We start from the raw sequence: 57671 nt of genomic DNA, 5'->3' as shown, positions 1-57671 counted from the left end.
AAAAGATTACCAATAGAGAATGTCAAAACTGTCAGGGCAAATGTCATAATTGGCTTTTGATTCCAAAAATTGACTCAAAAGAAAGAAAATTAAAAATTTATTCATTGATCATGTGAATTAAAACAATGGCTAATATTCAATTTATTATTAATTAAGAACCAGTACACAGGTATGTATATGATCACCAAAAGACAAGTATCAGCAAATAATCGCGTGTCTGATTATTCTGACAGGATGGGTAACCTCGTGATGAAAGACAGAGCGAGAAAGTATCGTCCCGCCCTGACCACTCGATAAATTAATACTTATTCTTTAGACCAAATACGTGTATTTAAATCCAAAGCATCTATCAGCCCCACCAATAGCTTTAACTCAGAGAAGATATCTTTTACGGTATTAAAATCAGTTGCCGAATCAGATAGCTTAGGTTCAAAATATTTCATATCGCCGCCAGAAACTGAGATGAATAACTTTCCATCGACAAACGATAGTGCCAAGTATTTTCCTGTATTTTCACGAAATGCCACAACCCGTTGCATGAAAGCCGGTGTCAGCAGATATCTTGCTTCAACCTGATTGGTGCTATGGACATCGAAATATCGCTCAAACTCTGGATCTTCCAGCCGAACCAAATTGTCGGGCGTACCCACAAAACCCTGTTTGATATTTTCCAGAAACGAATCATCTTTTCCTTTGTCAATTGAGACAAAAGTCTGACTATTAAAATGCTTATTACAATCTGCGATGATGACCATACCTCGGAATCTAGTCCGCATGTATGTTTTTGTTTTACCGTCGGCAGTTCTCCTTTTGACTTTATATTTGGTGTGAACTTCCGACATTTCTATTGCAGTCTGCCCTATTTTACCACTGATATAATCTTCGCCCTCAAACTGGCTATATCCACCAGGAGAAAGACCACTTCTGTCATAGACCTCCCGTTCAATACTGCCTGTCGGGTTATACTCCAGCGAATCATCAATACTTTGAATGATACTGGAAATTACTTTATCTTTATAAACAACACGATACTCATTCCACTTCATTTGATAAATTAAACCCAATACAGCCAGAATGATACCAACACACACCATGATGATATTCGGGTCAATATAGGTTCCAAAAAGTACAAGGGTACCAATGATCACTGCCAATACGCCGACAAAGACACACATATCCCGTGTGACAACCACATCACAACGCTCTTGTTCAATCACTGCGAGCTGTGGTTGTAAATCCTTTTCAAAGACACTTTTAAGATCATCAATATTCATCGGGCATCCTTATTTGCACGCTTCTCAAATAATTCAGCTATATCCGGGAGTTGTGTCTGTGCTTCTGGAATATCAAAAAGAATTCTTTGCGTAAGCCCCATTCTGCGAGCAAAGAGATTAGACGGAAACATTTCAATACCGTTATTCAGATCAGTCACCGCAGCATTGTAAGCACGCCTCGCTGCAGCAATCTGCTCTTCAGTCTCGTTAATGCTTCGTTGTAGTTGGCTGAAATTGTTGCTGGCTTTCAAGTCCGGGTAGGCTTCCACCATGATGTTAAAGCGAGAAAATACCTGGTTCAGACGCCGGTCGAGTTCAGGTTTTTTTCTCCAGTTGCCATATCACTCTGAAACCTGGTCCGAAGTTCTGTCAGTTCGTTCAGCACTTCTCTTTCATGAGACATGTAAGCTTTGACCGTTTCCACCATATTCGGAAGCAAATCAAAGCGCTTCTTTAACATCACATCAATTGTCGAATCAGCATTATCGACCTGATTCTTACGAGCGATCAGGCCATTGTAAATAGCCACTCCAAGAAAGAGCACAACCACAATGAATCCGACAGCAAACCACATTCCCATCATTATCTTCTCCTACAATCATGATCAACCGGACAGTTTTTCAGAGTCTCTGACTGGAAAAACTGTTGATGCCTTGAGGCACAGGAGGGTACAACATGACCGAATGACATTGGCACTGACAAAATGCCTGAAATCACAGTAAAAGTGACGGTTTTAATGCCACTGGGCACTAAGTCACAATCCCGCTATCTGTGCCCGCTACAACAGCCAACGCATGAATTTAAAGAAGATTAATACTGGGCCGAATGCCTCAGTAATTTTTGCTGAAGCTGCATGAAACAAAGGATTCATTGCAAGTTACTCATATAAAAAGACTTTCCTCACCTTTCTTAATTGTTAACACCCGTTTTTATTTGCCCCTTTATTGTCCCTGTAACCCTCCCCATCAACCAAATTTGAGAATTTTTTCGAAGATTTTGCCCCTTTTTGCCTCCATGATTCCGGGTCAGACAGGTGGCAAAGCCGGAGCCAGATTTCGTTAGATTTTCCTATCTTCCCTTTGTAAGTCCTATCTCACCAAAGGATAAACTTCTAACAAGGTTCTGGACATAAACGCTTTAGAAATCGCTTAATAAGTAATGGCTATATGAGCAATAAATTTCTTGCATCATTAGATATAAAAATTTAATGCTCCTGCCGTGAAAATACATTTATGATCAAGAAATAGGTTGATTTTTGAGGTTTATTATTGAAAAATAATAATTTAAGCGAAATGACAACAAGATGAAATTATTTGATGTTCAATTACCATTGGAAGATGGTAAGTACCATAATAAATTTTCGATGCTCTGTACTGAACCAACGTATCGGATTGAAAAAGACATTATTAGTGATTGGGCGAAAAATTTTCAGGATAAAGATGGTAAATTTGTCAATGAGTTCCAAACTACGTTTCATTCATCATTCTGGGAGCTATATTTAAATAAAGCTTTTCATGAAATGGGGTTTTCGATAGATTTCGATCCAAAACACTACGCGCCAGATTTTATATTAAATGGAGAAGATGGATTTAACGTTGAAGCTGTTGTTTCAAATATTAAAGCTAATGGTAATCCTGAGAGTAGCCGAACATATGAACACCTCCTTCAAAATTTGATGGAATTTAGCAGTGATGAAGAGTTTTCTTCAATCATTGATGAGGCTATTGTCAGACACTCAAACTCAATACAATCGAAATTTATAAAATACATTGGGCACAGTGACAATGGAAAAATAAAGAAAGGTTATAGAGATCTGTCTTGGGTAGATGAAACTAAACCATTCGTAATAGCTCTTGCTTCTTATGACCAGATTGAATATGGCAAAGAATCGTTTTATTCAATGCTAGCATTATTGTATGGAATTTATTTTTCTCCAGATAACTACAGATATGAATTAAAAGAATCAATAAAAAAACCTGATACAGATTCAGATATAAAATTAGGTATTTTTAAAGATGAGTCATTTTCTGACATTTCAGCTGTTATATTTACATGTAATTTAACCTTAGGAAAGCTTACTTCACTCGCCATTTCACAAGGCATGCCATCATTCAAGTCATCGATTTTGATCAAATTGGTTGATGAATATATTGGTGAGGATTTCATTCGCAACATACCAATCGAAGTAACACCCACCACCCCTGAATCTTTATTTGATGGCTTATATATTTTCCATAATCCTAAAGCAAAAATAAAACTATCTTCCGAAAAGTTTTCACAGAGTAAAATAATGGAAATTACTAGTAATTTCAGTTCGTTTACTTTTTCCGAAGGAAGATTAACTCCAATAAGAGCAAGAATGACAGAGTTAAGACCTCTTAAAGAAATTTTTATGCGAGAGGCTGAACTCCAATATAACCGTCACTTATATGAGGAAAATATTGCAAATGAAGAAAAACATTTTCAAAATTTTATAGAGATGGAAAAGAGAAAAAGTGATGAAATGGTAACTAAATTTTATTTAGAACATTTTGAACCAAAACATAGAATAAATAAAACTGGCAGGAACGATCCTTGTCCATGTAACAGTGGAATAAAGTATAAAAAATGTTGCTATTTTCTTACTTAACTATAACCATCGCTAAAAAAGATCAAAGAGGGGTATTTTCCATCATTCCCTAACTTATAATGGGGCAAATACGTGTTTACCGATTCTGCATCAACAAGTCCTTGGACCAAAGTGAGTCAGAGGTGTTGCTAAATTTGAAACGAGTAAGTTTGTCCACTTCCCCTATGCTGAGACAGTCTAAACTGGAGATTTCTGCCACATAACAGCAGGAGATCACCATGAAGAAGTCACGGTTCACCGAAACACAGATAGTCGCGATTCTCAAAGAAGCGGATGCTGGCCTGAAGGTCGATGATATTTGCCGCCAGCACGGGATTAGCAGCGCCACCTACTATAACTGGAAAGCCAAATATGGCGGGTTGGATGCCTCTGAGCTCAAGCGAATCAAAGAGCTTGAAGCAGAAAATGCCAAGCTCAAAAAGATGTTCGCAGACATCAGTTTAGAAAACCAGGCCATGAAGGAGCTGTTCGAAAAAAGGGTTGGTAGCCAGCAGCAGGCGCGATTGTGCATGTATGTTGGTGGCTGCAGGTCTTAGTGTCACCCGTGCGTGCCGACTCACGCTTTTGGGACGGGCCAGCTACTACAGAAGTCCCAAGGATTGGCGCATTGCCGACAGCGATGTCATCGATGCCCTGAACGCGGTGCTTGAGAAGTCACCCAATGCAGGATTCTGGAAATGCTTCAGGCGAATGAGACGAAAGGGAAAAGGGTTCAATCATAAGCGCGTATACCGAGTTTACTGTCGGATGGGATTAAACCTAAAAAGGCGACAAAAACGCGTATTACCGGCTCGCATCGCTACGCCATTAGATGTGGTGAATCAATCGAACTATCAATGGGCACTCGATTTTATGCATGACAGCTTATATTGCGGCAAGCGTTTTCGGACACTGAACATTCTTGATGAATCGACCCGAGAATGTCTGGTGATAGAAGTGGATACGAGTTTGCCCGCAGGACGCGTGGTGCGCGCCTTAGAGCATTTGAAACAGGAGCGAGGTCTGCCAAAACAGCTTCGAATGGATAATGGGCCAGAGCTGATATCGTCCCAGTTAACCGACTGGTGTGAGGTTCATAACATCGAGCTGGTTTATATCCAGCCAGGAAAACCTCAGCAAAATGGGTTTGTAGAACGCTTCAACGGGTCATTTCGCCGCGAGTTCTTGAATGCCTATTTGTTCGAGTCACTTGAGCAGGTTCGGGATATGGCTTGGGTATGGATGTGCGATTACAACGAAGAGCGAACACACGAGAGTTTAGGCAATATTCCTCCGGCTGAATACCGGAGGCAACTGGAAACCTCTAGTTTTGAATTGTCTCGCTAAAGGGGAAGTGGACAAGTTAAGTTATGTGTGCGTATTAAGAATAGAAAAACCTTTTAACGTCTTGCTCGGTTTTGATAGTGCTGTTCAATTAAAATCAGCACTATCAAATGAAATCAGTATATCAATGGACTAATAGTGTTTGTTCAAAATAGTTATCAACTAGTCCATCTGCGTCTAATTTATACTGATGTATCGATTGATGAATAACAGTGTCAGATAAGCTCCTGAGATCACTACTTTTAAAGCTTAAAACAAATGCTCTTGCATTGGAGACTAAGGATTTCAACCCACGCTCCCTAAGAACCACAACTGACTCGTTGAACCCAGTGTTTGATTTAACTTTCTTTGTCGGAATAATCATTGAGTAAATCACGTTAGCTCCTGGATAGAAGCGCTTGAACCAAGCAATATTGTTGTTAAATTGTCCAGTTTCTTCTTTTAATATTTCAGAACGAGTCAATTTAACTTCACTTTTACATTCTATAAATAGGTACTCACCGTTCTTAATTGCCCACAAGTTGTCAGGTCCCGACTTCCAGTTAGCATCAGGGCGTTCGGTATTAAAACCGAGAAGCCTTCCCAATTCGTCAATCGCACTTTCAAATCGTTCTGCTTTAACTCCAAAAACAAGGCGCGAGAACACGTCATCCATGTAAACGAGAAAGTCTTCGAAGTCATCGTATTGACCTATAAAGCTTTTAATATTCGAAATTCTTTCATGTGCTTTAAGGTCAATCTTTGTAAATTGGTACCCATCTGGTGGCAAGAACAAGCGTTTGTTAGTTCGATGGGCGTTCACTTGCATCGCCATACCCTCGACACGATTTTGAGCATATAAATATCTAGACATTTCTTGTAGGTACCAACCCCGCTCTTCTTGGGATAGATTGATTGAGCGGTTATCTAATAGACTTTGAATAGTATTTATAGCTTTATCATGTTTTCCTTCAGCGTGAAAACACTCTGCCTTACGCTCTAGAATTAGCATTTCATCGCTACCCGATGTCACTCTACGTTCATCTACATCAATCGAATTCATACTATCAATATAGAATTGTTTCCAAGACTCATCTCGTCCTAAGCCTTGGTTGATGACGGAAGTAAGCATTTGAGTATAGGTTTGTGAATCATCCTTATCCTCTCGAGCATACTTTGCTAGCTCTAAACCAATATCAATTTGCTTCCTTGTTTGTGGTGAAAGGTACGGTCGAGATCCTTTATATCTGATTTGTTTAACTAAATCGTTACCTAGAAGTAGGATTATGCAATAGTCTTTTTCTCCTCTTACTGCACGACCTAACCCTTGCTCAATTGTTTGAGCTGTTTTTATTTGGGTAAACGTACTATTTGGTATGCAACTTTCAATGTATTTTTCAGTTATAGTTTCAGTTATGGGCAACGAATCAATAACAAGAACACGGCACATGTTATCTGGTAAATCAATACCATCATACTTCGCCGCCATAACGACTGGATTTGGAAACTGACCTTGCTTTAGTTTATCTACTTCAGTTAATAGGTTTTCTGCATCTACTGTTGTTGCGCCAAGGCTATCCCAAATTTTTGTATGCCAATTACTAGGAGCTATAGCAACAACACCGTATTGAGTATTTCTCCACTTTCCGACCCAGTTTACAATATTTTCTCTGGTTAAACTTCCATCAATTAGTGAAGGAATCAGTACCATTTTTTCGCCTGACCATGTCTTTTCAAAAGTTAATGGGTTTTCTATTACCTCTTTAGTTAAACCAAGATCGCGTATAAAAAATGAATCGTTTGATATTGTTGCTGACATGAAAACACGATGAGACGCGTTGAAGAATGAACCAAACATATCCATCGGCAATAATCTAGGAGATATTTCAATTCCTTTACCTGAGAAAACAGCCGAGCAATGTTTTAAGTTGTCTTTTAAAAGGTTCCAGACAAACCATACTGATTTGTCCATGTTCTTATTGTATTTTGAGAGGATTTGAACAACTTCATCTTGTTTTCCTTCCCAATCCCAATATGGCACGGCAAGGATTGCGCTTTTAGACTCATTGCAAATATCCGCATAGGTACCCGCTCCTTGCTTTTTTAACTCCTCCCCAAACAAATGAAGTAGCTCATTAAAACATTCAGATGAACGTGGTATTTTGAACTTACTTCCTGTTTTTATTATTTCGATACAGCTGTGTGCATCATCTAAAAGGAAGTTTTCAACATCAACTGAATCCAGTCCTATACCGAAGTTCGAACTCCGCCCATTAAAAACCATTTGAGCATGTGTGATGAGTATCTTTTCACCATTTATAAAATCCTCAGGCAGACCATTCTCATTGATTGTGCAATGCTGAATACCAAATTCATCTGCTTGTATACGAACTTGATCGGCTAAGTATTTGTTGGGACATATATAGAGGCTTGCCCCTTTTTTTGGTTAATCTTGGACTGTAGTATTAGTAAACCAATAAGAGTTTTTCCTTCGCCAGTTGGTAGTTTGATTATCACATCTCGCTGATCTTTGTAGTTATCAAACCAATTATCCAAGACTGTACTTTGGACAGGAACTCGAAGAGGACCTTTATTAGCATGTCGATCTAGTGTGTCGTAGATTTCACGTGGATGAGTTTTCTTTTCTGTCCCCTTACTAGATGAACGCTTTTCGAAATTAATTGGCATGCTCTGTCCTTAAGTTAAATATTTCAGGTAGTTACTTATAAAATACTCAAATAAATCACCTATCACGATAAGCACTTTGCAGTATTAAAATTATTTGGTCTACTTGATAGATCACAAACTTTACTTTTGATGGAATAGGAGACGAGATAACGATCATTAGCTGCGATTTTCGCAATAACCAGCACACAGTTGAGGATTCGATCGACCACGATGAATTCTCGAGCAAAGGAGTGGTCTCTAAAACGTTTTGGGGCAAAACCTTGCTAACACCACACATCCAATGAAGCGAAATATAGAATTCCTACTGTCCTATTCAACTTTCAATCAAGTAAACGTTAATCAACTCACGTTACGCATAACGCTCTTTGAGGTTCATCAACAAAAAAGGCCACTCTGGAAACCTGTTGGTGATGACCATAGCAGCCGAAAAATTTTTCTATCGCGGGGGTCGCCCTCGTTTGTAGAATATCAGCGGTTGGAAGAACCTATTCTTCCACAATTCCTGCTTCGAACAGGTAATCATTCCCTTTGCTGGTCAAGTTAAAATATCTACCGTAAGTTATATGAGAACCAGCAACTCTCAAATAGCCATCCTTAATTGCCTGATTTATATAACGATCGACTACAAGCCTTCGCATTGAAGTCACTTGTAGTAACTCTTTCGTCGATACTTTATCGCTCGCAGACCGTTCAAAGGCAGTAGCGACAGCACTCATAACAGCATAAAAGTTATCTGATGTTCGATTTGGTCTAGAACTCTCCATCGGTTTGAATGGATTGGTACCAATTTCAGGTTTTTCATACAACGGCGCGTTCAGAAGCACACGCAACAACTCATCAAAGCTATATTCAACTTCTTCATCTTTTGAAAAATCAACATACAGTTTGCTTTGCATGAACGTTGGACGAGCGTTTGTACCAGCCTGACGAATAATAGGAATAACTTTGCTTTCATCAATTCGTGTCAAATACGCAGAGGTCATTATCATTTTCTCGTAACCCACTCCGCCAGCCCCTGAGTTGGCTTTCATGACGTAATTTTTAGTACAGACCATTACAACAAAGTCTGACTCATCCAAGCTTCGCTCCATGAAATGTGGCAAGTCATCACCTGGCTTTAGGTCCCATTGATCAAGGATCGCATCTACCCCACGATTACGTAGTGTTGCAGCAAAGTCTAATACCCAGCCCTTATGTTCAGCTGAGTCATGTGAGTATGAAATGAATACACGAGGCGGTGTAACCATGCTTAATCCCTTAGCAATTTTAATGTTTTATCTATTTTGCCTGTTTATCCTTACATTTCAAGAAAGGATGAGAAGGCCTTCTTCAGATTGGCTGGCAACACAGGCTTTTTCAAAAAGCTGGCTGAGCAACGTACTCGCCCATGAGTTCGACAGGTCACAACGCATCCAGGTTTAAACCTGATACTCCCTGCACCCCATCCCTTGAACCGCTGCGTTACAAAAGACGCCAGACACTCCCCTGATGCTTCCACCAACAGAAAATGATGTATTACTGCAGGAACATGGTAAAATCGTACGTTTTTTATATCTGCCCCAAATGCCCTACATTGAGCGAGCAACAGTAAACGCATGAATTTAAAGAAGATTAACGAGTATCCGAAATACTGGGCCGAGTGCTATGGAACAGCGCCGTTTCTGCCGACTACGCGTGAAGAAATGGACGCGTTAGGCTGGGATAGCTGTGACATTATCATTGTGACCGGTGATGCGTACGTCGATCACCCGAGCTTTGGCATGGCGGTGATCGGTCGGGTACTGGAAGCTCAGGGGTTCCGTGTCGGGATTATCGCTCAGCCCGAGTGGAACAATAAAGATGCCTTCATGGCGCTGGGTCAGCCGAACCTGTATTTCGGGATTACCGCCGGCAACATGGACTCGATGATCAACCGTTATACGGCGGATCGCAAGCTGCGCCATGATGATGCCTATACCCCGGACAATGTTGGCGGCAAGCGCCCTGACCGCGCCGTGCTGGTGTATTCGCAGCGTTGCCGTGAAGCCTATAAAGACACCCCGATTGTGCTGGGTGGCATTGAAGCCAGCCTGCGCCGTCTGGCGCATTATGATTACTGGTCTGATAAAGTGCGCCGTTCCGTGCTGTTTGATGCCAAAGCAGACATCCTGCTGTTCGGTAACGCCGAGCGGGCACTGGTAGAAGTGTCGCACCGCATTGCCAGCGGCGAAGACATCAGCACCATGACGGATATCGCCGGTACGGCGGTGATCCTGAAAGAAGCGCCTGCCCATTATAAAATTATCGATTCAACGCGCATCGATAAGCCGGGCAAATCTATGGTGATGCCTAATCCGTACGCTACGGAAGAAGTCTGCGAGACCAACAAATCCAAAGCCGAGGCTGAACCGGTGAAAGCCCAGACGGTGCAGATTCAGCCGTCGCGTCACGACGCCTTTACCAGCGCCGTGCGTTTGCCTTCTTTTGAGAAACTGCGCAACGACCGCATTTTGTACGCCCACGCCAGCCGTGTGATGCACCTGGAAGCCAACCCTTATTCTGCCCGTGCGCTGATCCAGCTGCATGGCGACCGTGAATTATGGGTCAATAAGCCGCCTATCCCGCTCACCACCGAAGAAATGGACTTTGTGTTTGGTCTGTCGTACGCACGGGTGCCGCATCCTTCCTACGGTAAAGCCAAGATCCCGGCTTATGACATGATCAAGACCAGTGTCAACATCATGCGTGGCTGTTTCGGTGGCTGTTCTTTCTGCTCGATTACCGAGCACGAAGGCCGGATTATTCAGAACCGCTCGCACGAGTCGATTTTGCAGGAACTGGAAGACATCCGCGACAAAGTACCCGGCTTTACCGGCACTATTTCCGATTTGGGCGGCCCGACGGCGAACATGTACCGTCTGGGTTGCTCTGATCCGCGTGCCGAGAAGAACTGCCGTCGTCCGTCGTGCATCTTCCCGAAAATCTGTGAGAAGCTGGATACCGACCACAAGCACACCATCGATCTGTACCGCAAAGCCCGCGAAGTGAAAGGCATCAAGAAAGTCATGATCGCCTCGGGTGTGCGTTACGATCTGGCGATTGAGTCGCCGGAGTACATCAAAGAGCTGGTGACCCACCATGTCGGCGGTTATCTGAAAATCGCGCCTGAGCATACCGAGAAAGGCACGCTGGATCTGATGATGAAGCCGGGCATGGGCACCTATGACCGCTTCAAAGAGCTGTTTGAAAAATACAGCGCCGAAGCCGGCAAGAAACAGTATCTGATCCCGTACTTTATTTCGGCTCATCCGGGTTCAACTGATGACGACATGCTGCATCTGGCATTGTGGCTCAAGAAAAATGATTACCAGTGCGATCAGGTACAGAACTTCTACCCGTCGCCGATGTGTAATGCCACGGCCATGTATCACTCGGAAACGAACCCGTTGAAGCGCGTGAAGTACAAGCAGCGTGAAGATTTGTTTGTCGCCAAAGGTGAGCGTCAGCGTCGTCTGCATAAAGCCCTGCTGCGTTACCACGATCCGGCCAACTGGCCGCTGATCCGTGAAGCCCTGATCAGCATGGGTAAAAAACACCTGATCGGCGACCGCGCCGACTGTTTGGTGCCCGCCGAAGGCAGCGAAGCGGCCCTGACGCCGGCAACCCGTCGCGGTTCAAGCCGTCACGGTGCCAAGCGGTTTGCGACCAAACACCCGAACCAGCCGGACATCCGTAAAGACGGAACGACACAACGTAAGGGTTCTGGTAAACCGAAAACCCAGACTGGCAGCAGTGCTCAGGGTTCAGGCAAGCCACAAGGCGCCGGCAAACGTCCGTCCGCACCAGGCAAACCGCAGTCTCGCGGCAAGCCGTCCGTCAAACGGGGCGCACGGGCCTGATCTCGCTGAAACGAACGGATAACAAAAAGGCAAGAGCCATGCTCTTGCCTTTTTTTATTCCAGGGGTGTCCCGTCCTGAGATAAGTTGACACATTGGAGACTTATCAATGAACTCATCAAGCAAATCAAAGATAAAACGAACACAGCGTGATTACACATTAGGCTTTAAACTCGCTGTTGTTGCTCAGGTTGAAAAAGGCGAGATGACCTACAAACAAGCCCAAGCACACTTTGGCATTCAGGGACGAAGCACTGTTCTTGTATGGCTAAGAAAGCATGGTAAGTTAGATTGGTCGAAGCCAGTTGAACACTTCCCTACTATGCCTAAATCAAAAGAATCGCCAGCACAGAAGATTAAGCGCCTAGAAAAAGCCCTTGCCGACGCTGAATTAAAGAACATGATTTACAGCGATATGGTGGAAATCCTTAAAAAAGAACACGGAATAGACTTGGAAAAAAAGTACTTAGCCGAGCGCTCTGGCTTGCCAAAGAGCAAGGAAAAGTAAAGCTCGCAACTGCATGTAGGCAGTTCAATTTATCCCGGCAAGCTGTGCATCAATGGAAGCAGCGCCTCGAAGTGCGTGCTGAGGAACTCTTGCCTGTAAAAGAGATGGTAAGGTACTGGCGGCAACTTATGCCTCGGGTTGGTACTCGTAAGCTATACCAGTTGATTAAGCCCCAGCTAGAGAAACAAGGAATAAAGTTGGGACGAGATGGGTTATTCAAGTACTTAAAAAACGAGAACCTGCTGGTCAAGCCAAGGAAGAACTACACCAAGACGACGAACAGCAAACATTGGCTCAGGAAGCACCCAAACCTTTTGAAAGATAAAGTTGTTCATCATGTAGAGCAAGTGGTTGTGAGCGATATTACCTATGTCAAAACAGATGAAGGGACACACTATCTCTCACTAGTTACAGACGCTTACTCCCGGAAAATATTAGGCTATGAATTGAGTAACGAAATGAAGGCTAGCGACGTGGTAAAAGCGCTGGATATGACCATAACCAACCGCCAAACAGATGCAGCAACAATTCACCACTCAGATCGAGGGTTACAATACTGCTCATCAGAGTACCAGGAAAAGTTAAGCGCCAATAGCATGATACCTTCAATGACTGATGGTTATGACTGTTATCAGAATGCGCTGGCTGAGCGGGTTAATGGCATACTAAAGAGTGAGTTCCTACTCTACCAGTGCAATACCCTAAAAGAGCTTATGGTGTTAGTGAAAGAGTCGATATCGACATATAACGACTTGAGACCGCATACGAGCTTGGGGATGAGAACCCCGAGTGAAGTGCATGAAAAAGCCAGTAGGGAATACCTACTGGCTACATAAAAAGCGTCAACCTATTTTAGGACTAGACAGGGGAACCGGAATGATGCCTGATTAAGCAACGACTTTTTCTGTCGAGACTGCCGCCGGGCTTTCGCTCATGAAGCTCTCATGCAGCGCGCAGATGGCGCCGTGATAATCGCTGTCTTTCACCACAAACTGCACATCGACATTCCGCAGTGAGGCATGGGCCGCTTTCGGACTGATATCTTTATCTAGCAGGGCCAACACACCCTGGCTCATGGTTTTATTGGTATCAATCGCCGAACCAATCACCGAAATCAGCGCCACCATTTTTCCGGTGATCTTGGCTTTCGGATAACGCTTCTCCGCTTTAGACAAGACCTTGTTCTGGCTCGATGTGCTGCCGTCCAGATAGTAAGTCACAGAGTTGGCATTCATCTCTTTACTGATCAGCTGGACGTTCTCTTCACGGATGATTTCCATCAGCTCATAGCTGACATCTTCCACCTGCCCGACCATCGCCTGGTCAAACAGATGCAGCGCAAAGACCTTATCCCGGCCGGCAATAATCTCGGCTTTACCGGTATTCGGCTGATAATGCTGAGAAATCAAGGTGCCCGGATGTTCAGGTTCAAAGGTATTTTTCACCGCCAGCTCAATGCCGGCACGACGAAGTCCTGAAGCCGCGTTGGGGTGAATCGCTTCCATACCCAGGTTGGCCAGCTGGTCCGCAACGTCATAGTTACTTTTTCCAATCGGGCGGACATGCTCAGGGCCAACGATGCGCGGGTCAGCACTGCTGAGGTGATATTCTTTGTGGATCACTGCGCGGCTGGCCTTGCTCAATACCGCCAGACGGCTGAATGTCATCTCACTGTAGCCGCGATCATAAGTCTTCATCAGACCTTCATCGCAGTACACATAGCCGGTCACGATCGGCAGTTCTTTGCTCAGATCGATATCTTTAATGGCATCGAGAATTACTGCATCCAGATCGCCCTGGACATTGTTCTCGGCGCCCCAGCCCGACAAATCGACAAAGCGAGAATTAATACCCAGGTTATTCAACATCAGCGTGGTATTAAAAGCAGAATGCGCTTCACCAATGGAAGACAGAAACTCGCGGATTTGCGGCAGATAGCTGGTCAGGGAAAACTGTCCGTACTGACAGGTTTCCAGAATATTTTCAATACAGGTAATGGCGTTCGCAATACGCTCTTTGACAAAATTATCGGCACGGTTACGACAGAACAGTTCAGGGAACATGGTGTCGTTAATCAGCAGCATCCGCTGCTCCAGTGCTTTCAATTTCTCGCGCCACACATCATTGCGTTCTGCAATGTAGCGGAAGATGCCCGGTTCACCGGTTCGCTTGCATTCCAACAGTGCGTCAGTGATACCGCCGTAGGCCGAAACAACAAACATACGTTGATAAGGATTGTCTGGATAGAGCAGGATATTGTCCATTACCGCATCGAACGCAGACATGGAAGTACCGCCAATCTTTTCAACGGTATGAGTCATGGTAACTCCTTTTATTTTCATCAGCGCAGCAAGAGTGCCAGGCTTGATGGTGTTGAAAGGCGGTTTGCACCGCCTTCCGGTAACCCTCAGGTTGATATCGCAAGGAGGGTTCATCACTTGCGTTGATCCAGCTGTGATTATTCGGCTGCCGGGTAAACACCGTCTTTGTCGTGGACTTCCATGCCCGTCAGTGGCGGGTTGAACACACAAGCCATCACCATATCGACACCTTTGTTGGCGCGCAGCTGGTGCTCGTCATGCTTGTCCAGGACATACAGGGTGCCTGGCTTGATCTCGTAAGTCTTGCCATCGGCTGTGGTCTGGATTTCCCCTTCACCCGACACGCAATACACAGATTCCAGATGGTTCTTGTAATGAATGTGTGTATCGGTATTGGCGAAGATCGTGGTGATGTGGAACGAGAAGCCCATGTTGTCATCACGCAGCAACATGCGGACACTTTCCCAGTTACCGTTTTCAGCCACGACCCGGCGTTCGCTGTTCTGGCACTCTTCAAGGGTGCGTACAATCATTCTTATTCTCCTTAAGACGCTTTCTTCATGCTGGATTTTGCAAACTCGGCCACCGCTTTTTCAAAGATGTGCAGGCCTTTTTCCAGTTCTGCTTCACTGATCGTCAGTGGGCAGAAGAACTTCAGCACTTCATCATCCGGACCGGCGGTTTCGATAATCATGCCGTTTTCAAAACACAGCTTACCGATTGCACCCGCAAATTCGCCATCGTGACAGGCAATCCCCTGCATCAGACCGCGGCCTTTGATTTTTTCAAAGACTGCCGGGTACTGCTTGAGTACTTTTTGCAGTGTCACGTTCAGTTGGGCAGCGCGAGCATTGATGTGCTGCTCAAACTCGTCGTTGTGCCAGTAGGCTTCAATCGCAACCGCGGCGGTCACGAACGCGTGGTTATTCCCACGGAAGGTACCGTTGTGCTCGCCCGGCAACCACTTGTCCAGCTCCGGCTTCAGCAGGACCACTGCCATTGGCAAGCCGTAGCCACCAATCGATTTGGACAGGGTCACCATATCCGGTTTGATGCCGGACGGCTCAAAGCTGAAGAAGGTCCCGGTACGGCCACAACCGGCCTGAATGTCATCAACAATCAGCAGAATGTCGTGACGTTTACAAATCGCGCTCAGGCGCTGTAACCATTCGTCGGAAGCGACGTTCAGACCACCCTCACCTTGTACGGTTTCGAGGATGGCAGCCGCCGGTTTGTCCAGGCCGCTGGAGTTATCAGTCAGCATCGCTTCAAACAGTGCCAGACCATCCAGGTCGGCGTAACCTTCATACGGCAGACGGGTAACGCCGCTCAGTGCCATCCCTGCACCACCCCGGTGATGCTGGTTACCGGTCGCCGCCAGTGCACCGTAAGACACACCGTGGAAGCCGTTCGTGAAGGCAACGATGTTCTGGCGTCCTTTGACTTTACGTGCCAGTTTCAGCGCGGCTTCAACGGCGTTGGTGCCTGTTGGGCCGGTAAACTGGACTTTATAGTCCAGACCGCGAGGGGTCAGGATGTAATTCTTCAGGTTTTCAAGAAATGTTGCTTTGGCTTCGGAATGCATATCCAAACCGTGCGTCAGGCCATCTTGATCGATGTAATCCATCAGTGCTTTTTTCAGCACCGGGTTATTATGGCCATAGTTCAACGCACCAGCGCCTGCCAGGAAATCCAGGTAACGCTCACCTTCGCTGGTGTTCAACCAGCAACCCTTTGCGGATGAGAACACCACCGGGAAGTTTTTGGCGTAACATTGAACATTTGATTCCTGCGCATTAAAGATATTCATGACTTATCCTGTTTTGTCGTGTTTTATTGTTTAAGTGGAATGCGATAGAGATATTCCGAGTCGTGTTCACCGTCGAAATGCTTCTCTTCATCGAGGAACAGCGAGACTTCACCTAAGTTACCGTTCGCCTGATCCACCTTCTTAAACAACGCCCAAGAGGCTTTATTGAGGCGGGTGATGGTCGTTTCGATACAGCGAATATCGCTGAGATCATCACGCGCCAGCAGTTGTTGAATCATCTTGAAAGCGAGCCCTTTACCACGCGCCTTCTCGCCGACAGCAACCTGCCATATAAACAGAGTGTTTTCCTTTTCAGGGACTCTGTAAGCCGAGACAAACCCTGCCATCTCACCGTCTGATTCAGCAACAATACATGTGTCTTTGAAGTGAGTGGTCTGCAGGAAATTGCAGTAAGAGGAGTTGGTGTCTAATGGGGGACAAGATTCGATCAGTGAATGCACTCGATTACCATCTGTTCGTTCCGGTTTTCGAAAAACAAACTCTTCCTGAGTCTTCGTCGATGTTTCTGGGGCTAATGCCCATGGTGCCATTGTAATCATTGGTCGCCACATTGTTTAGTGCTCTAATGAATTCAAAAACAATTATAGGGACTCGAATGATAAGATCAACCCCAATATTTTTAGCAAAATACTGATATAAACAGTAAGTAATTGATCTATATCTAGTTAATAGTGAAAAATGATTACAAAGCTAATAATTACAGAACTAATCATATTACTGTCATTAAAGCGACATTACCCTGCAATAAGTGAGATCTGCTGACCAGAAATGCTCAAATCGGTCATGGGAAAAAAGAGAAAATGAGGTTGCAAGCTGCAGCCGCGGACTCAAGCGACTGAACGAAGAGAAGAAAGCAGAGAAAGGATCAATTGCCAGATTTTATCTGGCAAGTTCGGTCGCCATGAATGCGGCAATTGCAGTGACGGCAACGATCAATACACCAATATACAGCTTTTTCTGATGCCGCTCGTCCATAAACCGGGCCATAACGACTGCCACTGCAATCAGCAGGGCTATCACTCCAAATTTAAGCATCTCGCTCCCCTGTGAATTTTCTGTTCATACCTGAGTGTTGAATTAAGAATATGTCCCTTTCCTGTATGCACTGCCAACACTTCAACTTAGCACCGATTACCGTATCAGGCAGTGGACGCTTGCGTTTCTGCCGTAACTGAACAGATTTCAGCATGAAGAACCCGGTTTTTACCCTGCGACTTTGCCTGATACAGTGCCCGGTCTGCAGACGAGATGGTCGACTCCATGCCCTTGCGCAACGGAGCAACACCGATGCTGACGGTAATGGCGCAGGATGTGCCTTCATGAACCTCAATACGGCTGGCTGCTACCTTTGCACGGAAATCATCCAATGTCTTGAGGGCAGTTTCTGTGTCTGGTGCTTCCATTAACACCGCAAACTCTTCCCCGCCGTAGCGACACAATACAGCTTGTGCAGGAAAGCTGTGCTTCATGTGGCTCGCAATGTTCAGAATGACTTCGTCGCCAAGCAAATGGCCGTAGGTGTCATTGACCGACTTAAAGTCATCCACATCTATCATGGCCAGAAAGTAGCCGGCGTTACTGTCCGCCAATTTCTGATCCATATGCTGACGGAGACTGTTCTTATTTTTCAGCCCTGTCATTTGATCTTCGCTACGAATGTGCTGAGTCAGAAGTATCTGATTCAATGCACTGAGGGTGTAGTTTGCAATCATTTTCGCGAAGAATGGATAAGCCACACCAGGCTGACAGATATACAGCACCCCAATCAGCCGGCTGCCCGCCTGCTGATTGTCATCCACCCTGGCACTGTTGACTAAAGGCAGCCGTATACAGGGCTCGCTGGGCGCAATACGGCGGACAATATCATCCTGTTCGGGCTTGCAAAACCGGCCCAGTTGCTGGCAACCGGCAATACGGCAGAGTAAATCGGCCGGCACATTGGCCCGTAAGTTGTGATAGGTCTCTTCCAGCACCCCTTCATTGGCATTCATCACAAAAAGATAGACCCTGCTACTGCCCATCGTATCGTTTAATAACGCAGACAACTGCTCATGCAGTTCATCGAATTCCTGCGCTTCAATGAGCTGGCCACCCACCTGATGGACACGGGTATGCAGGTAGCCTGCCAGTAAAATAAAAAATACGACAACCAGCAAAGTGCCGCCCACAGCGCCTATTTTCAAGGCGTTGGACGCAATTTCACTATTATTGGTCCCCGACAGCAGCACCCAGTTAAAACGGTTCTGGGTATCGTAAACACTGAATTTATACTGATTATCGTATTGATATGAAGGAATGCTACCGTGACCATCGCCGGCCAACACTTGAGTCAGCAGTTCAGGGTTGATACTGACAGAATCTACACCCAATCGCGCTTTGTCGGGGTGAATCACCACCCTTTTGGTCTTCGGCTCAATCGCATACACATAACCGTTCTTCATCGTTTTCAGCCCGGAAAGATCATCCGACATCGCGCCGGCATCAAACTCAATCATAATCCGGACGTCATTCATCCCGGGTAACGTCAGTTTTGAGACCAAGGCAACACACCACTTTTTGGTGCTGTTACTGTGGTAGATATCCGACAGAAAGATATCGCCGGATTGTTGCTCATCAGAATACCAGGGCCGTCGCTTTACCTGCTCGTCAACCCCCGACAAGCGAAATCCGTCTGTGCCGTAATACTCTGAGTCGATCAGTAAACCAATTTCCAGAAATTTATTCTGGTTACTCACCACATAGTTCGCCGCATCAAGAAATGCAGGTATATTCTCTGCCCCTTTCAGGATCTCAGAGAATAAAAATAATTGATTTGTTGCCGCAATGTAATTCTGGTCTAAGTATTTTTTCGCCACATTCAAATTAGCCAGTGCCTGTGAATAGGCACTATCCCGGATGGAGCGATAGTCTGAGTACCCTAAATACACCAGCGCTGACACCAGCAGAACGAGCAATGGCAGAACCATTTTAATCAAATACTTAGGTTTAAATTCCATTTAAAATATCTATTAAATAAAACATCGGTCAAAATATAAATATTCATGAGTATATCGTAATTAACGAAGGTATGTCGCAACCTAATTAGCAGATTGTCAATGACATAAACATTTCACAACCATTGAACTGCAACGAAGGAGTCACCACGACGACACCCAATTGTCATAGTTGAAAACTAGTCTTATTTCTGACACTGATACCTTGATATAAGGGTTGAATCGACTATGGGAAAACGTACCTATCGTACACTCTGGTTATCCGACATCCACTTAGGGAACAGGGATTGTAAGGTCGACTATCTGTTGGATTTTTTATCCCGCTATCAGGCCGACACCCTGATACTGGTTGGTGACATCGTTGATCTCTGGTCGCTGAAATCGCGGTTTCACTGGCCGGAAAGCCACACCAAAGCTGTCCGCCTGTTACTGGAGCAAGCGGATCAGGGATGCCGGATCATTTATATTCCGGGCAACCACGACGAAGCCATCCGCAAATTTATTCAGTTTAATCTTGGCCATGTTGAACTGGCACACAACTACATTCACACCAGCGCAAACGGCAACCGCATTCTTGCGCTTCATGGCGATGAATTCGACAGCATGGTATGCCACAGCAAACTGACCTCCTTACTGGGCGATGCCGGATACGATTTCCTGTTATTCTTAAATCGCTGGTTAAACAACTACCGCCGCTTCACCCGGCAACCCTACTGGTCTCTGGCCAGTTACCTCAAGATCAAAGTGGAAAAGGCCAACCTGGCGATAGCCAGATTTCGCCATGCCGCTGTCACGATGGCCAAGCACAAAGACGTCGATGCCATTGTCTGCGGCCACATACACCATCCGGAAATTACCGAACAGGATGGCGTCGTATACCTCAATGACGGGGACTGGATCGAAAACTGCACCTTTCTGGCCGAGCACCATGACGGCGTGATCGAACTGATTCAATGGACGGAACAGGCTAAATGCCTCAACAGCACGGAACGGTTTAAGGTCAATCCCCAGATCACCCCTCTGTTTGACAAAGAGAAAGCGAAAGAGAAACAAAAAGAGAAGCAGAAAGAAAAAGTGGCCTGAAAAAACGGCGGTGGCCTGAGCGCTCCGCCGTAACTCTGTTGATTGCAGACAGCCTGCTATCAGGCTGTATTCACCAAACGTAATAACACCTGAACCGGGTGCTTCATCTGAATGTGCTCAAAACGCTTGACCTGGCTGCGGCACGAATAGCCGGTTGCCATACAGCGGTCGCCATCCAACTGCGCCAGGTTCGGCTGCCAGCTGAGGTTAAACACCCCTTTCGACGTCTCCAGCTTATCTTTCTCGTGACCAAAAGTCCCCGCCATACCACAACAGCCGACAGACACAGCTTTCATGCTGGCACCGAAATGACGGAAGATTGCTGCCCACTCTTTCTCAGCATTGGGCATTTTGGTTTTCTCGGTACAGTGGGCGAACAAGTACCACTCACTGTCATTGCGCGGCGCAAGCGGAGCTTGTTCACTCAGCAATGGCGTCAGCCATTCATGGGCTGTCATGACTTTGAAATCACCGCGCTTATCACCCAGCATTTCATTGTATTCATCGCGATAACAGAGCACCAAGGCCGGATCGACACCGACCATAGGCATGCCCAGCTGATCCAACTGATTGAGGAAGTCGGCGGTGTTTTTCGCTGTTTTGGCAAACTGACGCAGGAAACCTTTCACATGCTGCGCCTTGCCGTTGGGCTTAAACGGCACCAGCATAGGTTTCTTACCGAGCTTTTCAATCAGGTGGACAAAGTCGCGCACCACTTCCGCATCGTAGTAGCTGGTGAACGGGTCCTGAACAATCAGCACATACTGCTGGCGTTCTTTTTCAGACAAAGCCTGCAGCCACTGAAGGTCGAAGCGGGTTGCATGACTGCCCGCCAGTCCCTGCATCAGCGTTGGCACTGACAGTTCAGGCATATCCACATAGCCGAGCACTTTCGCCGTCAAAGATTTTGACCAGCCGGGCCGCATTACGGCATTGACCAGTGACGGGGCTTTGGCCATCACCGGCAGATAGCTCTCCACGTAGCCGACCAGGTAGTCTTTGGCAGGACGCTGATAACGGCTGTAGTACATGTTGATAAAACGCGAACGGAAACTCGGCACATCCACCTTGATCGGACACTGACTGGCACAGGCTTTACACGCCAGACAGCCGTTCATAGCTTCCATCACTTCGTGCGAATAATCGTACGCTTTACGCTGTGGTCCGAAGGTATTGCGGAAGCGATCGATGATTTGCTTCACCGTCGGCGACTTGTCCATCAAGTCCTGTTCAAGTCTGACCGGGTCCACACCCTGATCAGCCAGCAAACGCAGCCATTCGCGAACCAGTCCGGCCCGGCCTTTCGGCGAGTGGCGGCGGTCGGCGCTGACTTTCATCGACGGGCACATCGGTGAGCTGGTGTCGTAGTTAAAACACAAGCCGTTGCCGTTGCACTCCATCGCCTGCTTGAAGCTGTCTCTGACTTTCACCGGGATCTGACGGTCAAAATAACCCCGCTTTACGCCATCCACTTTCACCAGTTCGGCATCGCTCTCTAGTGGCGTGCAGATCTTACCCGGGTTCAGCCGGTTGTGCGGGTCAAAAGCCGCCTTGATGCGGCGCAGCTCAGTAAACAGTTCTTCACCGAAGAACTCAGGTCCGTACTCAGAACGGTAGCCTTTACCGTGCTCACCCCACATCAGACCGCCGTATTTGGCGACCAGAGCGACCACCTGATCGGAGATTTCCTTCATCATTTTTTCTTGCGCCGGATCGCACATGTCCAGCGCAGGACGCACATGCAAGACACCGGCATCCACATGACCAAACATGCCGTAATGCAGCTGTTTCTCATCCAGCAACTGACGAAACTCAACAATGAAATCAGCCAGATTTTCCGGTGGCACACAGGTATCTTCGGCAAAAGGAATCGGTTTCTGCCAGCCTTTAGCAGCCCCTAACAGACCCACGGCTTTTTTGCGCATGTTGTAGATCTTGTTGATGCTGTCCAGATCGTGACAAACCTGAAAACCGATAATCCCCTGCTGGCCGATTAAATTTTCCAGGCGCTCGCTCAGCTGTTGCACCTGCTGTTGAATCAACTCAACATCATTGCCGGCAAACTCAACGATATTGATCCCCTGCATATCCTTACCCGGCACATCGGTGATCAAATCGCTGACGGTATGCCAGACAATATCCTGGCGGGCAAGATTGAGAACTTTTGAATCCACGGTTTCAACCGACAGTGCCTTGGCTTCCACCATCACAGGTGCATTGCGCAGCGCCGCGTCAAAGCTGTCGTATTTAATGTTCACCAGTGCCCGGGCTTTCGGAATCGGGGTGATATTGAGTTTGGCTTCGGCGATAAAGGCCAGTGAGCCCTCGGCGCCGCACAGCAGACGTGCCGGATCAAAATGCGTCAGCGCATCGTTGAACACATTTTTCAGATCGTAGCCGGTCAGAAAGCGGTTCAGTGGCGGGAATTTATCCAGAATTTGCTGACGCTTTTCACGGCACACATTCGCTGCCACACTGATGGCTTCAGCGACCTGGCCTTGTTGCTGCGCTAGCCGCGACAACCCGTCTTGCGTCAAAGGTTCGGTATCCAGCACAGAGCCATCCACCAGTACCGCTTTCAGTGCCAGGACGTGATCTGAGGTTTTACCGTATTGCAGCGATCCCTGACCGGACGCGTCGGTATTGACCATACCGCCAATGGTCGCCCGGTTACTGGTGGATAAATCGGGAGAAAAAAGAAACCATGAGGACGTAGCGCGTCATTGAGCTGATCTTTGACCACACCGGTCTGCACTCTGACCCAGCCTTCCTGCGGGTTGATCTCAAGAATCTGGTTCATGTGACGCGAAAGGTCAACGACGATACCCGGTGTCAGCGACTGACCGTTGGTGCCGGTACCGCCCCCGCGTGGAGAAAAACTGACCTGCTGAAAAGCAGGCTGCTGGCCCACTTTTCCGACCAGCACCAAATCATCCACAGATTTAGGAAAGACGACAGCCTGAGGTAATTGCTGATAAATACTATTATCGGTTGCGACAGCCAGACGGCTGGCATAGGTGCGTTCAACATCGCCGGAAAATCCTGCATTTTCCAGCGCATCCAGATACGACAGTACGATCTCATCGATACTGTTCTCAAACGTCAGTGCGGGTAACATTGCTCTCCTTGTCCAGTATTCAGCGATCCTGCTTTCACTGGCTCCATATTAATCCAGACTATTATGCCTGTTTGATATAATCGTTTGCGCTCACTTTACCGCACTCAAGTCATGAAACAAAGTGTCAGGCACAGCTTACTGACAGGTTTCTGTTTGCTCTAGCCACCCCGCCAGAGCTTCAGGGTGTCGTTTCCGGGTCAGCCAGTAATTTCAGCATGAAGGATGAGCCAGCCACCAGCCAGACCGCCAGCAAAAATGCACCTGTGGCACGCATTCCCAGCGTGATCAGACTGACAGTGGAGAAACTGGTGATCACAGCAGAGAAGTAAGCGATCGCGCCGGAACCCGCCAACAGCACCAGAGCCACCGCAATATGCCGGGACACAGACAGAGTCAGGCTGGCTTTCGGTAAGGCATCCAGACTGAGGAACACTCCCAGCGAGATCGCAAACAAATAGGTATGTGCCGGCAGCAAGGTCAAACCGGCCGCCACCCCGGTGAGGACAGTCATCCCCAGCCATACCGCCTTCCCCCTTATGGAAGCCGGCGTGATCAGCCGGGAGAACAGAGCCAGCAGCGCAATGCCAATCAGGATTGCCGCGATGGTATCGGAAATAAAATGCACGCCAAACCAAACACGGGCAATTGCCTGACCGATGATCAGACACGTCACCAGCAATAATCCTCCCCAGACACGCAGCCATGATTTTCCTGCGCACAGCTTCATCCAGAACATTCCCCAGATGACAGTGGCCAGTAAGGTATGCCCGCTCGGAAAACTGAATCCGTAGGCATTGCCGTTTTGCAATACCGGCACCAGATAGAATGGACGCGGCAGGTAGAAAATTTGTTTCAGGCAAGTGGAAACCAGAATAGTCAACACAGTGGCGGCAAGCAGCTGTAACATCACAGTCGGCCCGAATAAGGCAGCGATGACAGCAACAAGCAAGAACACGAACCAGTATTCACCGGAAAGGTTCAGCAGCCACATCAAACAGTCCAGCACAATTTTGACGGCATCCGGCAGGTTGTTCCCCCAGCGCTTCAAGGCCTTGAGCAGATCCAGTTCATTCTGATGCAATTGGCTTGCCCGGTCACTGATATCGGTATAAAACACAGCCTCACTTTCCGGCGTTTCCATCATCCACTGATATAAGTAGGTCGTATCTTCGGGAAAGCGATACTCAGTGTCCCGCACAGACAAGGGCGATACCAGATAGACAGCTTGAATTTCCCGACTGAAATCCGCCGCTTGCCAGGCTGCAATCTGCTGACGCTGCTCGCTGGTTTCTGACTTTGCAACCAGAATGGGCTCTGTTGTCACGCAGGCAAAAATGGCGGCTCGGCCTCTGTATTGCAACAGCCTGACCACGTCGACATTCAATCCGGTTTCTTCCAGTGCTTCTCTGCGGGCAGCCTCACTGGCAGTGTCCAGATTGTCAATATAACCGCCCGGGATAGAAAGCTTCTGAGAAATAATTTCAGACACCATGACCATCTGCTTGCCATGCCGGATCACACACGCCGCCCCGACAAGATTGGCAGGCTGTTCGTCATGTGGTTCAACAGAAACAATGCGCTGCTTGTTCGCTTCTTCGGCATGCACATTCCACGAAAGGGAAGCAAAAAGAGAAGTGAACACGGTAAGCGCGAGCATAATAAAAACAGACGAAAAATGAGCACGCAGTCTGATCACTGAAAACCTTTCATTTTTAAACGATTACCTGTGGCAAGTTTATCAATACGGAGTATATGCGACCATTAAAATGCCATAAATGATCATGTTATGTTAATTTCATTTTATTGTTTCTGGTATCAGAGCTTTACCGCAACGTGAGAAATTTCCACAATACAGCGCATCCAATCAGCCATTAAGACAATGATGACTCAAAATACGCCACCAGTGCTGGCGCCGGATTATTACCGCCACAACTTTGATCTCCTGCTGCGCAGTGTCCGGCAGCAATATCATGACTTATTAAGCCATAGCGAGCACTGGTGGCTGAATACTTACTCCCGGCTGACGCCCGATGCCAAACAATTATATATCCGAATGTTGTCCCGCAAGGGCAGATACTTTCGCGTCACCAAACTCAGCTACCCTGAAATCCGGAATACAGATAACGCCATTGGGGAGCTTCTGAGCAACAAATTGATTACCTGCAATGAAGCAAACTGGCCTGTGGATGAGATTTTGGATTTATTCACCAAACCCGAACTGCTTCAAATCTTCAGCGAGACACACGGTCCTGATGTGCCCACGAATGGTCCAGCGTTAAAGCAAGCCAGAAAAGCGGATCTCACCGCTGCCATACTTGCCATGTCACCGGCCATATCGGTATTCAGCGAATCCATCGTCCATGTTGAACATCAGACGCATCTGACGACCTTCTTACTATTGTTTTTTGGCAACCAGTATCAGGATTTAAGCCAGTTTGTGCTGACTGATTTAGGTCTGCATACCTTTGAAAACTATCAGATCGACGTAACAACCCGCTTATTTCAGCAGCGACAGCACATCCTGGAGTGGCTGTCCCTTGAAGCCTTAGCGGACAAATACGAACCGCTTTCGCTCAGCAAAGAAGCTCAGGCAGTACGGCAGTTTACCCGTCGTCTGCCCGGCCCCTGCACATGGCCGCCGCTGGAGCGGCGACGGCAACGATTATTCAACCGGGTTGCCCGGGATCTTGAACGCCTGGGGCAATATGATCTGGCGTTGTTTCTGTTTAGCCAGAGTGCGCTGCCACCCAGTCGTGAACGCCGGGTGCGGATACTAGACAAACTGCAGCGCCACCATACTGCGCTGGCAATCTGCCAGCAAATGCTGTCAGCGCCCTTTAATGAGGAGGAAGCTGAAGTCGGGCAACGCCTGGCGCATAAGCTCAGCCGTACTCTGAACCTGCCGGTGACCCCGCCAGCCAAAGACACTTTTACGCTGGAGACACTCACCCTGGCGGTCAGTGAAGAGCGTGTCGAGTTAGCCGTCGCTAACCATTACCGGCAAGCGGGATGGCGTGTTCACTACACCGAAAATGCCCTGATTGGCGGGTTGTTTGGCCTGGCATTCTGGGACATTATTTTTGCCCCTGTTGCCGGGGCCTTTCTTAACCCCTTCCAGCGGGCGCCTCGCGATATGTACCACAGTGAATTTTCAGAGCGACGGCGAGACATGCTCACAACCCGGCTCACAGCAATCCGCACAGAAAGCTGGAACCACTGGCTGACTGTTTTTCAGCAAAAGCAAGGCATCACGAACGACTGGGTAAACTGGGCCATTCTGACGCCGGCACTGATTGAAGAGACTGTGTCTTGCTTAAACGGCGAGCAACTGTATGCCATGCTGTCGCGCCTGTTGTTCGATCCACGCCACAATCGCAGCGGCCAGCCTGATTTAGTGATGTTCAAAAACGGTCAGATTCAGTGGGTCGAAGTGAAAGGGCCGGGTGACACCCTGCAGGCCAATCAGAAGCGCTGGCTGCGGCTGTTTCAGCAATTGGGACTGGATGCCAGAGTGAGCCATGTTGTCTGGCAAGTGTGAACTGAATCAAGGATGGTAAAAATGACGTCAATTTTTAGAAAACAAAAGGGTTCAAATAGTCGTTTACTGAGAGTATAAGCTAAGCTCTAATCACAAGAAGTACAGAACAGTGGGTGGCGATCATGCAAGCGACGAGAACAATCAATAAAGTCCGCTACGGTCGGAAATCCGGGCCCATGACTGCTTACATTTACCGCGATAATCTTACTGAACTCAACCCTTTTGTGCTCTGGGATCATTTTGACGCCAATGGCATCAAACAAGAAACCGGGCTCGACTATCACGGTCATTCCGGCATTGAAGCGTTCAGTTACCCGGTAACGGGTACGCTGCATCATATCGATTCCTGCGGCTGCACTGTGACAATGCAGACCGGCGATCTTCAGATCATGACCTCCGGCAACGGTGTGGTACACAAAGATACCATGCAACCTCTGGGCGGCCGTGCTGAATCCTTCGCGCTCTGGACCGCTTTACCGGCCGGGGAGCAGGAAATGGCCGATGCCTCCAGCCAGTATGCTTGCACCCAGAACCTGCCACTGGTTGAAGAAACAGATGCGACAACCAAGGTGCTGATCGGTCAGTACAAAGAAGCCATCAGCCCCATCGCTTCCAGCATACCTGTGACTTACCTGGATATTATGATTTCGCCTTACGGTGGCTGGTACTGGGAGCCGGATGAAGCGTTGGTCGCCGGTTTTGTCTATCTGCGTTCAGGATCGGTATACATAGGCGCAAACCAGCTTTATCCGCAGCAAATGGGAATACTAAAACCGTCCGCTTTACCCATACATATCAAAACCAGCCAGAAAGGGGCCCGCTTATTTCTGGTGTTAGGCCAGCCGCTCAAGCAACCTTTGCTCAGCTCCGGGGCTTCGGTGCATTCCAATCAGGAAAATATGCATCTGGCCTGTGACAACATCACCAAACTGATGGGTGGAAAAGTCGGTTCTGAAATCAGTTCTTGAGCAGGTCATCAGTGTTTCTGCCTGCTCTGCTGATACAGCCCGCCCTTCTTTGACCGTGCGACTCATAGTCAGGTGATGCTAACTGCGCGCTGTTGTCTAAGCGCTTCTGTGGCCTATCTTGCAGGTACCGTTTGAATGAAACCACACGGCCTGGGTTTTCTTTCTGGCAATCAGTAAGGGACCGTCATCAAAAAACAGAAAGTTTTTCCAGTGACGCTTAAACACCCCCCAACTGGTCTCAATCAGGTTATATTTTTCATAACAAAAATAGACGGGGGTATTGTCTTCCCAGTCAAGGAAGTCCGCTAACGCCTCAGGTAATGCCGGTTCATCGTCATCCCACGCAGCTTGCCACTCAACAGTCTCTGTCCAGTTTTTCTCTTCGCCGGCCCAGTCGCCTTTGCCGAAGTGATCCGAATCCGGGCTTTGGCTGCTGATGTGCTCACGCCATAACGTGGCCGATCTGGCCTGGGACAGAGGCTTAATCTGTACCAGATCCTCAGCCGGGACCGGCATAGAAGCATGCGTGAAAATCCATTTACGGGTATAAGAGTTGATGTCGATGTAATGCATTATCTGATTCAGAATAAAGTGAGACCGGGAAATGTACCGCAGATAAGGCTTTGATGCCAGAACCAGGCGATTGATGAGAAAGATTCCCGGTCGTCGCGCCCGGAACCGACAAGGGTCAGATCCATGCAGGCCTGACCCGGTCACGTCACTCACGCATTCCGGTTACTTAGCGTTCCAGAAATTACTGATCCAGCCACCCGCCTGGTCATCATAGTGGTTACCACTGAAAAGGTGTGTTTCTTCGCTATGGGAATCCGCCGACCGGGATTCCAGTAACTGGTGGATATGGTTTGCCATGGGATCACTGCTGCCTTCCAGCTGCTTTCTTATCGCGACCTCCTTTATGATCTGCAGCCGATAGACACCATTTGCCTTTTTCATCCTGTCCTCCTGCTCATGGATTGAACCTTAACAATGCTCACTTTTGACAAGTGATGTACCTCAAGGGCCCATAAAACATAGGTTCCCATCCCAGAAGCGTCAAATTTCCGACATCAGGTTGTCACATTGGTTTGCTAAGGCCGGAAAAATGACTCACCAGAAATCAATCAATTATGCAGCCATCGTGGATGCTTTCTTGCCAGCGACACCGAACAATAACGGTAAGCCACTGAATTTACTGACTGAGAAATGACATAAAAACTTCATCATTCAGATAGGCTGCGAAGACACTTTATCAGGCAAGCTTTACCGGAAAACCAGACACTTAGCGTGCAACAGTAGCAGCCACCGCCGCAACCGGCTAAAAATAAGTGTCTCATCTATGGATTACTTGTACAGTTCAATTAACATAACCAGACATATTGGTTACGCTTAAATAGGCCTGATTATCGGGCTAAGTACCACTCTGGGGAGGTTTCGTGAAAAGACTTACTCTGTCTGCATTGCTGCCACTTTGTCTGGCATCTTCTAACCTGATGGCTTCCCCACCCGTTGAGTGGCATCAGTGCGTGAAAACGCTGACCTACGATCTCTTCTACGGCAGCCATAAAATCGGCTATTTTGAACGCAAATTAAACTGGGAAAACAATCAGCAAGTGAATGTTCGTTCCACCGCCCGTCTTTCAGCCATCGTGGCGAAAACCCATTATCAGCAACAAACGCGGGTTGTCTGGTCTGATGTCAAAGACTCTTTTCTGACCCAGTCATTCAACCGCAACATTACAGGACTGCTTGACGGTACAACCCGGGGAGAATTCAATCAAGACGGAACACATTCAAATATCATCAATGACGGAGAAAAACTCAGTTTTAACAGCAATGATCTGCCGTTGCTGGATGTTGAAGCTGTTGCCAGCCAGATGCGGTTAAATCTGATTCAGGGCAAGCAGACCTTTGATTTCAAGATGCAAGAATCCGATGATGTGAGTCATTACTTCTTCAGGGTGGCAGGCAGAGAAAAACTGCAAACCAATTACGGGAATGTCGAGACCATACGGGTCGAGCAAATCAAGAAGCCCGACCGCGAAGTCAATCTCTGGTTCTCTCCGGATTTGGATTATCAGCTGGTACGCGGCACGTATAAACGTAAAATTTTGGACCTGAAAGCTGTGCTGCGCACCAAACGGGAAGTTTGCCCGCAGAGCTATTTCAGCAATAACCTGGATGAAATGACAGTCAATACAACTGCCGGTCAGAAATAGCCTGCGGGTGACGACTATTTCTGAAATGCTTTGCCGCCAATCATTTTCAAGGCAGGCGTCCCTCGTATCAGGGTGTCGCGGGCAAAAACCTGCTCACAATTCGGGCACTGGCAGGGGGAAAGCGTAAAATCTTTCACGATTCTTTCTTTGAAACACTTCACCAATGCGCCCTTCCCCCTTTACGATACTTCAACAGCAGCGTGCGGCACTGACTGCAGAAAATCTCAACTGTGGTGTCCGGCCCTTTCTTATTGGGCTTAGCCATGGTTCCGTGCCGGAGAGATCAAGCGGTCAATCACTGGAAGATGCACATCTTCCACCCCGGCCAGATTGCCATATTTGGGTGAGTGACGATCATTTTCCAGCGGATGGTGCCAGCCGAACGTGGTTTCAATAAACGTCTTGGCAAACGCATCGGAAATGCTCAGACATCCCGCCAGCACTGTGTCTACGTAGGTCTGCATAATAGGTTGATTGATGCAGGGAGGCGCCGGGTTGGCTTTCACATACACCCAGACAGGCGCATCGAATTGCAGGGTGCCATTGTGAGTGATCAGTGACGGATCCACTTCCACCCGGGTGTAACCCCGCTCCCGGCGGTCAAAATGCGCTAGTGTGTTATCTTCCACTTTCAGCAGCACGCCGTTACAACGGCCTTCGCCCAGCGAGGCAACCAAAGGCGAGATGGCATAACTGCCATCGACTTTGCCCCAATGACGCTGCAAGCCCTCAACCACAGCCGGAACCGCCTGTCCTGTCTGACCGGTCCGTTGGCGCGATGCGCGATTGATTAAGCTACCGTAGCCGAAGATAAACATGGTTTCCTCCCTCGAAATTACCGGATGAACGACCTGGCCGGTCTGGGATGCCTAATAAGGCAAGCCGAAAAAGTGCGAGAAACGCTGCCAGGCTTTTCGCAATGATACCAAATCGCCACGAATAAATCGGATGTCTTTTCCGGGACGTGCCTGTGCCAGCCGGGGAAGATCGATTCTGGCAACGCAGCCGAGTTTCGGGTAACCGCCTAACGTTTGCCGGTCGTTGAGCAGCACAATCGGCTGACCATTGGGCGGGATCTGTACCGCGCCCAGCGCAATGCCTTCTGAGACAATGCCCGACGGGCCGCCGAGTATGGCATTCCCTTCCAGGCGGCATCCCATCCGGTCACTCTCCGGCTTGACATGGTAATGGTTATCGAAAAACTGGTTTCGGGCTTCCGGCGAAAAATAATCCCACTGGGACGAGGCCAGCAGATGCAGTTCAATCGGCTTGTCATAATCGGGAATGAAACGAGGCGGTACATAACGCGGACTAAACCGCACTAAGCTGGCCTGAATCGGTAACTTGTCGCCTGTTTGTAGCGGGCGCCCTTCCACGCCGCCTATCTGATTACGTACAACGGTTGACCGGCTGCCGAGCACGCTTGGCGTGTGAATGCCACCCTGAACAGCCAGATACGCACGCAGCCCCGAACGGGCATAACCCAGCTGCAGTGTCTGCCCTTTTCGCATCATAAAGGTCTTCCAGGTATACACAGGTTCGCCATCCAGACTGGCCTGCATTTCTGCCCCCGTCAGGGCGCATTCGATATCGGCATGGGCTTTAAAGCTGGCCTGACCCAGTGTGATTTCCAGTTGCGCGCAGCCCATCGGGTTGCCCAGCAGGTAATTGGCCCAGCAGTAAGCATGCATATCCGCCGCCCCGCCCTGGCTCAGGCCATGGCTGGCCACGCCCAAACGCCCCGCATCCTGAACCAGTGTCAGCGTCCCGGGCCGTATTACTTCCAGTGTGGCCATATCTTCCCTCCCAGCGACTTAAAGGTTGATCGGTCTACGGGCTGAAAACAAACCTGATCGCCGACATTGAAAGGCGTCATCGGCTCCCGTTCCGGATTGAATAATGGCTTTGGACAGTTCCCGATAATTTGCCAGCCGCCGGGTGACTGTGCCGGATAAACGGCCGTCTGGCGATTGGCGATCCCGACACTGCCCGGCGCCAGACTCAGTCTGGGCTCGGCATGACGCGGCATGGCAATGGCTTCGTCAACACTGGCGAGAAACGCAAAACCCGGTGCAAAACCAATGGCACACACGGTATAAGTTTGCTGGCTGTGCAACGCAATCACCTGTTCCACACTCAGTCCTTTGGCTTCAGCGAGGGGTAACAGATCCGGGCCAACATCCGGATGATAAAAAACCGGCAGTTCGATCACCTGACCCACAGTCTCGACCGGTTTATCCTGCCATTGGCTGTGACAGAGGCTGATGCGTTCCCTGAGCAGCCGTTCGCTAATCTGATCCGGATGAAAATGAATCAGGATCGAGGTGTAAGAAGGCACAATGTCAATCAGCTGATACGGAAAATCGGCCTGAAGCTGACTGACCAGCCTTCCTATCAAAGGGGTAAGGCTCAGATCTATCTCATCAGCCAGATGAACCATCAGGCAGGTTTCCGACACGGAATCAAAACGAATCATAGCGCCATCGCCTTTCTGATGTCAGCGATGGTCGCGATCGATTCCGGGTTGTCCCCGTGTACGCATAAGGTATCGGCATGCAGCGCCAGCACAGCTCCGTTGTGAGTGGTCACTGTGCCTGAGGCCAGCTCCAGGGCCTGCTGCTGAATTCTGGCCGGATCATGATGTACAGCGCCCGGCTGGCTGCGCGCGACCAGATTACCGGCCTCATCATAAGCCCGGTCGGCAAAGGCTTCGAACAGCAAGGGCACACCGAATGCCTGCGCGGCGCTTTCTGTCTCGCTGTTGTCTGCTCTGGCCAGCACCATCAGGCTCAGCGGTGATGACCGCAGCCGGTTCATGGCGGCGAGCGCCTGCAGAATGGCGTTCAGCACCTCAGGTTTGGCCATCATGTCGTGATACAGCGCGCCGTGCGGTTTGACATAAGACACGCTGGTGCCGTGCAACTGACAGACAGCATCCAGAGCGCCGGTCTGATAGGCCACCAGATGGGTGATGGCCGTGGGACTGTGCGGAATACTGCGCCGGCCAAAACCCGGCTTATCGTCGTAACCCGGGTGCGCACCGACCATCACCTGATGTTTCACTGCACAGGCCACGGTATCAGACATAATGTCCGGGTCAGAAGCATGGAAGCCGCAGGCAATATTTGCCATATCCACCCAGGGCATGACGGCCTTGTCATCGCCCATTTGCCAGCTTCCGTAACTTTCACCCATATCACAGTTCAGTTTCATGCGAATCCTTAGCACTCGTTGATATCATCATCCTACCTGATTCAATTATAACGAGTTTGTCAAAGATTCACCGCCATTCACCCATTTGTTCTGTGACCCGGCAACCGATCAGGCACATGTCTGACATCAGCGCCCGAGCTGACTTCGAACCTGTCGACCATCTGGCGCAACCGGGAAATGGCATTCTGAACCAGCACAGTCCGGCGACTGAGCTGCTGTGACGAGCGGGTCAGCAGCTCGGTGGAATGCTGGGCGGCCTGGGCCGTGTCGTGATGGCGCTCGCTGTTGCCTGCCAATTGGTTGATCACCTCAAACATGGCTTCCACCGCCTGCCGCATCTGCTTGTTTCGCTCTCCGGCATCAATCACCACCGCGCTCTGCTCCACATCCCGGATGCCCTGCTCCATCGACTGCACGGCCGCCGCCGATTCAAGGCGCAGTTTTTCCATTAACGCACCGATATGATTCGCCGCCTCTGAGGTGCGGCTTGCCAGCTGACGCACTTCATCCGCCACCACAGAAAAACCCCGGCCATGGTCGCCTGCCCTCGCCGCTTCAATCGCCGCATTCAGAGCCAGCAGATTGGTTTGCGCCGTGATGTCGGTGATCAGTTTGACGATATCGCCAATCTGGCTCATTTCGTTATTCACCCCGTTCACACTCTGTGCTGAGCGCTCAACCACGCCTTTGATATTATTGGTATTGGCTAACGCCTGCTGGTACTCCTGCTCCGCTTCCACCACCACCAGGTGCATGACATCCTGCATCTGATGCGCCGACACCGATGCCGAGCTGATATCACTCTGCTGACTGCCCGCCAGATTCAGCATCGCGGCAATCGCGCTTGAGGTGTCATTCGCCGCGCCGTCCATCCGCTCGCACCGGCGAAGCATGGACTCACTGACTTCCCGCACTTCATTCGCCGCGTGGATCATTTCACTGATCACCCCGTCCAGGTTGTCGATGAAACTGTTGATCCAGCGCCCCATTTCACCGGTTTCATCGGGTTTAAAGCGCTCGGCATTCAATCGCTGCTGCAAATTCCCGTCGCCTTCCGCAAGCGCCTGAATCACTGACGTCATTTCCTGCATTTGCTTGACCAGCGGACCCGAAGCCGTCAGGCGAAATACCAGCAAGCTCAGCAAGGCGGTCAGCACGCCCAATCCAGCCTGAGCGAATGTGCCCAGTCCGAAAACAACACTCATCAGCATCGGGAAGAAAATCGCGGCCGCACTGCACATGAAAAAGGTGTTGCTGAGCCGGTAATGCAAGGATCGGTGACGATACACTTCCTCCAGATCCGCTTCGCACATCATGCCCCAGCGATCCGGCGAACCCGGCAACTGAAAAGTCACCCCTTTGCCGATCACAGGTATGTGGCGATAGTCTGAGTAGCCGGGATAGGACACGAACAGATTTTGTCCGTGCCGGATGGTTTCCCTGACCCCGGGATGCAGCTCTCCGGTGGCCGGATCGGTAAAGCGGATTTCAAACTCAGTATGCCGGTTGACCCTGACCGTGCCGTACTGGGTGTGAATCCCGGATTTCAGGTTTTCGCCGTGAGAGAAGGTATCGTCTTCAAAGCGAGAGCGTGACAGCGCCGTGCCCGGCAGCAGTTGCGGGTCGAACGCAGACTTCACCATAAAAATATAGTTATCGCCCGATTCAGGATAAATATGTCCGGCTTCGCGCTGGATTAAATCACTGATGACATCATTGGGCAGCCTGGCACACAAACATCCCTGCACCTGAGTGGTGCCGTCTGCCTGAGTGACAGCGACCGGCTGATAGAACATCAGGGTCACTGCATCATGAAAAGACGAAGTGGTGCGGCCCAGCTGCTCTGTGACCGGATCAACATAAGGGCCATGCAGAAAACGCGCCCTGAGCCCGTGCTGCAGCGCCTGCTGCGCCACCAGGGTCTGCCCTTTGTGTCGCTGATGGGTCGAAGTGCTGATCAGGCCATGGCTGTCCGTGATAAACAACTCAGAGAAGTGCGCCGCCCGTCCTTTGAGCCTGCGCAACGCGTCATCGCGTTCTGCTTCGGGTTTGGTGGCCAGATACAAGGCCGCATCCTGTAAGAACAGCCATTGGTTCTCCACCCAGGTTTCTAAAATTCTCACCCGTGTGAGTGCCACACTGGTGAAGGTTTGTTGCAAATCATCCTGACGCTTGCGGTTGAGCCAGCAAGCCCGTCGCATGGCCAGTTTTCCCGTACGTCCCCAAACGGGTAACCAATGTTTTTCCTGAGCGGACAAATCCATTGTGCAAACTCCCTGCATCTCGCATTTTTATGTGTCGTGTCTGTCGTCACTTATTGTTGTTTATATCGACTGGCTGCAATTTCAGTGCCACTGCAATCGATTGTCTCAGGCGGGAATTGCTCACTATTTGCGCAGCCAATACACCAGTCGGGTTCAACAGGGAAAAATGTGCATCATTCAGGTGCAATGCCATGATTTTATGGCGGAACTAAAAAGATGATAGAAATAGAAAGGCAGACTCACTGAGTCTGCCTCTGGTCTTACACAGGTGAAGAGAAATGTGTGCCTGCTAGAGAATTTTTGACAGGAACTGGGCCAGCCGCGGATGCTTGGGCGAGTCAAAAATGTTCTCGGGCGAATCACTGACCAGCAACTCACCGTCTTCCATGAACAGCACCCGATCGGCCACTTCACGGGCAAAGCCCATTTCGTGCGTGACCACCACCATGGTCATGCCTTCTGCGGCCAGATCTTTCATCACATCCAGTACCTCGCCGACCATTTCAGGATCGAGCGCGGAGGTAGGTTCATCGAACAGCATCACGTCCGGCCGCATGGCCAGAGCGCGGGCAATGGCAACCCGCTGTTGCTGACCGCCGGATAACTGCGACGGATAAACATTCATCTTATCCGCCAGGCCGACCCGCTTGAGCAGTTTTTCGGCTTCCGGTTCGATATCCGCTTTCGTGCGTCCCCTGACTTTCTGCGGTGCCAGCATCACATTGCCTTTCACCGTTTTATGGGGAAACAGGTTAAACGACTGAAATACCATGCCAACATTTGCACGCAATTCGTTGATATTGGTGCTTTTGGCGTACATGTTCATGCCATCAATCTCAATCTGACCTGAGGTAATCACTTCCAGCTGGTTCAGCGTGCGCAGAAAGGTGGATTTACCTGAGCCGGACGGCCCGATGATCACCACGACCTCGCCACGTTTCACCGTTGCACTGACATCTTTCAGGGCATGGCACAGATTGGGGTAAATTTTATTGACCTTGTCGGCGACGATCATGTTGTCGCCCTGATATGTATTAGTCACTGCTCGCCAACCTCTTCTCAATTCGCTGTACGGCCCACGACAGGCTGGTCGTCAGCAGCAGATACAGTCCTGCCACCACAAACCACACCTCAAACGTGGCGAAACTGCCGCTGATAACCTCGCGGCCTGCCTTGGTCAAATCGGTGATCGAGATAACCGATACCAGAGAGGAGTCTTTGATCAGCGTAATTAACTGGCCTGCCATCGGCGGCAGCGTGCGCTTAAAGGCCTGCGGCAGGATGACATACATCATTGCCTTGGGATAACTCATGCCCAGCGAACGGGCCGCTTCCATCTGCCCGGGCGGAATCGACTGAATACCGGCGCGGATAATTTCCGCAATGTAAGCGCCGGTGAAAATGGACAGCGCCACCACACCCGCAGTAAAACGCTCCAGCTCGAAAATCGTCCCCAGGAAAAAGTACACGATAAAAATTTGTACCAGTAAGGGGGTGCCACGGATAATTTCGACGTACAGGAAAGCCAGATTTTTGGTCACCGGGTTATGGGATATCCGCATCAACCCTGCCATCAGGCCCAGAATAATAGCGAAGAACAGTGAGAGTACCGAGATTTTCAGTGTCACCCACAAGCCCAGCGTGACCGGGCCAATCGTCCACTGATCACTGCTTGCAACCACATCCCCTTCAAATACCAGATCGCCCTGTTGCACCAGGCGGGCATCATACGCGGGGATCTGCTGAGGCACATCACTGTAGTCAAGGTTGATGGTGATTGAGTGATCAGCGTTAATCTGAACCGTACCATCCCCCTGCGCCCTGAACTCTTTCGGGGTGGTATCCACGATAAATGGCAAGACACGGTGCCATTGCCAGTTGTAATTAATGCTTTGCGAAGCCTGATACAGCCCCGTCATCAGCAGCGCCAGGATGACGACAAATACAGTTTGCCAGAGCCACCGGTTAGACGTCCTAATCATATACTTCTTCCTTAGGCGTGTCGGAATGAGAAAACAGCGGGAATGCACGGCTGGCTCAGCGGCCAGCCGTGATTGGTTTTATTGCACCTGGCTCAGCCAGCTGTTGTCTTTAAACCACTTGTCGTAGATACGCTCATAGGTTCCGTCGCCTTTGATCTGACGCAGGAAGTTATTAAGGAAGTTCAGCATATCCATATCGCCCTGGGCGACCGCCCAGCCTAATGGCTCATAGGTGAATGGCTGCTCAAGGTGGACCACTTTGCCTGTGTTCTGCGAAGCATAAATGGCGTTAAACGGCATGTCGTAAATAAAGGCATCCGCTTTGCCGTTCGCCACTTCCAGCACGGCATCAGACTGGGTTTCAAACACATTGAGCTTCGCTTTGCTGATCATACGCTTGATCGCTTGCTCGCCTGTGGTGCCAAGCTTAGTCGCAATGGTGTATTTGCTGTCGTTCAGATCTTTGTAGCTTTTGATCTTCCCTTCAAGCTCAGGATTGAGCAGAATTGTCTGACCCACAATGATGTAGGGTTCTGCGAAGTTTACGCGCATATTACGTTGCGCGTTGATGGTCATACCCGCATTGATGATATGGCACTTACCGGTCAGAAGCGTGGGAATAATACCGTCCCAGGCTGTGTTGACCGGCACATATTTCACGCCCATCTGGCGGGCCATCATTTTACCGATATCAATATCAAAACCGACAAAAGAGCCGTTTTTGCTTTTCATTTCAAACGGCATATAACCTGCGTCAAAACACACGCGAAGCTCGCCGGTTTTCACAATATCATCCATGACCGGGCCAGCAGTGGCAGACACTGACGTGCCTAACAATGCACAGGCTGCCACAATACCGCTTACGAATTTACGCATAGACATCCTTGTATCCTTATCGTTATCAAAATGCTGATGTATCGAACTGATACGAGGATGGTTATAGCAAATTAAATCTTGCAAACTCAATTGAGATTGAACAGAAAACAATCAGGGTAAATGTCAATTTCCTGCCACTTCATGGCATAAATAATCACATTTACGGCATTAATCAGCACCAAATCACGACCAGAACCTGTGCAGGCAGCACAGATCTCGGCAGTCACAGCCAATTACGATGGATGATATTTTAGTTGATTATTTGACAGTGGGCTCATTATTAACAAATTTAACACCACAGGTAACAGGAAAACCTACCGATACGGCAGACAGATAAGCAAAAATATTATAAATCCAGATATGTGACACACAGTTCATTAATATCAATGCTGTCCGGCATTTCATTCAGCGTTTTCGCCACGGCCCTGTCCTGTATACCTTCAATAACACGCAAACCTGAACCTTCATCCGCCCGCAGCGCATTGACACTGTCATCACTTAAAAACAGCAGCCATAAAAACCCATAGAAAGTATGAATACGACTGACATCTTCTCTGGAATAAATCGCTTTCCCCTCACCTTCAATCGTGACTTTACTGCGCACTTCAGACAGCCAGTAGGTTGGAAATAATCCTAAGGTATAAGTCGCAATCATGCCGGAGATGTTTTCATCCGCGTAGTCATTCTTCGCATCGGTGTACACTTTCATTTCGTAATAGGTGGGCGAATACCGGCATTGATCCAGATAGGTATCAACCACGACATCTTCCAGGTCGCCCCCGACATAGCCGGCACAACCCTGAAGCATCAATAAAGTCATCAGGCTGGACAGTGCCTTTTTCATATGAACTCTTCCGGAACGATGCTGAATCAGCAAATAAAAGTGTGTTGCATATCTTAACGCGAGTGATGAGCAGTGCAAATGAAAGCAGGTGCGCTGGGAGGCTGTTCAAAAAAACCGCAGAACAAAAGTGTCCGACATTCAGGGAGCACTGCTTGCTGCGGCTTTTTCCAACAATGCAGAGAAACTTACTTCTCTACACGGTTCATATATTTGTGTTCCAGTGTATTCACACGAATGCGATCACCGGTGGCAATATACTCTGGCACCTGTACCGATAAACCTGTGCTCAGTACAGCAGGTTTTGTCCGGGCGCTGGCCGAAGCCCCTTTGATGGAAGGATCGGTTTCTACAATTTCCAAATCGACTGTAGACGGCAATTCCAGCGCAACTGGCGCACCATTCACCACCAAAACATGCAGTCCCTGAATGTCTTCAGTAATGAACAGCAACTCTTCTTCAATCACATCTTTGTGGAAGTGATACGGGGTGTAATCCTCATTGTCCATGAAGATATACTCTTCACCGTCAATGTAAGAGAAAGACGCGGCATGGCGACTAAAGTCTGCCAGTGTAATGATGTCATCGGCTTTGAAGCTCACATCCGCTTTCGCGTTGGTTGCCACATCATACATACGCATACGGTAAAGGCTGCTACCGGCGCGGCCACTCGGTGTTAACTTGCTAATGTCTTTAACAAAATACACCTTACCTTCGTGTTCAATCGCTGCAGACTTTTTAATATCACTTGCCTTAGGCATCGTCATAAACTCCAGATAGACATTTGTCGCGAGAAAATAGCACGAAACGGCATGAAGACAAGTAGACAGTGAAAAAAAGTGACCTTTCTTACCGTTCCGCTTGGACAAACGAAACAAGGCGCTAAAAACAGCGGGCTGACCCCTGTCAGCCCGGCTGTGGTGCACCATTTAGGGTGTGGTTTGTACATATTGATAGGCAATGGTAATTGTGGCACCGACCGCCGGAATTGCGGCACCGGTGAACACAACGGCTTGCGACAACGGATAGTACTGCCAGCCATTCGCCGTGCTGCGCTGTACCGCAACCCCATTCACTTTCACTGATAAAGAAGAAGACAGGATCTGATGGGTCGCGGCCAACGACAACTTGTAGCCGGCACTGGTTGCCCCGGCATTATTTGCCACCGTATTCATGAAGCTGTCGTATTCTGAAATCAGATCAATGTTCAGTATTTTTCCGAGCGTCGATACCGCCAGATCATCATATTGACTGATGCCAGCATGCCCCGGCTTCACAATGGCATAGACGCGATAGCCATGATCCGTGAACAGGTTTTGGCTCGGATCAAACGGCGGGTTATTGCCGTACTGGCTCGGCTCATCACTGACAATAATGACAGAAAGTGACGCACTAACCCGGGGATATCCGGCCAGAGTGACCGTGCCGTTCACCGGATCCAGCGCCTTTTCAGCAAAAAAGATCCCTCGCTCCGTCGCACTCCCGTGAGTACCCGGGATGAAGTCCGCTTCAATTTGCGTGGCATTATTGGTAAACCCAAGGCCGCGGAGCTCATCCGAGTCTGTGGTGATCGTACCGACCTGATAATCGATGCCGGAAGCCCCGATGGTTTGAATAAAACTTTGGGTCAAGCGGCTCAGCTCATTCTGTTCATCAGACATACTGCCCGAGTTATCAATCACAAAGAGAAAGTCAGCTTTCGAGCGCGTCTGTTCAACCGCGGTAAACTGATCAGACTGCAACAGCAAAGTTGAACCCAGCGCTGCACTGATCGTTTCCGAGGTCGTGGCGCTGATGACATCCGCATACCGTCCCGCATGACTTTTATCCACCAGTGTCGCCGTCATAATCAGGCTATCTTGCAACGGGTCATAACTCACAACCAGATCAAACTGAAACGTCGAGACTGCCACTTCTGTCGACGCTGGCATTAACGTATCTGTCGCGCCGCCAATCACATTCACAGCCATTTGCTGAAGCAGGAGATGAAGCAAATGGGTTGGCAGCATGGCTGTATTGAGGGTGATGTTATAGCTGGCAGACACATTGCCATTTTCCAGCACCGTCTGTGAAAGCTGTTCAATCCGATCACCTGCAGATGGCAAATGCTGGCTGACCGCATTGACCATGGTTTGCAAAATTTGTTGCGCTGTCGTGCCCTGATTCAGTGCACCTCGTTCAGCGACAAAGCCCACCAGCTCAGTCTCTTCCGGTGTCGGAATGGCCATCATTCGCGAACTCGCAGACGGCGTTTTCGGATCCCCGTAAATCACGGTGCCAGAAATATCCCCCGTCACCGGTGACATCGTAAAATCATCCGGCAAAAATACCTGGCGGGTTTCAAGCGATACTGTTTGAGTTGCCGACGGCGCCTGGCTGACCGTGATCGTAATGGATTTAGACTGCTGTATCTGCTTACCACTGTCGCTCTGCTTTTCAATGCTCACTGTATATGTAAACTGTCCGAGATCCGGACCGGCCTGAAGATCCAGGACATGGGGCTCGCTGCTGCTTCTTGGAGACAACAATGTTCCGTTCTGATCTGTCCATTGGATCTCATCTACTTGCGAAGCATTGGATATCGTTGCCTCCAGCACGGAAATACCGTTACTCAGCACTGTCGCAGGCGAAGCAGTGAGCGCATTAATCACAGACTCCGGCGCATTCAGCGTTCCGTCGCTGCAGAGAATCTCAGTGTCTGTAATTTCGTCACTGTCCAGTATCTGATTGTTATTCTTATCCACACCTAAGTAGATCTTCTGCCCCCTGCCGGGCAATTCACATCCTCCTTGGCAATAAAGGCAATCCCAACCAATGCCTCATCAAAGATTGGGTTCCCTTCACCATCTGAACTTTGCTGACCGTTATTACAGACATACCTTGATGAGACGTATTCCACCTCATCCAGCTGCGCATTCTGGTTTTCATCGTAACCCGCAATTATCCGCAGCCCCCCGGAGGCACAGTGCGAATCGTTGCCGGCTAACGTTTCCGTTCGAATCAAGGCCTTTCTCTCAGTGCCGGTAGCATCGTCATCTTTATCATCATCCCAGCAGGCAGTTAAGACGCTGGTCAGTACTGCCAGCAGCGCGACTTGAATATCCTTTCTCATGTTCTCACCTAACTTATTGACGTTTATTTGTTGTGTTTACAGAACAAATCACCATCAACACCTGATGCGGGCATCAGGCGTACGTCAGACAGACTTCGATTTGATATGGCGGCAAATTGCACAAGCTGATAAGTGCAACTATGCAACGGAGTGTGGTTGAATCCATTGAGAATTGGAATCTGTGCGGGTATTTCAGCAGGTGAAATTCATAATTTCACCAAAAAAGTTTGATGTAATCGACACCATTTACATTCAACAAAAACGATCACGCCGCTGAACAAAAAATCCCTCCTGGTTTACACCAGAAGGGATTTATCCAAGAGGGATTTAATGAAGCCCGGGTGATCAGGACGTCAGATTCATCACGATTCGTCCGGTGATTTCCCCTTTGAGCATGTCATCAAAAATCTCATTAATATCTTCCAGCGCTTTCACTTCAGTGATGGCTTTCACCTTGCCTTCCGCAGCAAATTGCAGACATTCCTGTAAGTCCTGACGCGTGCCGACAATTGAGCCAATCACTTTAATGCCGTTCAAGACGGTATCAAAGATAGGGATCGGCATATCTTCCGGAGGCAAGCCGACCAGCACACAACTGCCACCACGACGCACCGAGCGGTAAGCCTCTTCAAACGCAGGCTTGGACACTGCCGTACACACAACACCGTGTGCGCCGCCCACCAGCCGGTGAATGGCTTCAGACGGCTTTTCTTTCATAAAGTCGATGCAGTGAACGGCACCCAGCTCTTTCGCCAGCGCCATTTTCTCGGCGCCGGTATCCACCGCAATCACATTCATGCCCATGGCTTTGGCATACTGCACCGCCAAATGGCCTAAGCCACCCACACCAATAACAGCGACCCACTGACCCGGTTTCACCTCGGTCACTTTCAGCGCTTTATAGGTGGTCACCCCCGCGCAGAACAAAGGCGCGGCATCCACATAAGACAAGCCGTCCGGAATTTTCACGACATATTCGCCATGCGCCAGGCAGTACTCGGCATAGCCGCCATCGACCGAATAGCCGGCATTCTGCTGATCCAGGCACAGGGTTTCACGGCCGGACAGACAATACTCACAATGACCGCACGCCGAATACAACCAGGGCACGCCCACCCGATCACCTATCTTGAGATGATGGATTTCACTGCCCACCTGGACAATTTCACCAACCCCTTCATGGCCCGGCACCAGTGGCATTTTGGGTTTCACCGGCCAGTCACCGTGACAGGCATGTAAATCGGTATGACACACCCCGCAGGCATGAATTTTCACCAGTATGTCCCGGGGTTTGACAGCAGGCAGGGGAATATCTTTGATTTCCAGTTTCCCTTTGAATTCATTCACAACAGCGGCTTTCATGACGCAAACTCCTTACGAGTGATTGAACAGCCATTGTTGGTGAAAAATTCACCCTGTTTATAGATCTGGATCAATACACATCCAGTTGAGTATTGTTTTGGTGTTCGGAAGGACAAAAATGTGAACACCGGCACAGGCTTTACGTTGAATACCTGCATAGTAAAAAGGCATCCAGCACGACTCAGCCTGATTCTTCAGTACAGCGCGACAGTGCCGTTCATTCATCAAAGGACACCGATATGACCATAGATCCTGTAAACAATGCACTCGATACCATTTATGCCCGAAAGCCAGATTTCAAACCTCAAGCCGCTTTTATTCTGGGTTCCGGGCTGGGTGTACTGGCCGATGAACTGGACGATCGCGTCGTTATTCCTTATCAGGAATTGGATGGCTTCCCGGTCAGTACCGTTGAAGGCCATTCCGGCGAGCTGGTACTGGGTAAAATGTTCGACATGGACGTGGTTTGTATGAAAGGCCGCGGGCACTTTTATGAACACCAGACCATGAAAGTGATGACCAACCCGGTACGCACTTTCAAACGACTGGGCTGTGATTTCATGCTGGTGACCAACGCGGCAGGATCATTGCAGCCTGAGCGCATTGGCGTCGGCTCACTGGTAATCTTCAAGGACCATATCAACACCATGCCGGACTCACCGATGACCGGACCGAACGATGCTGCTTACGGGCCGCGTTTCTTCAGTTTGGCCAATGCCTATGACAAAACCTTGCGTGAAGAAGCCAAAGCAGTGGCGGCAGCAGAAAAGATTCAGGTCAACGAAGGGGTTTTCGTTTCTTACACCGGGCCGAACTTCGAAACGGCGGCTGAGATCCGAATGATGCAAATCATGGGCGGAGATGTGGTTGGCATGTCGGTGGTCCCTGAAGTGATCGCTGCAGCCCACTGTGGTCTGCCGGTTCTCGCTGTCTGCGCCATAACCAATATGGCAGAAGGGTTAGGCGATGTGGCATTGTCACACGAACAGACTTTGCGCTGTGCCAAGCTTGCAGAGCATGATTTCATTCAGCTGATTAAAGCCTTTATCAAGCATCATTTCCGCAAATAAGTTGTAAGTTTACAACAAACAGCCTGATACAGATCACAACTGGCAACTAATATTGCCAGTTTTTTGTTTAACTTTTGGGTCAAACTTTCTTGTCTTAAGGGTCAGGTTTTGGTTAAATACTCTGGTTTTAGAGTTAATCTTAGCCATAGAGAAGTTGAATGTTGTCATTGAACCAAATTTCACACCTGAAGTTATTTTTCTTCACTGTGCTGATTAGCCTGTCATTCCCGATTGGCAGCTATATTACGGCTTCCATGGATCCACTCGTGGTGACCTGGGTACGTTATCTGCTGGCCAGCCTGCTGTTTGTCGGGATTCTGGTCGCAAAAAGACAGTTCCGTATCCCCTCCGCGAAAGATTTGGGCCGATACACGCTGATCAGCTTGCCGGCGCTGGGCTATTTTGTGGCCATGTTTATCGCGCTGCGCGACACCAGCCCGCTGGACGCCAGTGCCCTGTATACCACAGTGCCGTTAATGAGCGCCATTCTGGCTGCGTTCGTGTTTAAGCGCAGTACGTCGATGTCTGTCACCCTTGCCTTACTGGGCGGTATGCTGGGAGCCGGTCTGATTATTTTCCGTGGCGATCTGAGCGCTGCCGGCTCTATCGCCATGACTGCCTCTAACAAAATTTATCTGCTGGGCTGTCTGGGTATGGCACTCAACCCGATCATTGTGAAAAAGTGCTACAGAGGCGAATCTTTTGTCCACCTGACTTGCTGGACACTGATTTGTGCTACCGGCTTACTGACCGTCGCCACAGCTCCGCAGCTGGTGCAAGTACAATGGACGCAAATTCCGGCTGATATCTGGCTGGGTATCGGGTATCTGGCGGTGTTCGCAACGGCCATCAGTTTCTTTCTGTTCCAACAAGGCAGCGTCGCGCTGGCTCCTGAACAGGTCTCGGCCTATACCTATCTGATCCCTGTGCTGGTGCTGCTGGTGAACCGATTCACCGGCAGCCTGGTTCCCTGGGAAGAAGTCAGCTATGGCGTGGTCACCGTCTTGTTATCGATGACGGTTATGATCCGCCGCGGCTCGCCCGGCACCCATGCAGCGGTTGCCAAACCAGAGCAAGAAGCGCTGGCAAAATAATCGGAAGCATACTGCAAAAGAAATACCGCCCACTCCCCGGGCGGTATTTTTCTATCCTCCCCGGCTAGATTTCTTTTGAGCATCAACAATACTGGAAGTGATATCGCCAGCAACTCAGTAGATGCTTATGACAACCCGACAAGAATTCCTGTGCAAACAAATCCGTCTCATTGACGGCGTTGTCCCCAATGCAGATTCCCCTCTTGCCAAACACCAGAAAATGGCCTGGAGTCCATTCCAGTTCTTCCGCGGTACAGCCCAGCTGTTTTATGCCGATCTGGCTCAGGAGGTCCTCACACTGCCCGATTTATTACTGGCCCGACCCGGCCAGACCTTCATTATGGGTGACTGCCACCTGTCTAATTTTGGTTTCCTGACCGAAGAAGGATCTCAGGGTGATCAGGTGATTTTTTCGCCAAATGATTTTGACGACGCCTGTGTTGGCTACGCGGCGTGGGATATAGCCCGGTATCTGACCAGCCTGGCACTGGCCCGGGATTTCGGTTGCGGATTGCTCGAAGGCCGGTATATGACGGATGAAGTGGACATCGACGACGATCTGAATGCCGTCAATAAAGACGACATCCATCAAGCCTGTGACGCCTTTCTGTCGGCTTACTTAAAAACATTACAGCATGTCATTGAGGACAACGATGCCAGATACAAGGTCCTGAAAAAATTCGATGATGATCATGTGCTGGATAAATATTGCCGCAAAGCCGTGAAGCGAGCCGCGGGTGGAAAAGACTTTCTGAGTAAAAGCCAGCTCGCCAAATCGACAACCTTTGAAGATGGCAGACTGCGCTTTGCTGACAAGCCGTTCAAATACCAGCGAATCGATACGACTGAGTATGAGGAAGCAGAAACAACATTCCGGCCGTATCTGGATGATGAGGTGCTGGATATCGTGATTCGTCTTGATGCCGGAACTGGCTCGAACAATGTCGGGCGTTATTATTTTCTGGTCGGTCCGAACGACGTCAGGAGTATCGATGACTTACCCCTGTGCCATATTGTCGAAGTGAAACAACAGCGTCAGGCTGCCCCCATCTTCGCCTTCCCTGATATCAGTCCCGTCAACTCACTCAATCCCGCCCACTTAACCGCAGACTGCCAGCGATTCATGCAGCGCCGGCCGGATCTCTTACTGGACGAGGTTATCTGGCGGGATAAACACTGGCTGGTTCGCTCACGACATCACGCCCGTTTATCGGTCAAACCCGAAGATCTGGTACTCAACGACAAAGATCCCAGTACCGCCTTTTGCCAGTATGCCTCTGCTTGTGGCGAGGCACTGGCACTGGCTCATTCGCGTGGTGACAGACGTTCGGTACGTTTCGAGCGGTTCATGATCGAAACCCTGCCCGGCCATCAGGACGCATTCATCACCGCCTGCCAGCAATACAGTGAACAGGTGATTGAAGATTATATAATCCATTGCGCGTTACTCGACATATAAACCGACGTATCTCTCCCTCTGTAGCTCATCCTGCCTCCCGAGCCGTCAGGTGAGGCATCATCACAGAGACTAGGATCACAACAAGCGAAGGTAAGCGGTTATGAATATCTTGATCACAGGCGGAACCGGCGGCATTGGTCATGCGATGGTCGAAAGACTCAGCCCGCTTGACACTGTGAATGTACATGCACTTTGGCACCGTACGCCACCGTCTGAACTTTCAAGCCGCGTTCAATGGCATCGTGCCGATCTCACTGACGAAAAAAACGTCATTGAACTCGCCCGCCAGTTCGACCGGGTGGATTGGATCATTAATACGGCTGGCAAATTACACTCGGAAACCATTCAGCCAGAAAAGAACCTGCAACAATTTGAAGCCACTGCATTTGAAGAGATGATCCGCGTGAACACCTTACCGACATTATTACTGGCGAAGCATTTCACCAATGCATTCAAGCGTAGCCCTTCTCCACGGCTGGCGGTCTTATCAGCCCGGGTGGGCAGTATCAGTGATAACCGGCTGGGAGGCTGGTACAGCTACCGTTGTGCCAAAGCCGCACTCAATATGGCCGTGAAATCGATCAGTATTGAGTGGCAACGCACGATACCCAACAGCTGTGTCGTGGCACTCCACCCCGGCACGACAGACACGCCACTGTCCAAACCCTTTCAGCACAATGTGCCTGCGGGGAAACTGTTCCCGTCCCACCGTGTCGCCAATGACCTGATCGCCATCATTGAATCGCTGACTCCGGCTCAGAGCGGTCAGTTTCTGGCTTACGACGGCACTGTAATTGATTGGTAATCTTACATTTGTGTTTATTGCGACGACAGCGCTCAGAGCAATATTTCACCTCTTGCCAGCAATGTTTCCATTTCTTGCGCCAGGTAAAAGGTCTTTGGCAATGAAGGCATATTTTTGTCGCTAAAGGGTATCCTGCCATTATTCCCCCCAGTGCGCCGGTGCATCTCAATATTATGCACTTTTCATCTGCAGAATATATCCGGCTCAGTTAACTTTACTCACGGTGAACATTGACTGCGCCTGAAGATAGCTGAGTAGCACGATCGTGCATGTTAAATCCACAGTAAGCCATCGGACGATTGTTCCCGCAGGAAAGAATAGGCCTGAAACAGTCCCAGCACTTCGCCTCCCCGACGGTATTTCAGTAACAGTCCTCTGTCCCCTATTGACATAGCGGCATCAATATAAATCCGGTTACCACTGACCTTAGGTTGCAGACCAGACACGATGTTGTGCCCCATCAACACTGCATCAATATGAGCAACAACACTGTGTTCATCATGGGTGAAAACAGTCCGGTCCCAGACACAATCATGTTGTTCTTCTTTACTCAGAGTATGTTCATCACAGCACTGGGTAAATTGTTGCCAGTCATAGGGCGCAGGCACGGCGGCGTGCACCAGACCAATTCGATGGCCGTTGATCTGCAGGGTATAACAAAGGGGTAAATTTGCCGCGAAATCCAGCATTTTTCTGACATCAGCAATCGCGATATCTTCATGCCAGCGGCCGCCATTCATGATCCATAAAGATTTGTCTGCATTCTCTTCCATGGCATTGTACGCCATTTGCTCATGGTTTCCCTGAATGGCATAAATGGCCGGGCAATCCTGCACCGCTTTCAATAACGCCAGTGAATCCGGGCCACGATCGATCATATCACCCAGAATAAACAGCCGGTCCCGGACCTCACCATCCAGCGGGTAACGAAACCCCACCTCCTCCAGCACATCTTGCAGCAGCGCATACTGTCCGTGCGGATCTGACAGAAAATAGATATCGTAATGGGGGTCGAGCTGAAGGTATTCGTGCATGGAGCCGCCCGGAATCATTGCCTGTTCTTCACTTAAGTTTAGCAAGGGACAAGATGACCGGGCACAGTGCTTGCTTTATCTTTTCTTCGCGCCCCTGTCAGGTTGTTTCTTTTTCCGCTTTTCCGGCAGCCAGATATTGCTTGGCTGTTAATCCCACAAAGCGGCGACCGGGATTTGTTCCGTTCGCCCACTCATCTGGACTAAAGAGATCAAATAATCCGATTTTTATCAATGTAGGGATGGCCAGCGTCAGTTCTTTCTCGATCGCTCCCCGCTGGCCTGCATTGTAAAGCGCAATGTTATGCAGCATGGTCGCGACGGTGCCCGTCTGGACCTTGCTGCCATCTTTGAGTGTCACCGCAGGCAGGGTTTCCCCGTCTGCGACGACTTTCTGATTAATCGCGCCGAGTTGCGCTGTGTTGTCCAAAATAGGTGCTGACATCATTCTCTCCACAGGTATTGGGTATGAGAATGATTGTATAACAAAGCAACTGAGGTCATAAAGATCCGGTTATCGCCACATGCGCGCCAGTACATCATCATGGCTTTTGCGAATTCGATGCCAGAACGACATGCCAATATGGCCAAGCGTGAAAGCTAACAGCAGCCAGGCCAGCTCACCGTGCAGCAGATTGCCCAGCCCAACCATCCACTCAATTTTTGCGCTGTCAAACCCGTCCATGAACGGTATTCCGAAAGGTGAAAAAGCACGGCCAGAACCATACTGCCGGATCAGTGCCAGCGCAGGAATGACAATCATCAGTGCATACAAGGCTTTATGACCCAGTGCAGCGACACGGCTGATGGCGGCCGGCCGACGCGACAGATTGAGCACCGCCCACGCAAGGCGTAAAGCAATGATGATCAACAGCAGAAAACCCAGAGGCTTGTGCGTTGCCCACATCAGTTCATCCAGCCACGAATCTTCAAGTAATGCATGGGTTGCAGCGCTCATAAACTGCCAGAGCAGTAACGCTGCCACTCCCCAATGTAAAAACCGACTGATTGCACCATAGCGCTGAGCATTATCCAGAACCGACATATCATGATTATCCTTATGACTTCCTAATAAGCACTTTAGACGCTGATCTGCAGAAAAATTCCCCGCGAAAGCAGCTCATTTACATTTACTTACGGAAATTAGACCAAGGAACTACCGGCAAACATAAAAAAGCCACGCGAAAAACGTGGCCCTGCTATGTGTTTACATGCTTTCTGCTTCTGAAACCTGGGGATGATTATCGCGGAAATACTGCCATTGCTCTACGCGACGCCCGTCAGGCAGAATACAGTAAGTGACGCGCTTGCCGTCTTCGGTCACCATATCCAGCTTCCCGCCCTTCTGAACACAATACACGGCGGCCGGGTTCGCGGATCCAACCGGTTCATTCTTTGGCTGGCTCACACATCCGAACAGCAAAGAGGCTGCAGCCGCTGAAACCAATACAGACGCTTTATTCATTGCTTCTCCCAATTCATTCGCTTTTATTATGGCTACCAGTATAAAGATACTCAGCCACGTCATGTCTTGCGCTTGTCAAAAGTCATATGACCGACAAATACAGAGACCCAGACGATGAATAAACCCTTAGTTTTAGTAGGTGAAAACATCTTATCACTGTTTACCACAACCAAAAACAATCAGTAAAGCGTTGTGAGAATGCATCTCCTTGGGTCATAGAACCGGGTAACAGACCAGGCAAAACCTGAAGATTGACTGCAGAATTCAGCGTTTACTCAAGCCAGAATCCGTCCCTGATCTCGGCCAAGCTGCTCAAGCAATGTCATGAACCATGAATGCCAAAATAAGGAATGACAGAAACAAGCCTGCCCATCCTAACCTGACCGTCACGTCTTGTGAGAAGCGGGTATTCCAGTCAGGAAATAAGATGGCACCGAGCGAAGCTGCAGGCAGCAGTTCGCAAATCAAACCAGCACGCTTGAGAGACAGCGTAAAATCAGCAGAAAAATAAATATAAGCCGCGATATAAACAGTCGTCACCAGCACAGAAAGCAGTGCATCAAAATAAATCACACCCTCTTTATTGAAGTAGAAATAAAACATCACCAGACACAGTGCCATTGCTATCAATATCATTGCTATTTCTTGCGTGCTTCGTGATTATTTCGACGCTTTGCGTAATGCTTTCAGCGCTTCACTTTCAAGACTCCGTGCTTTGCCGGATACCCCGACCATACATAAAATGGCAGCCATCATAATCACAAGATTCACCGCGCTCTCTGCCACAAACAACATACATAAGGTGTTGATGAATCCCACCAATGCAATGACTGTGGTTTGATAAGTGATCGATTTTACCTGACTGATGGCCTTTTCCTCAGACTCGGCAACGACAGTATCAGACACCAGGGTCACAGATGCCGCTTTGCAAGCTTCAAACTGAAGGGTCAGTTCATCCTCGCTGACTTTTTCGCTCGCCGAATATTGAGGACCATTTTTCATCACAAAATACGTATTCATTTTCGCTCCTGAACTTCATGGAAAATACAGTGACAAGCCGGTTTATATGACCGGATTGCCACTGTGTAGGCGGCAACTTCATGAAACATATGTAATACGCCTGCTTCATAATCTCGGCGCCGAAATCAGAGCGATAATTTGCAAAAACGATATCGGATGTATATACATTGTATATGTGTGTGTCATAGCGAACCGGTATGGTGAGTCGCAAGAAATCAAAAGCCATGAAGAAAGACAGTCAGCTAATCATCAGAATTAATGGTGAGGAACGTGATGCCTTTGTGGTTTTATGCGAAGAAATGGATACCAGCGCCGCACGCGAAGTGCGGCGCTTCATCCGTCAGTTTGTGAAAGAAAACTCACAACCTCAGTAACCAGCGGCCTGACACACACATACGACCAATCGGTCAGGTTGATAGGTTAGGTGAAAGCGGTGCCTTTCATGTCAGCCATTTTTCCTCAAACGTTAATGCAACCGGAGAATGAAAATGGCAAAAGTGTCCAAAAAAGCAAAGAAGCTGAAAAAAGAAATTAAAGTGCGCAAAGCAAAAGTTGCCAAGCACGAAGGCAAACTGAAAAAGCTGAAGAAAAAACTGAAGAAAGCCTGATTCTTCTGTGGACATCAATCCGATGACGACACGTCATCGGATTTTTTGTTGTTTCTGAACCTGTTCAGACTAAGCGGTTAAACCTGCGGCTGTCATCAGCGCACGAAAAAGCCAGGAAATACAGGTTAAGGCTGCCACACTCATGCTCCAGATCAGCACCAGCCAACCGTATTGTTTCACCGTATGCAACATCATCTTCTCTTTGCTCCTGTCAGTGATAGCTTTCCTGCGGATCCACTTTGCCGCTGAACACGGCGTAGCTCCAAAAGGTATACAGCAGAATGAAGGGAATAATGCACAAAGCGCCGACCAGCATAAAACCCTGACTCTGCGGCGGAGATGCGGCCTGCCAGATAGACACGTCCGGTGGAATAATATTCGGCCATAAGCTGATACCCAGCCCGCTGAACCCCAGAAAAATGATGCCCAGAGAAGCCGCAAACGGCTGAATTTCTCTGCGCTTTTTCACTGCAATCACTAACAGTGTGGCCAGAAACGCCGTCAGGATCGGTACGGGGGCAAAGTACATCAGATTCGGCAGACTGAACCATCGCGCAGCAATGTCCGGGTGTGCCAAAGGCGTCCACACACTGACAACCCCAATGACGGCCAACAGTTGCAACAACAGTTTTGGCGCCAGCCGGTACATTGTTGCTTGCAACGCTCCTTCTGTTTTCATGGTCAGCCAGGTACACCCCAGTAATGCATAGGCAATCACCAGCCCCAGACCGCAAAACAGCGGAAACGGTGCCAGCCAGTCAAATCCACCGCCTGCAAACTGCCGTCCCTCAACCGGAAACCCTTCAACGACGGCACCAACCACGACCCCCTGACAATAGGTGGCAACCAGCGATCCCGCCATGAAGGCTTTATCCCAAAATCCCAGATGTGCCGGCAATGCTTTAAAACGAAACTCAAACGCCACCCCTCTGAAAATCAGCGCAATCAGCATGACCGTTAATGGAATGGTCAGGGCATCAATCATCACCGCATAAGCCAGTGGAAAAGCCCCGAATAAACTTGCCCCACCCAGTACCAGCCAGGTTTCATTACCATCCCAGACTGGCGCGACTGAATTGACCATGACATCTTTTTGTTGATGATTGCTGACCAGAGGCATCAAAATACCGATCCCCAGATCAAAGCCATCCATCGTGATATACATCAGCGTGGCAAACACAATGATGCCAAACCACAATACCGATAAATCCACACCCATAGCCTTGTTTCTCCTTCCTTAATCATTCAAACATTCATGGATTAAATCCGACCGGACACTGTCGGCAGATCATGGGTAATCTCTTCCTCACCTGGCTGCGGTCCTTTTTGAATCTGATGGACCATGTAGTAATAACCAAATCCGAAGACCAGGCTGTACACCACAAAGAACGTCAGCAGGCTGATACTCATATGCAAGTCGCCATGGGCAGACACGGCAGCATCCGTTCTCAGCAGCCCATGAACCACCCAAGGCTGACGGCCCACTTCTGTGGTAATCCAGCCCGCCAGAATGGCAATCAGCCCGGCGGGCCCCATCCAGAGAGAAAAGGTCAGAAATCCTTTATGCTGGTACAGCTTATTTTTCTTCCGCAGCCACAAACTGATCAGTCCCTGCCCAATCATCAGCAACCCCAATGCCACCATGATGCGAAAAGACCAGAAGATCAGCGGCGAGTACGGACGTTCATCTGCCGGAAAATCCTTTAACGCCGGAATGGGCTCAGTCAGGCTGTGCTTCAGAATCAGGCTCGCCATGGCAGGAATTTCAATCGCATAATCAGTGCGTTCTGTTTCCATGTTCGGCCAGCCGAACAGAATCAGCGGCGTCGGCTCTCCGGCGCTGTTATCCCAGTGCCCTTCAATCGCTGCGATTTTGGCTGGCTGATATTTCAGCGTATTCAGCCCGTGCAGATCGCCGATCAATGCCTGGAGGGGGGCCACCAGCACCAGCATCCACATCGACATGGAAAACATCGTCCGCACCGCACTGCTCTGATTGCCCTTCAGCAGATGCCATGCCGCAGACGCGCCGACAAACAACGCACAGCTGAGAAAAGCCGCCACGCCCATATGCATCAACCTATACGGAAATGACGGATTAAAGATCACCGCAAACCAGTCTACCGGCACCACTTGTCCGTCGATAATTTCATGGCCCTGCGGCGTGTGCATCCAGCTGTTTGACGCCAGAATCCAGAACGTCGAAATAATAGTGCCGAGCGCCACCATGCAGGTCGCAAAGAAATGCAGATTATCGCCAACGCGCTTCCAGCCAAACAGCATGACCCCCAGAAAGCCGGCTTCCAGAAAAAATGCTGTCAGTACCTCGTAGGTCAGTAACGGCCCGGTAATGCTGCCGGCAAACTCAGAAAAGCCACTCCAGTTGGTGCCGAACTGGTAAGCCATCACTAACCCGGAAACCACCCCCATCCCGAAGTTCACGGCAAAAATTTTTGACCAAAAGTGGTACAGCGTTTTGTAATCTTCCTGGCGGGTTTTCAACCAGAGGCCTTCCAGCACCGCCAGATAGCTGGCCAATCCAATGGTGATGGCCGGAAAAATGATGTGAAATGAGACGGTAAATGCGAACTGAATCCGAGCGAGCATGAAAGCATCGAGTCCAAACATAAGCTTCCTATTGAGACATTGAAAAGTACGCTTATATTGAAACAACCCGACTGAAAAAAAGATACAGAACCAGACTTAAAATCTATAACAGTTATATTAAAAATTTGTTATATTTTTCAGCTGATTTAATCACGGGATCTGAGGCTGGAGTTGGCAAAGTATGATCAGTTGGCGTCTCAAATCCGCCATCAAATTGAATCAGGTATCTGGCGTGCCGGTGAAAAAATGCCGTCACTCAGAAAGCAGGCTGCACACTCAGGCATGAGTCTGATGACGGTCATGCATGCTTATCAGCAGCTGGAATCGCAGGGTTGGCTGGTCGCGCACCCCCGTTCCGGTTATACCGTGGCCGAGAGTATCCGGGTCAGCCCTCTGCCTCAGAATGCAGCCGTCGAAACGGCCGAGGCGGTCGACATCAACAGCTTCATTTTCGATGTGCTGCAAGCCAGCAGAAAGCCCTATATGGTCAATTTTGCTTTTGCCTACCCTGATCCCAACCTGTATCCGCGCCATCAGGTGAATAAATCCCTGATGCATGCAGCCCGAAGCCTGCCGGTTTCCAATGCACTGGATAACTTACCACCGGGCAATGACACGCTGCGCGCCATGATTGCGCAGCGCTACGCCGCCAAAGGCATCCGTGTTGTCCCCGATGAAATCGTGATTACCGCGGGTGCGCTCGAAGCGCTGAATCTGAGCCTGCAGGCGGTGACCCGCCCCGGCGATTGGGTGATAGTGGAATCCCCGACCTTTTACGGCGCATTGCAGTCGCTGGAACGCTTCGGGCTGAAAGCGCTGTCCGTCAGAACAGATCCCGAAACAGGTATTGATCTGACGTCGCTTGAACGCGCGTTTCAGTCCCATCCGGTCAAGGCCTGCTGGCTGATGACCAATCACCAAAACCCGCTCGGCTATACGCTGACAGCGCAAAAAAAGCAGCAGTTAGTGTCACTGCTGAACAAATATCAGGTCGCGCTTATCGAAGACGATGTTTACAGCGAACTCTATGCCGGGAATGAACAACCCCTTCCGGCCAAAGCCTTTGATGTCAACGGAGATGTGATGCTGTGTTCATCCTTTTCCAAATCATTGGTCGCCGGTTTCAGAATCGGATGGGTGGCTGCCGGTAAACGGGCCATGGACATTCAAAAGCTTCAGCTGATGAGTACCCTGACCACCAGCGTACCGATTCAGCTCGCACTGGTTGATTACCTGAGTACCCGTAATTACGAGCACCACCTGAGACAGTTGAGGCGAACCTTAGACAAACGGAAAAAAGCGATGTGCAGACTACTGACCCAGGCACTGCACCCTGAGGTCGACATTGTGCCTGCGCAAGGCAGCTATTTTGTCTGGCTGCGATTGCCCGTCACCTCAGATACGATGGCCATTTACACGCTGGCACAGGCAGAAAACATTACGATTGCACCGGGCAAGATGTTTTCACCCGGCAAGCAATTTAACCACTGCCTGAGACTGAATACTTCTTTTGAACTGGATGAAAGACACACGGATGCCATTCGACGCCTGGCAGCCATCATTCATCAGCATCTGGAACAGCAACGCCAGTAACCTGGTGGCTTTGATGCTTGCTGCATCTGTCTGACAGATCAATGCCGATTTTCCAGCGCCACTTTACCGGTAAACAGACCCCCCTCCCCTGTCCGGGCGAATGGCAGCACGGATTTTCTTCATCAGTGCCCGGCGCCTCACGGAGCACAACCCTCTGCCCGCTATTGGAAAAACCGATTGTTGTCATTGAGAAAAACGTCTTTATCCGATTGCCAGTCGGTCTATATTCAAGTGTGTAACTGAGACAGACCGACACCCTATACTAATTCTCAAGGAGCAATGTATGAGCAACGGCAAAGGTACCACGACGGGTGGATGCCCGGTAATGCATGGCAGCAATACCAACCTTCGCGGCGCAGGGACCAGAAACGAAGATTGGTGGCCGAATCAGTTGAACCTTAAAATCCTCCATCAGAACGATAAAAAGTCAAACCCGCTGGGCGAAGACTTCAACTACGCGGAAGCATTCAAACAACTCGATCTGAAAGCCGTGAAACAAGATATCGAGCACGTACTGACCGACTCGCAAGACTGGTGGCCGGCCGATTACGGCCATTATGGCCCGCTGATGATCCGTATGGCCTGGCACGCAGCAGGCACCTACCGTACCGGCGACGGCCGTGGCGGTGCATCAACCGGTAATCAGCGTTTCGCGCCATTAAACAGCTGGCCGGATAACGGCAACCTGGACAAAGCCCGTCGCCTGCTGTGGCCGGTAAAACAAAAATACGGCAACAAACTCTCCTGGGCTGATCTCTTCATCCTGACCGGTAACGTTGCTCTTGAGTCCATGGGATTCAAAACCTTTGGTTTTGGTGGCGGCCGGGCCGATATCTGGGAGCCGGAAGAAGATATCTACTGGGGTGCTGAAGATGTCTGGCTGGATAACAAGCGCTACAGTGGCGAACGCGATCTGGAAAACCC

53 protein-coding genes and 2 pseudogenes (1 of these 55 running past the window's edge) are annotated in these 57671 nt (G+C 49.2%); 15 read left to right on the top strand and 40 right to left on the bottom strand.

Going from position 1 to position 57671, the window contains the following annotated elements; genetic code table 11:
- Positions 1–305: 305 nt before the first annotated feature.
- The 3 genes from P4S53_RS14915 to P4S53_RS14905 are packed head-to-tail and all read right to left on the bottom strand — an operon-like array spanning position 306 to position 1857.
- Positions 306–1274, bottom strand: coding sequence for a DUF3137 domain-containing protein (locus P4S53_RS14915; RefSeq protein ID WP_337113263.1), 969 nt, complete (start codon positions 1272–1274; stop codon positions 306–308).
- Positions 1271–1546 (bottom strand): LemA family protein, encoded by a 276-nt coding sequence (locus tag P4S53_RS14910; protein ID WP_337113262.1) that lies wholly within the window; start codon positions 1544–1546, stop codon positions 1271–1273. Before P4S53_RS14910 ends, P4S53_RS14915 begins: the two co-directional genes overlap by 4 nt.
- 26 nt (positions 1547–1572) lie before the next feature.
- On the bottom strand, positions 1573–1857 hold the full coding sequence (locus P4S53_RS14905; RefSeq protein WP_337113261.1) for a LemA family protein: 285 nt from the start codon (positions 1855–1857) through the stop codon (positions 1573–1575).
- Positions 1858–2577: 720 nt separating this feature from the next.
- Here P4S53_RS14905 and P4S53_RS14900 point away from each other — a divergent pair.
- Complete coding sequence (locus P4S53_RS14900) at positions 2578–3903, top strand: SEC-C domain-containing protein (RefSeq protein WP_337113260.1); 1326 nt, start codon at positions 2578–2580, stop codon at positions 3901–3903.
- Between the two features lie 218 nt (positions 3904–4121).
- A protein-coding gene (locus P4S53_RS14895; protein ID WP_337113259.1) for an IS3 family transposase occupies positions 4122–5229 on the top strand; the annotation gives its coding sequence in 2 pieces (ribosomal slippage) (positions 4122–4375 and positions 4374–5229; 1110 coding nt in all).
- A gap of 121 nt (positions 5230–5350) precedes the next feature.
- Here the strand turns inward: P4S53_RS14895 and P4S53_RS14890 are convergent.
- From P4S53_RS14890 to P4S53_RS14880, 3 genes are all read right to left on the bottom strand, one after another.
- Positions 5351–7489, bottom strand: a complete 2139-nt coding sequence (locus tag P4S53_RS14890) for a helicase C-terminal domain-containing protein (RefSeq protein WP_337113258.1) — start codon at positions 7487–7489, stop codon at positions 5351–5353.
- Between the two features lie 116 nt (positions 7490–7605).
- Complete coding sequence (locus P4S53_RS14885; protein ID WP_337113257.1) at positions 7606–7893, bottom strand: DEAD/DEAH box helicase; 288 nt, start codon at positions 7891–7893, stop codon at positions 7606–7608.
- A gap of 485 nt (positions 7894–8378) precedes the next feature.
- On the bottom strand, positions 8379–9140 hold the full coding sequence (locus P4S53_RS14880; protein WP_337113256.1) for a toll/interleukin-1 receptor domain-containing protein: 762 nt from the start codon (positions 9138–9140) through the stop codon (positions 8379–8381).
- Between the two features lie 348 nt (positions 9141–9488).
- Between P4S53_RS14880 and P4S53_RS14875 the strand changes: the two genes are divergently transcribed.
- Together P4S53_RS14875 and P4S53_RS14870 are read left to right on the top strand one after the other, a co-directional pair.
- A complete protein-coding gene (locus P4S53_RS14875; protein ID WP_337113255.1) occupies positions 9489–11771 on the top strand; it encodes a YgiQ family radical SAM protein in 2283 nt (760 codons plus the stop codon).
- 107 nt (positions 11772–11878) lie between these two features.
- Positions 11879–13113 (top strand): IS3 family transposase gene (locus P4S53_RS14870; protein ID WP_337111999.1). Its coding sequence is split into 2 segments (ribosomal slippage): positions 11879–12224 and positions 12224–13113, totalling 1236 coding nucleotides; the frame shifts between segments, so codons are not numbered across the junction.
- 51 nt (positions 13114–13164) lie between these two features.
- On the opposite strand, the gene P4S53_RS14865 is transcribed toward P4S53_RS14870, so the two are convergent.
- The 6 genes from P4S53_RS14865 to P4S53_RS14840 all read right to left on the bottom strand — a co-directional run bounded on the left by P4S53_RS14865 (position 13165) and on the right by P4S53_RS14840 (position 19425).
- On the bottom strand, positions 13165–14598 hold the full coding sequence (locus P4S53_RS14865; RefSeq protein ID WP_337113254.1) for an aspartate kinase: 1434 nt from the start codon (positions 14596–14598) through the stop codon (positions 13165–13167).
- A 137-nt stretch (positions 14599–14735) separates the two neighbouring features.
- Positions 14736–15131 carry an ectoine synthase gene (locus P4S53_RS14860; RefSeq protein ID WP_027252509.1) on the bottom strand — a complete coding sequence of 132 codons (396 nt, stop codon included), beginning with the start codon at positions 15129–15131 and terminating at the stop codon, positions 14736–14738.
- An 11-nt stretch (positions 15132–15142) separates the two neighbouring features.
- Complete coding sequence (ectB, locus tag P4S53_RS14855; protein ID WP_337113253.1) at positions 15143–16408, bottom strand: diaminobutyrate--2-oxoglutarate transaminase; 1266 nt, start codon at positions 16406–16408, stop codon at positions 15143–15145.
- Positions 16409–16431: 23 nt separating this feature from the next.
- The gene (gene ectA, locus P4S53_RS14850) at positions 16432–16968 is read right to left on the bottom strand and encodes a diaminobutyrate acetyltransferase (RefSeq protein ID WP_027252511.1); all 537 of its coding nucleotides are present in this window, start codon (positions 16966–16968) and stop codon (positions 16432–16434) included.
- Positions 16969–17308: 340 nt separating this feature from the next.
- Positions 17309–17464 (bottom strand): hypothetical protein, encoded by a 156-nt coding sequence (locus P4S53_RS14845; protein ID WP_337113252.1) that lies wholly within the window; start codon positions 17462–17464, stop codon positions 17309–17311.
- A 104-nt stretch (positions 17465–17568) separates the two neighbouring features.
- Positions 17569–19425, bottom strand: coding sequence for a sensor domain-containing diguanylate cyclase (locus P4S53_RS14840; RefSeq protein WP_337113251.1), 1857 nt, complete (start codon positions 19423–19425; stop codon positions 17569–17571).
- 225 nt (positions 19426–19650) lie between these two features.
- On the opposite strand from P4S53_RS14840, the gene P4S53_RS14835 reads away from it, so the two are divergent.
- Positions 19651–20505 (top strand): UDP-2,3-diacylglucosamine diphosphatase, encoded by an 855-nt coding sequence (locus P4S53_RS14835; RefSeq protein WP_337113250.1) that lies wholly within the window; start codon positions 19651–19653, stop codon positions 20503–20505.
- A gap of 59 nt (positions 20506–20564) precedes the next feature.
- Here the strand turns inward: P4S53_RS14835 and ydiJ are convergent.
- Together ydiJ and P4S53_RS14825 are read right to left on the bottom strand one after the other, a co-directional pair.
- A pseudogene (gene ydiJ, locus P4S53_RS14830) lies at positions 20565–23623 on the bottom strand (D-2-hydroxyglutarate dehydrogenase YdiJ).
- Positions 23624–23801: 178 nt separating this feature from the next.
- Positions 23802–25265: a bifunctional NUDIX hydrolase/phosphatase PAP2 family protein gene (locus tag P4S53_RS14825; protein WP_337113249.1), complete on the bottom strand. Its 1464-nt coding sequence runs from the start codon at positions 25263–25265 to the stop codon at positions 23802–23804.
- A gap of 237 nt (positions 25266–25502) precedes the next feature.
- Here P4S53_RS14825 and P4S53_RS14820 point away from each other — a divergent pair, with 237 nt between their 5' ends.
- Together P4S53_RS14820 and P4S53_RS14815 are read left to right on the top strand one after the other, a co-directional pair.
- A complete protein-coding gene (locus tag P4S53_RS14820; RefSeq protein ID WP_337113248.1) occupies positions 25503–27161 on the top strand; it encodes a VRR-NUC domain-containing protein in 1659 nt (552 codons plus the stop codon).
- A gap of 176 nt (positions 27162–27337) precedes the next feature.
- Positions 27338–28129, top strand: coding sequence for a pirin family protein (locus P4S53_RS14815; protein ID WP_337113247.1), 792 nt, complete (start codon positions 27338–27340; stop codon positions 28127–28129).
- Positions 28130–28225: 96 nt separating this feature from the next.
- Here P4S53_RS14815 and P4S53_RS14810 read toward each other — a convergent pair whose 3' ends face one another.
- Positions 28226–28702 carry a DUF2947 domain-containing protein gene (locus tag P4S53_RS14810; RefSeq protein ID WP_337113246.1) on the bottom strand — a complete coding sequence of 159 codons (477 nt, stop codon included), beginning with the start codon at positions 28700–28702 and terminating at the stop codon, positions 28226–28228.
- Positions 28703–28864: 162 nt separating this feature from the next.
- Positions 28865–29083: a hypothetical protein gene (locus P4S53_RS14805; RefSeq protein ID WP_337113245.1), complete on the bottom strand. Its 219-nt coding sequence runs from the start codon at positions 29081–29083 to the stop codon at positions 28865–28867.
- Between the two features lie 479 nt (positions 29084–29562).
- Here P4S53_RS14805 and P4S53_RS14800 point away from each other — a divergent pair, with 479 nt between their 5' ends.
- Positions 29563–30345, top strand: a complete 783-nt coding sequence (locus P4S53_RS14800) for a DUF3108 domain-containing protein (RefSeq protein WP_337113244.1) — start codon at positions 29563–29565, stop codon at positions 30343–30345.
- 14 nt (positions 30346–30359) lie between these two features.
- Here the strand turns inward: P4S53_RS14800 and P4S53_RS14795 are convergent.
- The 14 genes and pseudogenes from P4S53_RS14795 to adhP form a co-directional block, all read right to left on the bottom strand.
- A pseudogene (locus P4S53_RS14795) lies at positions 30360–30610 on the bottom strand (hypothetical protein).
- Positions 30603–31163, bottom strand: coding sequence for a gamma-glutamylcyclotransferase family protein (locus P4S53_RS14790; protein ID WP_337113243.1), 561 nt, complete (start codon positions 31161–31163; stop codon positions 30603–30605). Before P4S53_RS14790 ends, P4S53_RS14795 begins: the two are co-directional and overlap by 8 nt.
- A 51-nt stretch (positions 31164–31214) precedes the next feature.
- The gene (locus P4S53_RS14785) at positions 31215–32141 is read right to left on the bottom strand and encodes a biotin-dependent carboxyltransferase family protein (RefSeq protein WP_337113242.1); all 927 of its coding nucleotides are present in this window, start codon (positions 32139–32141) and stop codon (positions 31215–31217) included.
- A complete protein-coding gene (pxpB, locus tag P4S53_RS14780; protein ID WP_337113241.1) occupies positions 32123–32821 on the bottom strand; it encodes a 5-oxoprolinase subunit PxpB in 699 nt (232 codons plus the stop codon). Before pxpB ends, P4S53_RS14785 begins: the two co-directional genes overlap by 19 nt.
- Complete coding sequence (locus P4S53_RS14775; protein WP_337113240.1) at positions 32818–33558, bottom strand: 5-oxoprolinase subunit PxpA; 741 nt, start codon at positions 33556–33558, stop codon at positions 32818–32820. Before P4S53_RS14775 ends, pxpB begins: the two co-directional genes overlap by 4 nt.
- 77 nt (positions 33559–33635) lie before the next feature.
- Positions 33636–35822, bottom strand: a complete 2187-nt coding sequence (locus P4S53_RS14770) for a methyl-accepting chemotaxis protein (protein WP_337113239.1) — start codon at positions 35820–35822, stop codon at positions 33636–33638.
- 289 nt (positions 35823–36111) lie between these two features.
- Positions 36112–36837: an amino acid ABC transporter ATP-binding protein gene (locus P4S53_RS14765; RefSeq protein ID WP_337114497.1), complete on the bottom strand. Its 726-nt coding sequence runs from the start codon at positions 36835–36837 to the stop codon at positions 36112–36114.
- 19 nt (positions 36838–36856) lie between these two features.
- Complete coding sequence (locus tag P4S53_RS14760) at positions 36857–37804, bottom strand: amino acid ABC transporter permease (protein ID WP_337113238.1); 948 nt, start codon at positions 37802–37804, stop codon at positions 36857–36859.
- 78 nt (positions 37805–37882) lie between these two features.
- Positions 37883–38680, bottom strand: coding sequence for a transporter substrate-binding domain-containing protein (locus P4S53_RS14755; RefSeq protein ID WP_337113237.1), 798 nt, complete (start codon positions 38678–38680; stop codon positions 37883–37885).
- A 346-nt stretch (positions 38681–39026) separates the two neighbouring features.
- Complete coding sequence (locus P4S53_RS14750; RefSeq protein ID WP_337113236.1) at positions 39027–39524, bottom strand: hypothetical protein; 498 nt, start codon at positions 39522–39524, stop codon at positions 39027–39029.
- A 185-nt stretch (positions 39525–39709) separates the two neighbouring features.
- Positions 39710–40282, bottom strand: coding sequence for an elongation factor P-like protein EfpL (gene efpL, locus P4S53_RS14745; protein ID WP_192014948.1), 573 nt, complete (start codon positions 40280–40282; stop codon positions 39710–39712).
- Positions 40283–40450: 168 nt separating this feature from the next.
- Positions 40451–42265: a vWA domain-containing protein gene (locus P4S53_RS14740; RefSeq protein ID WP_337113235.1), complete on the bottom strand. Its 1815-nt coding sequence runs from the start codon at positions 42263–42265 to the stop codon at positions 40451–40453.
- A 2-nt stretch (positions 42266–42267) separates the two neighbouring features.
- Entirely contained in the window at positions 42268–42633 is a 366-nt protein-coding gene (locus P4S53_RS14735) for a DUF7151 family protein (protein ID WP_337113234.1), read from the bottom strand.
- 345 nt (positions 42634–42978) lie between these two features.
- Positions 42979–43995, bottom strand: coding sequence for an alcohol dehydrogenase AdhP (gene adhP / locus P4S53_RS14730; RefSeq protein ID WP_337113233.1), 1017 nt, complete (start codon positions 43993–43995; stop codon positions 42979–42981).
- A gap of 239 nt (positions 43996–44234) precedes the next feature.
- On the opposite strand from adhP, the gene xapA reads away from it, so the two are divergent.
- The 4 genes from xapA to P4S53_RS14710 all read left to right on the top strand — a co-directional run bounded on the left by xapA (position 44235) and on the right by P4S53_RS14710 (position 48423).
- Positions 44235–45065 carry a xanthosine phosphorylase gene (xapA, locus tag P4S53_RS14725; protein ID WP_337113232.1) on the top strand — a complete coding sequence of 277 codons (831 nt, stop codon included), beginning with the start codon at positions 44235–44237 and terminating at the stop codon, positions 45063–45065.
- A 158-nt stretch (positions 45066–45223) separates the two neighbouring features.
- Positions 45224–46159, top strand: a complete 936-nt coding sequence (locus P4S53_RS14720; protein ID WP_337113231.1) for a DMT family transporter — start codon at positions 45224–45226, stop codon at positions 46157–46159.
- A gap of 127 nt (positions 46160–46286) precedes the next feature.
- A complete protein-coding gene (locus tag P4S53_RS14715; protein ID WP_337113230.1) occupies positions 46287–47618 on the top strand; it encodes a DUF2252 family protein in 1332 nt (443 codons plus the stop codon).
- Between the two features lie 100 nt (positions 47619–47718).
- Positions 47719–48423 carry an SDR family oxidoreductase gene (locus P4S53_RS14710; protein ID WP_337113229.1) on the top strand — a complete coding sequence of 235 codons (705 nt, stop codon included), beginning with the start codon at positions 47719–47721 and terminating at the stop codon, positions 48421–48423.
- Here P4S53_RS14710 and P4S53_RS14705 read toward each other — a convergent pair.
- The 7 genes from P4S53_RS14705 to P4S53_RS14675 all read right to left on the bottom strand — a co-directional run bounded on the left by P4S53_RS14705 (position 48353) and on the right by P4S53_RS14675 (position 51939).
- Positions 48353–48562: a DUF2256 domain-containing protein gene (locus P4S53_RS14705; protein ID WP_337113228.1), complete on the bottom strand. Its 210-nt coding sequence runs from the start codon at positions 48560–48562 to the stop codon at positions 48353–48355. The genes P4S53_RS14710 and P4S53_RS14705 overlap by 71 nt on opposite strands.
- Positions 48563–48695: 133 nt before the next feature.
- Positions 48696–49457: a metallophosphoesterase gene (locus P4S53_RS14700; RefSeq protein ID WP_337113227.1), complete on the bottom strand. Its 762-nt coding sequence runs from the start codon at positions 49455–49457 to the stop codon at positions 48696–48698.
- Positions 49458–49554: 97 nt separating this feature from the next.
- Positions 49555–49899, bottom strand: coding sequence for a DUF7709 family protein (locus tag P4S53_RS14695; protein ID WP_337113226.1), 345 nt, complete (start codon positions 49897–49899; stop codon positions 49555–49557).
- 69 nt (positions 49900–49968) lie between these two features.
- Positions 49969–50499 (bottom strand): cytochrome b, encoded by a 531-nt coding sequence (locus P4S53_RS14690; RefSeq protein WP_337113225.1) that lies wholly within the window; start codon positions 50497–50499, stop codon positions 49969–49971.
- A gap of 162 nt (positions 50500–50661) precedes the next feature.
- Positions 50662–50919, bottom strand: coding sequence for a putative hemolysin (locus P4S53_RS14685; protein WP_337113224.1), 258 nt, complete (start codon positions 50917–50919; stop codon positions 50662–50664).
- A 312-nt stretch (positions 50920–51231) separates the two neighbouring features.
- The gene (locus tag P4S53_RS14680) at positions 51232–51555 is read right to left on the bottom strand and encodes a hypothetical protein (protein ID WP_337113223.1); all 324 of its coding nucleotides are present in this window, start codon (positions 51553–51555) and stop codon (positions 51232–51234) included.
- A 24-nt stretch (positions 51556–51579) separates the two neighbouring features.
- Entirely contained in the window at positions 51580–51939 is a 360-nt protein-coding gene (locus P4S53_RS14675) for a hypothetical protein (protein ID WP_337113222.1), read from the bottom strand.
- A 197-nt stretch (positions 51940–52136) separates the two neighbouring features.
- On the opposite strand from P4S53_RS14675, the gene P4S53_RS14670 reads away from it, so the two are divergent.
- Positions 52137–52313 carry a hypothetical protein gene (locus tag P4S53_RS14670; RefSeq protein WP_169449968.1) on the top strand — a complete coding sequence of 59 codons (177 nt, stop codon included), beginning with the start codon at positions 52137–52139 and terminating at the stop codon, positions 52311–52313.
- Between the two features lie 303 nt (positions 52314–52616).
- Here the strand turns inward: P4S53_RS14670 and P4S53_RS14665 are convergent, their stop codons facing one another.
- The 3 genes from P4S53_RS14665 to P4S53_RS14655 are packed head-to-tail and all read right to left on the bottom strand — an operon-like array spanning position 52617 to position 55175.
- Entirely contained in the window at positions 52617–52742 is a 126-nt protein-coding gene (locus tag P4S53_RS14665; protein WP_337113221.1) for a DUF2474 domain-containing protein, read from the bottom strand.
- 16 nt (positions 52743–52758) lie between these two features.
- Positions 52759–53766 (bottom strand): cytochrome d ubiquinol oxidase subunit II, encoded by a 1008-nt coding sequence (gene cydB, locus P4S53_RS14660; protein ID WP_337113220.1) that lies wholly within the window; start codon positions 53764–53766, stop codon positions 52759–52761.
- 41 nt (positions 53767–53807) lie between these two features.
- Positions 53808–55175, bottom strand: a complete 1368-nt coding sequence (locus tag P4S53_RS14655; protein WP_337113219.1) for a cytochrome ubiquinol oxidase subunit I — start codon at positions 55173–55175, stop codon at positions 53808–53810.
- Between the two features lie 150 nt (positions 55176–55325).
- Between P4S53_RS14655 and P4S53_RS14650 the strand changes: the two genes are divergently transcribed.
- Both P4S53_RS14650 and katG read left to right on the top strand, forming a co-directional pair.
- On the top strand, positions 55326–56747 hold the full coding sequence (locus tag P4S53_RS14650) for an aminotransferase-like domain-containing protein (protein ID WP_337113218.1): 1422 nt from the start codon (positions 55326–55328) through the stop codon (positions 56745–56747).
- A 283-nt stretch (positions 56748–57030) separates the two neighbouring features.
- Positions 57031–57671: the 5' end (the start) of a catalase/peroxidase HPI gene (katG, locus tag P4S53_RS14645; protein ID WP_337113217.1), read on the top strand. Its footprint extends 1570 nt past the window's final position; the window shows 641 of its 2211 coding nt (coding positions 1–641); its start codon is at positions 57031–57033; its stop codon lies beyond the right edge, outside the window.

This window comes from Photobacterium sp. Hal280 (assembly GCF_037162255.1).
Lineage (GTDB): Bacteria > Pseudomonadota > Gammaproteobacteria > Enterobacterales > Vibrionaceae > Photobacterium.
This window is presented reverse-complemented; position numbering and strand designations above follow the sequence as displayed.

Coding starts and splice junctions, on each gene's coding strand:
- P4S53_RS14695 (WP_337113226.1), bottom strand. CDS start 49,899: ATGTCAGCACCTATTTTGGACAACACAGCGCAACTCGGCGCGATTAAT.
- P4S53_RS14910 (WP_337113262.1), bottom strand. CDS start 1,546: ATGGTGGAAGCCTACCCGGACTTGAAAGCCAGCAACAATTTCAGCCAA.
- cydB (WP_337113220.1), bottom strand. CDS start 53,766: ATGGGTGTGGATTTATCGGTATTGTGGTTTGGCATCATTGTGTTTGCC.
- P4S53_RS14815 (WP_337113247.1), top strand. CDS start 27,338: ATGACTGCTTACATTTACCGCGATAATCTTACTGAACTCAACCCTTTT.
- P4S53_RS14785 (WP_337113242.1), bottom strand. CDS start 32,141: ATGGCCACACTGGAAGTAATACGGCCCGGGACGCTGACACTGGTTCAG.
- P4S53_RS14810 (WP_337113246.1), bottom strand. CDS start 28,702: ATGCATTACATCGACATCAACTCTTATACCCGTAAATGGATTTTCACG.
- P4S53_RS14905 (WP_337113261.1), bottom strand. CDS start 1,857: ATGATGGGAATGTGGTTTGCTGTCGGATTCATTGTGGTTGTGCTCTTT.
- P4S53_RS14665 (WP_337113221.1), bottom strand. CDS start 52,742: ATGATGTTGCATACGGTGAAACAATACGGTTGGCTGGTGCTGATCTGG.
- P4S53_RS14685 (WP_337113224.1), bottom strand. CDS start 50,919: ATGAATAAAGCGTCTGTATTGGTTTCAGCGGCTGCAGCCTCTTTGCTG.
- P4S53_RS14715 (WP_337113230.1), top strand. CDS start 46,287: ATGACAACCCGACAAGAATTCCTGTGCAAACAAATCCGTCTCATTGAC.
- P4S53_RS14675 (WP_337113222.1), bottom strand. CDS start 51,939: ATGAATACGTATTTTGTGATGAAAAATGGTCCTCAATATTCGGCGAGC.
- adhP (WP_337113233.1), bottom strand. CDS start 43,995: ATGAAAGCCGCTGTTGTGAATGAATTCAAAGGGAAACTGGAAATCAAA.
- P4S53_RS14900 (WP_337113260.1), top strand. CDS start 2,578: ATGAAATTATTTGATGTTCAATTACCATTGGAAGATGGTAAGTACCAT.
- P4S53_RS14705 (WP_337113228.1), bottom strand. CDS start 48,562: ATGGCAGGATACCCTTTAGCGACAAAAATATGCCTTCATTGCCAAAGA.
- ectA (WP_027252511.1), bottom strand. CDS start 16,968: ATGATTACAATGGCACCATGGGCATTAGCCCCAGAAACATCGACGAAG.
- P4S53_RS14755 (WP_337113237.1), bottom strand. CDS start 38,680: ATGCGTAAATTCGTAAGCGGTATTGTGGCAGCCTGTGCATTGTTAGGC.
- P4S53_RS14790 (WP_337113243.1), bottom strand. CDS start 31,163: ATGTTTATCTTCGGCTACGGTAGCTTAATCAATCGCGCATCGCGCCAA.
- P4S53_RS14750 (WP_337113236.1), bottom strand. CDS start 39,524: ATGAAAAAGGCACTGTCCAGCCTGATGACTTTATTGATGCTTCAGGGT.
- P4S53_RS14700 (WP_337113227.1), bottom strand. CDS start 49,457: ATGCACGAATACCTTCAGCTCGACCCCCATTACGATATCTATTTTCTG.
- P4S53_RS14915 (WP_337113263.1), bottom strand. CDS start 1,274: ATGAATATTGATGATCTTAAAAGTGTCTTTGAAAAGGATTTACAACCA.
- P4S53_RS14865 (WP_337113254.1), bottom strand. CDS start 14,598: ATGACTCATACCGTTGAAAAGATTGGCGGTACTTCCATGTCTGCGTTC.
- P4S53_RS14805 (WP_337113245.1), bottom strand. CDS start 29,083: ATGAAAAAGGCAAATGGTGTCTATCGGCTGCAGATCATAAAGGAGGTC.
- P4S53_RS14765 (WP_337114497.1), bottom strand. CDS start 36,837: ATGATCGTCGCCGACAAGGTCAATAAAATTTACCCCAATCTGTGCCAT.
- P4S53_RS14655 (WP_337113219.1), bottom strand. CDS start 55,175: ATGTTTGGACTCGATGCTTTCATGCTCGCTCGGATTCAGTTCGCATTT.
- P4S53_RS14735 (WP_337113234.1), bottom strand. CDS start 42,633: ATGAGAAAGGATATTCAAGTCGCGCTGCTGGCAGTACTGACCAGCGTC.
- P4S53_RS14860 (WP_027252509.1), bottom strand. CDS start 15,131: ATGATTGTACGCACCCTTGAAGAGTGCCAGAACAGCGAACGCCGGGTC.
- P4S53_RS14820 (WP_337113248.1), top strand. CDS start 25,503: ATGATGACTCAAAATACGCCACCAGTGCTGGCGCCGGATTATTACCGC.
- P4S53_RS14775 (WP_337113240.1), bottom strand. CDS start 33,558: ATGAAACTGAACTGTGATATGGGTGAAAGTTACGGAAGCTGGCAAATG.
- pxpB (WP_337113241.1), bottom strand. CDS start 32,821: ATGATTCGTTTTGATTCCGTGTCGGAAACCTGCCTGATGGTTCATCTG.
- P4S53_RS14880 (WP_337113256.1), bottom strand. CDS start 9,140: ATGGTTACACCGCCTCGTGTATTCATTTCATACTCACATGACTCAGCT.
- P4S53_RS14835 (WP_337113250.1), top strand. CDS start 19,651: ATGGGAAAACGTACCTATCGTACACTCTGGTTATCCGACATCCACTTA.
- P4S53_RS14770 (WP_337113239.1), bottom strand. CDS start 35,822: ATGGATTTGTCCGCTCAGGAAAAACATTGGTTACCCGTTTGGGGACGT.
- P4S53_RS14670 (WP_169449968.1), top strand. CDS start 52,137: ATGGTGAGTCGCAAGAAATCAAAAGCCATGAAGAAAGACAGTCAGCTA.
- xapA (WP_337113232.1), top strand. CDS start 44,235: ATGACCATAGATCCTGTAAACAATGCACTCGATACCATTTATGCCCGA.
- P4S53_RS14875 (WP_337113255.1), top strand. CDS start 9,489: ATGAATTTAAAGAAGATTAACGAGTATCCGAAATACTGGGCCGAGTGC.
- P4S53_RS14840 (WP_337113251.1), bottom strand. CDS start 19,425: ATGGAATTTAAACCTAAGTATTTGATTAAAATGGTTCTGCCATTGCTC.
- P4S53_RS14890 (WP_337113258.1), bottom strand. CDS start 7,489: ATGGTTTTTAATGGGCGGAGTTCGAACTTCGGTATAGGACTGGATTCA.
- ectB (WP_337113253.1), bottom strand. CDS start 16,408: ATGAATATCTTTAATGCGCAGGAATCAAATGTTCAATGTTACGCCAAA.
- efpL (WP_192014948.1), bottom strand. CDS start 40,282: ATGCCTAAGGCAAGTGATATTAAAAAGTCTGCAGCGATTGAACACGAA.
- P4S53_RS14690 (WP_337113225.1), bottom strand. CDS start 50,499: ATGTCGGTTCTGGATAATGCTCAGCGCTATGGTGCAATCAGTCGGTTT.
- P4S53_RS14760 (WP_337113238.1), bottom strand. CDS start 37,804: ATGATTAGGACGTCTAACCGGTGGCTCTGGCAAACTGTATTTGTCGTC.
- P4S53_RS14885 (WP_337113257.1), bottom strand. CDS start 7,893: ATGCCAATTAATTTCGAAAAGCGTTCATCTAGTAAGGGGACAGAAAAG.
- P4S53_RS14710 (WP_337113229.1), top strand. CDS start 47,719: ATGAATATCTTGATCACAGGCGGAACCGGCGGCATTGGTCATGCGATG.
- P4S53_RS14720 (WP_337113231.1), top strand. CDS start 45,224: ATGTTGTCATTGAACCAAATTTCACACCTGAAGTTATTTTTCTTCACT.
- P4S53_RS14680 (WP_337113223.1), bottom strand. CDS start 51,555: ATGATATTGATAGCAATGGCACTGTGTCTGGTGATGTTTTATTTCTAC.
- P4S53_RS14845 (WP_337113252.1), bottom strand. CDS start 17,464: ATGCTTAAATTTGGAGTGATAGCCCTGCTGATTGCAGTGGCAGTCGTT.